The sequence below is a fragment of the Pseudomonas sp. 10C3 genome (assembly GCF_036346185.1).
Taxonomy (GTDB): domain Bacteria; phylum Pseudomonadota; class Gammaproteobacteria; order Pseudomonadales; family Pseudomonadaceae; genus Aquipseudomonas.
The window spans coordinates 1-42,548 of the sequence record NZ_JASJVE010000037.1; the positions used below are offsets into that span (position 1 = coordinate 1).

At 57.3% G+C, this 42,548-nt stretch carries 41 protein-coding genes, 2 tRNA genes, 1 pseudogene and 1 riboswitch; of the genes and pseudogenes, 16 read left to right on the forward strand and 28 right to left on the reverse strand.

Going from position 1 to position 42,548, the window contains the following annotated elements:
- Positions 1-2: 2 nt before the first annotated feature.
- The 6 genes from QN399_RS24360 to ltaE form a co-directional block, all read right to left on the reverse strand.
- A tRNA-Arg gene (locus QN399_RS24360) sits at positions 3-76 on the reverse strand.
- Between the two features lie 107 nt (positions 77-183).
- Positions 184-274 (reverse strand) — tRNA-Ser (locus tag QN399_RS24365).
- Positions 275-336: 62 nt separating this feature from the next.
- A complete protein-coding gene (gene csrA / locus QN399_RS24370; protein WP_020290522.1) occupies positions 337-525 on the reverse strand; it encodes a carbon storage regulator CsrA in 189 nt (62 codons plus the stop codon).
- A gap of 183 nt (positions 526-708) precedes the next feature.
- Complete coding sequence (locus tag QN399_RS24375) at positions 709-1,944, reverse strand: aspartate kinase (protein ID WP_322180171.1); 1,236 nt, start codon at positions 1,942-1,944, stop codon at positions 709-711.
- 96 nt (positions 1,945-2,040) lie between these two features.
- A complete protein-coding gene (gene alaS / locus QN399_RS24380) occupies positions 2,041-4,659 on the reverse strand; it encodes an alanine--tRNA ligase (protein WP_330201810.1) in 2,619 nt (872 codons plus the stop codon).
- Positions 4,660-4,805: 146 nt separating this feature from the next.
- The gene (gene ltaE, locus QN399_RS24385) at positions 4,806-5,810 is read right to left on the reverse strand and encodes a low-specificity L-threonine aldolase (RefSeq protein ID WP_330201811.1); all 1,005 of its coding nucleotides are present in this window, start codon (positions 5,808-5,810) and stop codon (positions 4,806-4,808) included.
- A gap of 216 nt (positions 5,811-6,026) precedes the next feature.
- A riboswitch (FMN riboswitch) is annotated at positions 6,027-6,196 on the forward strand.
- Positions 6,197-6,326: 130 nt separating this feature from the next.
- On the opposite strand from ltaE, the gene QN399_RS24390 reads away from it, so the two are divergent.
- Complete coding sequence (locus QN399_RS24390; RefSeq protein ID WP_330201812.1) at positions 6,327-6,839, forward strand: 6,7-dimethyl-8-ribityllumazine synthase; 513 nt, start codon at positions 6,327-6,329, stop codon at positions 6,837-6,839.
- A gap of 95 nt (positions 6,840-6,934) precedes the next feature.
- On the opposite strand, the gene astE is transcribed toward QN399_RS24390, so the two are convergent.
- The 14 genes from astE to acs all read right to left on the reverse strand — a co-directional run bounded on the left by astE (position 6,935) and on the right by acs (position 23,001).
- Positions 6,935-7,945 (reverse strand): succinylglutamate desuccinylase, encoded by a 1,011-nt coding sequence (gene astE / locus QN399_RS24395; RefSeq protein WP_322180180.1) that lies wholly within the window; start codon positions 7,943-7,945, stop codon positions 6,935-6,937.
- 33 nt (positions 7,946-7,978) lie between these two features.
- On the reverse strand, positions 7,979-8,266 hold the full coding sequence (locus QN399_RS24400; protein ID WP_219064507.1) for a topoisomerase II: 288 nt from the start codon (positions 8,264-8,266) through the stop codon (positions 7,979-7,981).
- 56 nt (positions 8,267-8,322) lie between these two features.
- On the reverse strand, positions 8,323-9,669 hold the full coding sequence (astB, locus tag QN399_RS24405) for an N-succinylarginine dihydrolase (protein WP_322180182.1): 1,347 nt from the start codon (positions 9,667-9,669) through the stop codon (positions 8,323-8,325).
- A 230-nt stretch (positions 9,670-9,899) separates the two neighbouring features.
- Positions 9,900-11,369, reverse strand: a complete 1,470-nt coding sequence (astD, locus tag QN399_RS24410) for a succinylglutamate-semialdehyde dehydrogenase (RefSeq protein WP_322182760.1) — start codon at positions 11,367-11,369, stop codon at positions 9,900-9,902.
- On the reverse strand, positions 11,366-12,391 hold the full coding sequence (astA, locus tag QN399_RS24415; RefSeq protein WP_322180184.1) for an arginine N-succinyltransferase: 1,026 nt from the start codon (positions 12,389-12,391) through the stop codon (positions 11,366-11,368). The genes astD and astA overlap by 4 nt, the downstream gene beginning before the upstream one ends.
- A gap of 79 nt (positions 12,392-12,470) precedes the next feature.
- Positions 12,471-13,487 carry an arginine/ornithine succinyltransferase subunit alpha gene (aruF, locus tag QN399_RS24420; RefSeq protein ID WP_322180187.1) on the reverse strand — a complete coding sequence of 339 codons (1,017 nt, stop codon included), beginning with the start codon at positions 13,485-13,487 and terminating at the stop codon, positions 12,471-12,473.
- Between the two features lie 152 nt (positions 13,488-13,639).
- Positions 13,640-14,860: an aspartate aminotransferase family protein gene (locus tag QN399_RS24425; protein ID WP_322180190.1), complete on the reverse strand. Its 1,221-nt coding sequence runs from the start codon at positions 14,858-14,860 to the stop codon at positions 13,640-13,642.
- A 279-nt stretch (positions 14,861-15,139) separates the two neighbouring features.
- Positions 15,140-16,120: a transcriptional regulator ArgR gene (gene argR, locus QN399_RS24430; RefSeq protein WP_322180192.1), complete on the reverse strand. Its 981-nt coding sequence runs from the start codon at positions 16,118-16,120 to the stop codon at positions 15,140-15,142.
- Positions 16,121-16,260: 140 nt separating this feature from the next.
- Entirely contained in the window at positions 16,261-17,025 is a 765-nt protein-coding gene (locus QN399_RS24435; RefSeq protein WP_322180194.1) for an ATP-binding cassette domain-containing protein, read from the reverse strand.
- Positions 17,026-17,051: 26 nt separating this feature from the next.
- A complete protein-coding gene (locus QN399_RS24440) occupies positions 17,052-18,164 on the reverse strand; it encodes a succinylglutamate desuccinylase/aspartoacylase family protein (protein ID WP_322215407.1) in 1,113 nt (370 codons plus the stop codon).
- A 3-nt stretch (positions 18,165-18,167) separates the two neighbouring features.
- Positions 18,168-18,866: an ABC transporter permease gene (locus QN399_RS24445; RefSeq protein WP_322180199.1), complete on the reverse strand. Its 699-nt coding sequence runs from the start codon at positions 18,864-18,866 to the stop codon at positions 18,168-18,170.
- On the reverse strand, positions 18,863-19,552 hold the full coding sequence (locus QN399_RS24450) for an ABC transporter permease (protein ID WP_322180201.1): 690 nt from the start codon (positions 19,550-19,552) through the stop codon (positions 18,863-18,865). The genes QN399_RS24445 and QN399_RS24450 overlap by 4 nt, the downstream gene beginning before the upstream one ends.
- 96 nt (positions 19,553-19,648) lie before the next feature.
- On the reverse strand, positions 19,649-20,425 hold the full coding sequence (locus tag QN399_RS24455; protein ID WP_322180203.1) for an ABC transporter substrate-binding protein: 777 nt from the start codon (positions 20,423-20,425) through the stop codon (positions 19,649-19,651).
- 620 nt (positions 20,426-21,045) lie between these two features.
- Complete coding sequence (gene acs / locus QN399_RS24460; RefSeq protein WP_322180205.1) at positions 21,046-23,001, reverse strand: acetate--CoA ligase; 1,956 nt, start codon at positions 22,999-23,001, stop codon at positions 21,046-21,048.
- A 407-nt stretch (positions 23,002-23,408) separates the two neighbouring features.
- Between acs and QN399_RS24465 the strand changes: the two genes are divergently transcribed.
- The gene (locus QN399_RS24465) at positions 23,409-23,675 is read left to right on the forward strand and encodes a DUF2790 domain-containing protein (protein WP_322180207.1); all 267 of its coding nucleotides are present in this window, start codon (positions 23,409-23,411) and stop codon (positions 23,673-23,675) included.
- A gap of 236 nt (positions 23,676-23,911) precedes the next feature.
- Here QN399_RS24465 and QN399_RS24470 read toward each other — a convergent pair whose 3' ends face one another.
- Positions 23,912-25,462: a sigma-54-dependent transcriptional regulator gene (locus tag QN399_RS24470; protein WP_322215405.1), complete on the reverse strand. Its 1,551-nt coding sequence runs from the start codon at positions 25,460-25,462 to the stop codon at positions 23,912-23,914.
- Between the two features lie 267 nt (positions 25,463-25,729).
- On the opposite strand from QN399_RS24470, the gene phhA reads away from it, so the two are divergent.
- From phhA to QN399_RS24500, 6 genes are all read left to right on the forward strand, one after another.
- Entirely contained in the window at positions 25,730-26,521 is a 792-nt protein-coding gene (phhA, locus tag QN399_RS24475) for a phenylalanine 4-monooxygenase (protein ID WP_322180211.1), read from the forward strand.
- A gap of 14 nt (positions 26,522-26,535) precedes the next feature.
- Positions 26,536-26,892, forward strand: coding sequence for a 4a-hydroxytetrahydrobiopterin dehydratase (locus QN399_RS24480; protein ID WP_219064522.1), 357 nt, complete (start codon positions 26,536-26,538; stop codon positions 26,890-26,892).
- A complete protein-coding gene (locus tag QN399_RS24485) occupies positions 26,892-28,082 on the forward strand; it encodes an amino acid aminotransferase (RefSeq protein WP_323566333.1) in 1,191 nt (396 codons plus the stop codon). Before QN399_RS24480 ends, QN399_RS24485 begins: the two co-directional genes overlap by 1 nt.
- A 105-nt stretch (positions 28,083-28,187) precedes the next feature.
- Complete coding sequence (locus QN399_RS24490) at positions 28,188-28,445, forward strand: hypothetical protein (RefSeq protein WP_322180217.1); 258 nt, start codon at positions 28,188-28,190, stop codon at positions 28,443-28,445.
- A 146-nt stretch (positions 28,446-28,591) separates the two neighbouring features.
- Positions 28,592-28,780, forward strand: coding sequence for a hypothetical protein (locus QN399_RS24495; RefSeq protein ID WP_322180219.1), 189 nt, complete (start codon positions 28,592-28,594; stop codon positions 28,778-28,780).
- A 149-nt stretch (positions 28,781-28,929) separates the two neighbouring features.
- Positions 28,930-30,138, forward strand: coding sequence for an MFS transporter (locus QN399_RS24500; RefSeq protein WP_322180220.1), 1,209 nt, complete (start codon positions 28,930-28,932; stop codon positions 30,136-30,138).
- Positions 30,139-30,189: 51 nt separating this feature from the next.
- On the opposite strand, the gene arfB is transcribed toward QN399_RS24500, so the two are convergent.
- The 7 genes from arfB to QN399_RS24535 all read right to left on the reverse strand — a co-directional run bounded on the left by arfB (position 30,190) and on the right by QN399_RS24535 (position 37,163).
- Positions 30,190-30,603 carry an alternative ribosome rescue aminoacyl-tRNA hydrolase ArfB gene (gene arfB, locus QN399_RS24505; RefSeq protein WP_323566332.1) on the reverse strand — a complete coding sequence of 138 codons (414 nt, stop codon included), beginning with the start codon at positions 30,601-30,603 and terminating at the stop codon, positions 30,190-30,192.
- A 7-nt stretch (positions 30,604-30,610) separates the two neighbouring features.
- Complete coding sequence (locus QN399_RS24510; protein ID WP_322180224.1) at positions 30,611-32,020, reverse strand: amino acid permease; 1,410 nt, start codon at positions 32,018-32,020, stop codon at positions 30,611-30,613.
- Between the two features lie 270 nt (positions 32,021-32,290).
- Positions 32,291-33,700: a 23S rRNA pseudouridine(2605) synthase RluB gene (rluB, locus tag QN399_RS24515; RefSeq protein ID WP_322180226.1), complete on the reverse strand. Its 1,410-nt coding sequence runs from the start codon at positions 33,698-33,700 to the stop codon at positions 32,291-32,293.
- A 291-nt stretch (positions 33,701-33,991) separates the two neighbouring features.
- Positions 33,992-34,765 carry an SMC-Scp complex subunit ScpB gene (gene scpB, locus QN399_RS24520; protein ID WP_322215396.1) on the reverse strand — a complete coding sequence of 258 codons (774 nt, stop codon included), beginning with the start codon at positions 34,763-34,765 and terminating at the stop codon, positions 33,992-33,994.
- Between the two features lie 75 nt (positions 34,766-34,840).
- A complete protein-coding gene (locus QN399_RS24525; RefSeq protein ID WP_322182762.1) occupies positions 34,841-35,539 on the reverse strand; it encodes a ScpA family protein in 699 nt (232 codons plus the stop codon).
- Between the two features lie 120 nt (positions 35,540-35,659).
- On the reverse strand, positions 35,660-36,289 hold the full coding sequence (locus QN399_RS24530) for an L-threonylcarbamoyladenylate synthase (protein WP_322180230.1): 630 nt from the start codon (positions 36,287-36,289) through the stop codon (positions 35,660-35,662).
- 13 nt (positions 36,290-36,302) lie between these two features.
- Positions 36,303-37,163, reverse strand: a complete 861-nt coding sequence (locus QN399_RS24535; RefSeq protein ID WP_322180232.1) for a PHP domain-containing protein — start codon at positions 37,161-37,163, stop codon at positions 36,303-36,305.
- Positions 37,164-37,229: 66 nt separating this feature from the next.
- Between QN399_RS24535 and QN399_RS24540 the strand changes: the two genes are divergently transcribed.
- From QN399_RS24540 to QN399_RS24575, 8 genes and pseudogenes are all read left to right on the forward strand, one after another.
- The gene (locus tag QN399_RS24540) at positions 37,230-37,826 is read left to right on the forward strand and encodes a septation protein A (RefSeq protein WP_322180234.1); all 597 of its coding nucleotides are present in this window, start codon (positions 37,230-37,232) and stop codon (positions 37,824-37,826) included.
- Positions 37,827-37,828: 2 nt separating this feature from the next.
- Positions 37,829-38,128 (forward strand): YciI family protein, encoded by a 300-nt coding sequence (locus QN399_RS24545; protein WP_219064536.1) that lies wholly within the window; start codon positions 37,829-37,831, stop codon positions 38,126-38,128.
- Positions 38,129-38,252: 124 nt separating this feature from the next.
- Positions 38,253-38,666, forward strand: coding sequence for a translation initiation factor 2 (locus tag QN399_RS24550; RefSeq protein ID WP_323569489.1), 414 nt, complete (start codon positions 38,253-38,255; stop codon positions 38,664-38,666).
- Positions 38,667-38,673: 7 nt separating this feature from the next.
- Positions 38,674-39,351 carry a response regulator transcription factor gene (locus QN399_RS24555; RefSeq protein ID WP_219064538.1) on the forward strand — a complete coding sequence of 226 codons (678 nt, stop codon included), beginning with the start codon at positions 38,674-38,676 and terminating at the stop codon, positions 39,349-39,351.
- Between the two features lie 132 nt (positions 39,352-39,483).
- Positions 39,484-39,903: an LTXXQ domain protein gene (locus QN399_RS24560; RefSeq protein ID WP_330201813.1), complete on the forward strand. Its 420-nt coding sequence runs from the start codon at positions 39,484-39,486 to the stop codon at positions 39,901-39,903.
- Between the two features lie 69 nt (positions 39,904-39,972).
- The gene (locus QN399_RS24565; RefSeq protein WP_322180241.1) at positions 39,973-41,310 is read left to right on the forward strand and encodes a HAMP domain-containing sensor histidine kinase; all 1,338 of its coding nucleotides are present in this window, start codon (positions 39,973-39,975) and stop codon (positions 41,308-41,310) included.
- A 364-nt stretch (positions 41,311-41,674) separates the two neighbouring features.
- Positions 41,675-41,905: pseudogene (locus QN399_RS24570) on the forward strand (DUF3304 domain-containing protein); the annotation flags it as partial.
- Positions 41,890-42,444, forward strand: coding sequence for a DUF3304 domain-containing protein (locus QN399_RS24575; RefSeq protein WP_322215390.1), 555 nt, complete (start codon positions 41,890-41,892; stop codon positions 42,442-42,444). The pseudogene QN399_RS24570 and the gene QN399_RS24575, both read left to right, overlap by 16 nt.
- Positions 42,445-42,548: the final 104 nt, after the last annotated feature.

Consider the following 42,548-nt stretch of genomic DNA (forward strand, 5'->3'; position numbering starts at 1 on the left):
GGTGCACTCGACAGGATTCGAACCTGTGACCGCTCGGTTCGTAGCCGAGTACTCTATCCAGCTGAGCTACGAGTGCATTTGTTGCCGCGCATTATAGATCGTTTAATCATTTTGTCAAGCACTTTTACGAGTAAATTCAAACACTTACCGCTCAAGCCAGATTACAACGCCCTACATAAATAATGGCGGAGAGGGGGGGATTCGAACCCCCGACACCCTTTTGAGGTGTACTCCCTTAGCAGGGGAGCGCCTTCGGCCACTCGGCCACCTCTCCGCAACACGGGGCGTATAATAACCGCCTTTTCCCCGTTTGCAAAGCCAAAAATTCAATAAAAATTAATGGCTTGGTTCCTGGTCCTTCTCTTTCTTGATGCGCAGGTAAATTTCCTCACGGTGAACAGCCACCTCTTTGGGGGCATTGACACCGATTCGTACTTGATTACCTTTAACGCCGAGCACGGTCACTGTGATTTCACCATCACCAATGATCAGGCTTTCTGCGCACCGACGAGTCAGAATCAACATACTTTTCTCCTCACGCACTACTTTCAGGGACAACAGTCTGCAAAGCTAAAACAGCATTGGCCTACAACAAAATGAGCAATAGACCTACACCTGAGTATTGACTAGCGCAAAGAAAAGAACAGCCTTCCTACGCAGATCAAAAAAACGAAAGGCGCGGATAAACCGCGCCTTTCGGGCAACGCATCACTCGCCCTGTCGGGCCGGAGCGTCCAATTCAAAAGCGGTGTGCAACGCACGCACTGCCAGCTCCAGGTATTTCTCTTCGATAACCACAGACACCTTGATTTCAGACGTCGAAATCATCTGGATATTAATGCTTTCCTTGGCCAGCGATTCGAACATACGGCTGGCGACACCCGCGTGCGAACGCATGCCCACACCCACGATCGACACCTTGGCAATCTTGGTATCACCGACAACCTCACGAGCGCCAATTTCACGCGCCGTGTTTTCCAGCACCAGCAAGGCTGCCTGATAGTCGTTGCGATGCACGGTGAACGTGAAGTCGGTGGTGTTATCGTGCGCGACATTCTGCACGATCATGTCCACTTCAATGTTCGCGCCACTGATAGGGCCCAGAATCTTGAAGGCCACCCCTGGGTTATCCGGCACGCCACGGATGGTCAGCTTGGCTTCATCACGGTTGAAGGCGATACCGGAAATGATCGGCTGTTCCATGGATTCCTCTTCATCAATGGTAATGAGGGTGCCCGGACCCTCCTGAAAACTGTGCAGAACGCGCAGTGGAACGTTGTACTTGCCAGCAAACTCGACCGCACGGATCTGCAGCACCTTTGAACCGAGGCTGGCCATTTCCAGCATCTCTTCAAAAGTGATCTTGTCCAGACGCTGAGCCTGCGACACCACACGCGGGTCGGTGGTGTAAACGCCATCGACGTCGGTATAAATCTGGCATTCGTCAGCTTTCAACGCAGCCGCCAGGGCCACGCCGGTCGTGTCCGAACCACCGCGACCGAGGGTGGTGATATTGCCGTGCTCATCGACACCCTGGAAACCGGCGACAACGACTACCCTGCCCGCCTTCAGATCGGCACGAATCTTCTGATCGTCGATTTGAAGGATACGCGCCTTGTTGTGTGCGCTGTCGGTCAGGATACGTACCTGATTGCCGGTGTAGGACACCGCTGGCACGCCACGCTTGATCAAGGCCATGGCCAACAGGGCAATGGTCACTTGCTCGCCCGTGGACACAATCACATCCAGCTCACGCGGAACCGGTTGATCGCTGATCTGCTTGGCCAATCCGATCAGGCGATTGGTCTCGCCACTCATGGCCGACAACACAACCACCAGCTCGACGCCTGCATCGTGGAACTTTTTAACCTTGTCGGCCACCTGCTCGATTCGCTCGACAGAGCCAACGGAGGTGCCTCCAAATTTCTGTACGATCAAAGCCATCTCAAAGCAGCCTCAGCCCGTGAAGGGCGCCCATTAAACATTCAAACCCATCAAAGCGCCAAAGCCTGCCGTCAGGCGGCAGGCCTGGTGGACGATTTAAACACCCTGCTCGACAAAGGGTACGGTCAACGCCAGCGCTGCATCCAGTGCACCGGCATCAACACCACCACCCTGAGCCATATCAGGACGACCACCGCCTTTACCGCCTACGGCAGCGGCCGCTTGCTTCATCAAATCACCGGCTTTGAGTTGGCCAGTCAGGTCCTTGGTTACGCCTGCAACCAGTACGACCTTATCTTCATGGACACTGCCGAGCAGGATCACTGCGCGGCCGAGCTTGTTCTTCAACTGATCAACCAGCGCCAACAGGGCTTTACCATCCTGACCGTCAAGGCGCACGGCGAGGACTTTTACCCCTTTGACATCCAACGCAGAGGACGACAGATCATCGCCCGCAGCACTGGCCGCCTTGGCCTGCAATTGTTCGAGTTGTTTTTCCAACTGGCGGTTACGCTCCAGTACAGCCGAGAGCTTGTCCAGCACGTTGTCGCGACTGCCCTTGATCAGCGTCGCGGCTTCCTTGAGTGTGTCTTCCGCCGCGTTGAGGTAGGCCAGCGCCGCAGCGCCAGTGACCGCTTCGATACGTCGAACGCCTGCTGCAACGCCACCTTCACTGATGATTTTCATCAGCGCGATGTCGCCAGTGCGATTGGCGTGAATACCACCACACAGCTCGACCGAGAAATCGCCACCCATGCTCAGTACGCGCACGTTGTCGCCGTACTTCTCGCCAAACAGCGCCATGGCACCTTTCTTCTTGGCAGTCTCGATATCGGTTTCTTCGGTTTCGACCGGGGAGTTCTTGCGCACTTCGCGGTTTACGATGTCTTCCAGAGCTTTCAACTGCTCCGGTTTGATCGCTTCAAAGTGGCTGAAGTCAAAACGCAGGCGCTGACTGTCGACCAGCGACCCTTTCTGCTGTACATGCTCACCGAGTACCTGACGCAACGCGGCGTGCAGCAAGTGCGTCGCCGAGTGGTTCAGGGATGTGGCGTGGCGAACCTCGGCATCGACCTCTGCATTGAGTTCGACACCCACTTTAAGACTGCCTGCAGTCTGGACGCCGTGGTGCAGGAAAGCGCCGCCGGTTTTGGTGGTGTCACGTACGTCGAAACGCACGGCACCCGCCGACAGATAACCGCAGTCGCCAATCTGACCACCGGATTCGGCATAGAACGGCGTCTGATCGAGGATCACAACACCCTCTTCGCCTTCGCTCAATTGCTCGACCGCCTGGCCGTCTTTATACAGCGCAATCACCTTGGCGACAGCGCGAGTAGCGGTATAACCGATGAAGCGCGTGGGCTCATCAACCTTGACCAGGCTGTTGTAGTCCATACCAAACGAACTGGCCGAACGAGCGCGCACGCGCTGGGCGTCCATTTCGCGCTCAAAACCTTCCTCATCAAGGGTCAGGTTACGTTCGCGGGCGATGTCGCCGGTCAGGTCCATCGGGAAACCGTAGGTGTCATACAGCTTGAACACCACATCACCCGGCACCACGCTGCCTTTGAGTTCAGCCAGATCCTGCTCGAGGATCTTCAAACCCTGCTCCAGGGTCTTGGCGAATTGCTCTTCTTCAGCCTTGAGCACGCGCTCGATGTGCGCTTGCTGCTCGGTCAATTCCGGGAAAGCGCTGCCCATTTCCGCGACCAGCGCGCCAACGATCTGATAGAAGAAGCTGCCTGTGGCGCCCAGCTTGTTGCCATGGCGGCAGGCGCGACGAATGATCCGGCGCAGCACATAGCCGCGGCCCTCGTTGGACGGCAGCACACCGTCGGCGATCAGGAAGCCGCAAGAACGGATGTGGTCTGCCACGACTTTGAGCGAAGGCTGCATGTCGTTGCTGCAACCGATGGCCTTGGCTGAAGCGACCAGCAGGTTCTGGAACAGGTCGATCTCGTAGTTCGAATGCACGTGCTGCAGCACGGCACTGATCCGCTCCAGGCCCATGCCGGTGTCCACCGACGGCGCTGGCAACGGATGCAGCACGCCATCGGCAGTGCGGTTGAACTGCATGAACACGTTGTTCCAGATCTCGATATAACGGTCACCGTCTTCTTCCGGCGAGCCCGGTGGGCCACCCCATATGTCGGCGCCGTGATCGTAGAAAATCTCGGTGCACGGACCGCAAGGGCCGGTATCGCCCATGGTCCAGAAGTTATCGGAGGCGTACGGCGCGCCTTTGTTGTCGCCGATACGCACCATGTGCTCGACCGGTACCCCGATTTCCTTGGTCCAGATATCGTAAGCTTCGTCATCGCTGGCGTAGACCGTGACCCAAAGCTTTTCCTTGGGCAGGTTCAACACACCGGTCAGGAAGGTCCAGGCGTAGGTGATGGCATCGCGCTTGAAATAATCACCAAAGCTGAAGTTACCCAGCATTTCGAAGAACGTGTGGTGACGAGCGGTATAGCCGACGTTTTCCAGGTCGTTGTGCTTACCACCGGCACGCACGCATTTCTGGCTACTGACCGCACGAGTGTAGGCGCGCTTTTCCTGACCCAGGAAGCAATCCTTGAACTGGTTCATCCCCGCGTTGGTAAACAGCAGGGTGGGGTCATTGCCCGGAATCAAAGAGCTGGAGGCTACACGGGTGTGACCTTGCTCTTCGAAGAAGCGAAGGAAGGCTTCACGGATTTCTGCGCTTTTCATAGATTCTTCCACGGAGACGGCGGCCAGAGGCAAGTGCAAAGTGTTAAAAGAGGGTGCGACTTGCAAAGGGCCGCATTATATAGGCGTTGCGCCGTCGGTACAGCGTGTTTGTACGATAGAAACAAGCAATTGGATCGTCGGCAACATCACCCTTTAGCGAACTCGGCAAATGCTGCCACGACCTGTTCGATCTGAATACGCGATACATCCAGGTGCGTGACCATCCGCAAGCGCGCTGCGGCACTGAGCTTGATGCCCCGTTCAGCGCAAAAACCCTTGAGCGCTTCAGCCCGATCATCGACCTGCACGTACACCATGTTGGTCTGTACCGGTTCGACCTGATAACCCAGCCTACGCAAGCCTTCGGCCAGAAATTGGGCATTGGCATGGTCATCGGCCAATCGCTCGACGTGGTGCTCCAACGCATACAGCCCGGCAGCAGCGAGAATCCCGGCCTGACGCATGCCGCCCCCGACCATCTTGCGCAAACGACGGGCCTTGCCAATCAGTTCGGTCGTGCCGCACAACACTGAGCCGACCGGGGCACCCAAGCCTTTGGACAGGCACACCGAGACAGAATCAAAGTACTGGGTGATTTCTTTGGCATCAACCCCCAGCTTCACCGCCGCGTTGTACACGCGCGCGCCGTCCAGGTGCAAGGCCAGACCCTGCTCATCACACAAGGCTCGAGCGGCAGCCAGGTACCACAGAGGTAAAACCTTGCCCTGCATGGTGTCTTCCAGTGCCAGAAGTCGGGTACGGGCGAAATGGAAATCATCAGGCTTGATCGCAGCCAACACCTGATTCAAATCCAGCGAACCATCCGCCTGGACGTCAAGCGGTTGCGGCTGAATCGAGCCCAATACCGCAGCCCCGCCGCCTTCATATTTGTAGGTATGCGCCTGTTGGCCGACGATGTATTCATCGCCGCGCCCACAATGAGCCATCAAACCGAGCAAATTGCTCATGGTGCCGCTGGGTACAAACAGACCCGCCGCAAACCCGAGCCGGTCGGCCAGATGCGCCTCGAGACGGTTCACGGTCGGATCCTCGCCATACACGTCATCGCCCAAAGGCGCACGCGACATGGCGTCGAGCATTCCAGCCGTGGGCTGGGTCACGGTGTCACTGCGCAGATCAATAACCGTCACGATAGAGCTCCATGAGATGTTCAAAACCTGGACAGTGAACGCAAGAACAGTCCTGCAATCACTCATTACTGAGGCCACTGAGCACTTTATTCAAGGTCGTACCTCACGAACCGGCCACTTCGATATAAGAAAAAGTCAGGACACCCTGACTAAAGTGTCCATGCATACTCGAGAAAACTATGATAAAAAATGCGCGCCGACAGACAATGCTGTCGGCAACGTTCTCAGGGCGGGGTGCGATTCCCCACCGGCGGTAATAACGCGAAATGCGTTTAGCCCGCGAGCGCTTGTCGTGCAGGATGCTTCGGCCCCCGCCCTGACAAGGTCAGCAGACCCGGTGTGATTCCGGGGCCGACGGTCATAGTCCGGATGAAGAGAGAACGGGATTGGCACCAAAGGGCCGTATCGTGCGCATCGCCATGAACACTTTTGCATTCTGGCCATGATCTCGACGTACCCTTGAATCCCATTCGATCCAAAGCGCCCTGTTTTTTTTATAAACAGGAGTCAGAACAGATGCAACTCAGCTCAATCGATAGCAAAAGCAAAAGCCACCCTAACGAGCGCATCGCTTTTATCCAGGCCTGCTGGCACAAGGATATTGTCGATCAGAGCCGTAATGGTTTTGTCGCTGAAATGGCAAACCATGGCTACGCCGAAAGCGATATCGATTTCTTCGAAGTCGGCGGCGCGTTTGAAATCCCTCTGCACGCCAAGCTGCTGGCCAAAACCGGACGTTACTCAGGCATTGTCGCGGCCGGCCTGGTGGTCGACGGCGGTCTTTATCGCCATGAGTTCGTCGCTCAATCGGTTGTCAGTGCGTTGATGCAAGTGCAGCTGGAAACGGAAATCCCGGTATTTTCCGTGGTCCTCACGCCGCATAACTTTCATGCCGGTGACGAACACCAAAAGTTCTTCTTCGAGCATTTCGTGCTGAAAGGCGCAGAAGCTGCAAAAACCTGTGCTGACACCGTGAACAAGTTGCGCAGCTTGCGTCGCACCGAGCCGCAACAGCGCGTCGCGGTTTAATCAGCAGCGCTGTCGCGCAACAAACTGGGTCTAGGTAGCTGACTTGTCTGCAAAAAGCCGGGGTCGCAAACAAGTCAGTTACAGATCCTTTGGCTTCAAGCCAACTCTTCGCCGTTACTGGGCACAATCAGAATGCCGGCGCGCAAGCCGTTTTTGACCTTTGGGTTAGGGAAGATAATACGTGCGCCCTGCTCTTCAACGACCCAGCGGGTATCGGCCAGGTCATTGGCCAACAGAAAGCCTTGGTCCAGTTCCGAAAAGTTCTCAATGTCTGCAGGCAAGTTCAGCTTGAACGCATCGCTGTGCTTGATGATTTCACGGGCCACGCTGAATAGCTGCAAACCGTTGAGTGGCTGATCGTCAAACGCTGGTTCCGTGCCTTCGATCATGTGTTTGAGACGCTTTTCGAGTAACTGTAGATTGACCTGTTGGTTTTCCCCGAACGGCCGCGCCTTACCCAATTCCAGGGTAAAGGACTCAGCACCTAACTTGTCGTAGGTGTAAGAACTGAAGACGATAGATGCCTTGTTTTGCAGCAACACTGCCTCCATCCCCGCCGCCTGCAAGCGCGCCAGTTCAAGGCGCGAGCGCTGACGACCTTCCTTCCACGGATACAGCGCGAATTGCTCGATCTTCGAACCACGAATGGCTGTGTGCAGGTCGTAATGCAACCGATAACGATCCGGCAGACTGAAGAAACTGGCCGCCAGACGCTCCAGCTCGCAGGCCCGTAAAGCCTCGAAGCCGCTGGTCTGTTCATGGCGTCCGTTGAACAACCGGTTCACATCCTGCTCGATATAACGCTCCCCGCGACGCATGGCCACGGGGTTGCCGAACAGGAACAAAATACGTGCCCGCGGTTTCAGATCGCCGCGTGCGATGTCACGAATCAATTGGTCCAACAGCTCGATAGGCGCGGTTTCGTTGCCGTGAATCCCGGCGGACAACAGCAAGTCCATGCCATTGTCCCGGGCTGCAGGCGGACGGACTTCAAGCGCCCCTTCGCTCATCCAGCGCATACGCACGCCTTCGACAGTCAGTTGAGTCTTTTCCGCTGGTTCATGACCAGCCAGGGTCAGTTCAAGCAGCTTGCCGAGAGCGAGCATACGTCGTGCTCCTTATTGAGCGGGCGTGGTATTTCAGTGATCGTGGGCGCAGTCAGGACCGTGAACGTGCTCTTCATCACCGACGTCTGCCGGTTCCATTTCCAGTTGCAGGCTGACCAGGTTGGTCGCCAAAGGACGTAACAGCAGGTTAGCGTATTCGGCGTCACCCTCTTCAACATCGACGCCAATCAGCAACTGACCACGGCCATCGTGCTGAATCCACAGCTCTTTGCCTTGCCACATGACCGCAACACGGGTGCAAGAGGTCTCCAGCTGGGTGCCGTCGGTGTCTTCAAGGATCAACTGCAGGGTGTCGCTCATAATCGGGTGCTCTTTAGAGAGGGAAATCGCGCGCCCCTCTTCAAGGGCGCGTACTTTCAATTGATTTGGGAGGGATAAACCGAGCCCAGTTTAAGGATTTTCGTCAGTTCATCCAGTGCCGCACGGCATTCAAGCAACAATCCGGGATCGGTCAGGTCGGTTTCGCTCATTCGATCGCGGTAGTGCTTCTCGACCCACTGGGTCAGCGTGTCGTACAAGGGCGCCGTCATGATAACCCCTGGATTGACTGCCGCCAGCTCGGTTTCGTTGAGTGCGACCCGCAGCCGCAGGCACGCCGGACCACCGCCATTCTGCATGCTTTGCTTGAGATCGAAGACTTTCACTTCAGTGATCGGGCCATCGTCAGCGATCAATCGCTGCAAATACTGCCAGACGCGCTCGTTGCCTCGGCACTCTTCCGGGACGATGAGCAGCATTGAGCCATCGGCACGGGACAACAACTGGCTGTTGAACAGATAGGAACGCACCGCGTCTTCGACCGCGACTTCAGCACGTGGTACGCAGATCGCACGGAAGCGCCCGCCGCGTCGCCCCAGCTTGTCGTGAAGTTCAGCCAACATGTGTTCGGTATTGAGGAATGCATCTTCGTGATAGAACAGCAGCTCACCGTTGCCCACTGCGATCACGTCGTTGTGGAATACCCCTTGATCGATAACCGCCGGGTTTTGCTGGGCGAAGACCACACCGTCTTCGCTCAGACCGTGCAAGCGCGCAACAGCCTGCGAAGCTTCCAGGGTTTGCCGCGCCGGGTACTTCTGCGGCGCCGGGTAACGGGTGTCGAATGCACTGCGCCCAAACACAAAAAACTCAACGCCCGCTTGGCCATAGTCGTGGCAAAAACGAGTGTGGTTGGCGGCGCCTTCATCGCCAAATTGCGCCACAGCAGGTAACGCCGCGTGGTGGGCAAAGTGCTGCTGATCAGCGAACATCGCCTTTAATACGCGGGTGGTAGTCGGGTGTTCGATGCTGCGGTGGTACTTGCAATTGAGGTTGGCCGCAGTGAAATGCACCCGACCATCAGCCGTGTCGGCGCTCGGGCTGACCGTGGCAGCGTTAGCCACCCACATACTTGATGCCGAGCAACTGGCGACCAACAACGGCATGGCGTCTTTGGCGGCTTGCTGGATCACTTGCGCGTCGCTGCCACTGAAACCCAAAGAGCGCAGTGCAGCCACATCCGGGCGCTCCTGCGGGGCCAGCACGCCTTGGGTGAAGCCCATTTCCATCAGGGCCTTCATCTTCGCCAGACCTTGCAACGCCGCTTCCCTTGGATTGGAAAACTGCTGACTGTTGCTCTGGGACGCGACGTTGCCGTAGGACAAACCGCCATAGTTATGGGTCGGACCCACTAAACCGTCAAAGTTGACTTCATATGATTTCATCGGCGAGGCTCCATGGATCTGTTGTTATTGGCGTAAGTTCCGGGATTTCTGTAGGAGATTTGCTCCATCTCCGACGCCGCGCTGTCGCGCAGCAAGCTCGATCAACTGCAGGAGCTGACTTGTCTGCGATAAGGTCGGAACGACCTTCCAGCGATAGTGCATTCACTATTTTTGCTAGCGTTCCGCACTAGATCGCAGCGGGACGCGTAGTTACGAGTCAGCTCCTACGGTTATGAGAGACGTATCCCCGGTGTCAACGCTGCCGGCAAACTGATACGAGGCGCTTCCAGCGAAGCCACCGGGTACGCGCAATAGTCGGCCGCGTAATACGCACTGGCGCGATGGTTACCCGAAGCCCCCACGCCACCGAACGGCGCACTGCTGGCAGCGCCGGTCAATTGCTTGTTCCAGTTGACGATACCGGCACGGCTCTCCAGCCAGAACTGCTCATAACGCGCTTCAGAGTCCGACAACAAACCCGCAGCCAACCCGTATTGGGTGGCATTGGCTTGCGCAATGGCCGCATCAAAATCAGCATAGCGGATCACTTGCAGCAGCGGCCCGAACAGCTCCTCATCGGGGCGATCAGCGACATCGCTGACATCCAGAATCCCTGGCGTCAGCAAGGCTGACTGCGCCTGTGGCTGGGTCATTTCCAACAACGCCACGGCGCCATTGGCCAGCAGATGTTCCTGAGCGTCGAGCAAAGCACGCGCAGCCCCCAAAGAAATCACCGAACCCATGAAGGGTGCTGGTTGCTGATCGAACGCGCCGACTTCAATCGTGGCGGTGACGGCTACCAGACGCGCAAGCAAGGCATCGCCCCACTCGCCTTCAGGCACCAGCAAACGGCGGGCACAGGTACAACGCTGTCCGGCGGAGATGAACGCCGACTGAATCACGGTGTAGACCGCCGCATCGAGGTCTTCGACCTGATCGACAATCAGCGGGTTATTACCGCCCATTTCCAGGGCCAGTATCTTGTCCGGGCGCCCGGCGAATTGTTGGTGCAACAGGTTACCGGTACGGCTGGACCCGGTGAAAAACAAACCGTCGATCCCAGGATTGGCCGCCAACGCAACGCCCGTTTCCCGCGCACCTTGCAAAAGGTTCAATACACCCGCTGGCAACCCGGCCTCAATCCAGCACTTGACCGTCAACTCAGCGACTTTGGGTGTCAGCTCGCTGGGTTTGAACAGTACGGCGTTGCCCGCCAGCAGCGCCGGAACGATATGCCCGTTCGGCAAATGCCCCGGAAAGTTGTAGGGACCAAAGACTGCTACCACGCCGTGAGGCTTATGGCGCAGCACAGCGGTGGCGTCGCCCAACGGGCTGCTCTTCTCGCCGGTGCGCTCACGGTAGCTCTGCACCGAAATAGCGATTTTATTGATCATGCTGGTAACTTCGGTGGCCGACTCCCAGAGCGGCTTACCGGTTTCTTCACCGATGCAATGGGACAGTTCGTCCGCATGGGTTTTCAGGCTCGCGGCAAACGCTTCCAGCACCGCGATTCGCTCGTCCAGTGAGCGCTTGGCCCAGGCTGGAAATGCCTGACGCGCAGCCCGCACAGCCTCATCGACTTGAGCGGCCGTTGCGCCCTGCCCGGTCCACACCACGTGCTGAGTGACGGGATTCAACGACTCAAAACGCTCGCCCTGCCCGGCTTGCCAGGCACCCGCGATATAAAGCGTACTCATCAGATAGCCTCCCTTGCAGCGGATAAAGGCACCGCACGAACTTGATCGCCTGCGCTCAATTGCAGGCGCTTTGCGGTCAGAGGGTCGACGACCAATGTGCCAGCAGCTAACCGTGCAGGCGCGGCGGTGATGCGACAGTCTTCGCGCTTGCGGTTGTGAATCAGGAATGGCGTGGCGTCATCGCCCGGCGTACCGACAGACAGCACCAACGCCTGGCTATCGTGCACGGCACGGATCTTCGAGGTTTCGCATTCCACAGCAGGGCCGGCGTCGAAAATATCGACATAGCCCTGATAGCTGAAGCCTTCGCTTTTCAGCATTGCCAGCGCAGGCTCGGTGTCGGGATGTACACGACCAATGATGTTGCGTGCCTCTTCGGAGAGGAAGCAGGTGTACAGCGGGAACTTGGGCATCAGCTCGGCGATGAACGCCTTATTACCCACGCCCGTCAGGTAATCAGCCTGGCTAAATTCCATCTTGAAGAAGTGCCGACCCAGGCTTTCCCAGAACGGTGAATGTCCCGCTGCGTCGGACATGCCACGCATTTCAGCGATGATCTTGTTGCCGAATAATTTCGGGAATTCGGCAATGAACAGCAATCGCGCCTTGGCCAACAAGCGACCGTTAAGGCCGGTGCGGGCGTCGCTGCGCAAGAACAGTGAGCACAGCTCGGAGTTTCCGGTCAGGTCGTTGGCCAGAAACAGCGTCGGAATTTCACGATAGATCTTCAATTCCTGAGACGCGCTGACCGTCAGGCCGACACGGTAGTTGTACCAGGGCTCACGCAGACCCACAGCACCTGCGATGGCAGAAATCCCCACCACCTGACCGTCATCGTCTTCGAGGACGAACAGATAGTCCGCGTCGGCACGCTCGGCCTCGCCGCGAAAGGTTTTCTCGGCCCAGCCGACCCGATGCGCCAGGCGCTCTTCATTGGCTGGCAGCGTCGTCAGGCCTGGACCTGTGGTGCGCGCCAGCTCGATCAGCTTCGGTAAGTCGCTGCTGCGTACGGGACGAACGATCATGCTATCTCCTCAACCGGACGCCCTTGGGAGCCCGCGAATCTCGCTAACCTGCAAACCAGACACTGAATGGCCGGATCTGTTAAACCGCAACAATACGTACGCTGGCACCTTCGCCGACGCCCAGGGCCTCGGCAGCTTCCAGACTCAAGTTCACCGGTTTTCCCGGCGCCCAATCGAGTTCCAGGAGCACGGCGCGGTAGTCCTGCAACTGGCCATTGGCAACCAGATACAGTCGTCCACCCTTGCCCATTTCACCCATTTTCACGGGCACCACTCGGCTCTGGGCAATCGAACGAATGCCGGATACTCGCGCATGCAAAGTCGGGCCACCGTCGAAGATGTCGATGTAGTGATCGGTCTCGAAACCTTCGCGCATCAGGATGTCGAAAGTAATCTGTGCGCGCGGGTGAACCTGGCCCATGGCCTCTTGCGCGGCATCGGGTAGCAGCGGTACGTAGATGGGGTAATGCGGCATCAGTTCGGCGAGGAATGTCCGGCTTTTCAGGCCGCACAGGCGCTCGGCCTCGGCATAGTTCAGGTCAAAGAAGTTGCGCCCGATGGCATCCCAGAATGGCGAGTCGCCATGTTCATCGCTGTAGCCAACGATTTCCGTCACCACCGAATCAGCAAAACGCTCCGGGTGGCTGGCGACAAACAGCAGTCGTCCACGAGAGTTGAGTTCCGACCAGTTTGTACCGACCAACTCAGGCACCACATAGAAACTGGTCAGCAGGCTGTTGCCGGTCAGGTCGTGACACTGCGACAGCACATGAATCTTGTTATGGATCTTCAGTTCACGCGACGCATGAACGAAGGTCTCATTTCGGAAACTGTAGAAAGGCTCAGAATACCCCGCCGAAGCGACGATCCCCGAACAGCCGACCAGCCGCCCGGTTTCGCTGTCTTCTAGGACAAAGAAATAGCTCTCTTCGCCGTTGAAGCTGACTTCAGCAGCAAACGATGCTTCCGAAGCCGCGATTTTGTCAGTCAAACGACCGGCATCATCCGGCAGGGAAGTGACACCAATCGGGCTGTCTGCAGCCAGACGCTGTACTTCGCCCAGATCAGCCATTTGCGCGGGGCGCATCACCAGCATGGTGTCACTCCTTACCAGAAAAACAGGCCGACATCAGTCAGCGCAGAAAAAATTACCGCGTGGCCTACAAAAGCCCACCCAGTACGAGAAAGAAGCCCGGTGCCGGCCTTTATGGCCAACGCCGGGGTACAGCATTGTGTATCAACCGTTCATCAAGCCTGAGTCAAGGTGGCGATGGCACGCTCGAAACGGTCCAGCCCTTCGTCGATATCGGCTTCGGTCACCACCAGACTCGGTGCGAAACGGACAACATCGGGGCCGGCTTGCAGGACCATCACGCCTTCTTTTTCAGCGGCGTTGAAGAAGTCTTTGGCCTTGCCTTTCCAGGCATCGCTGAGGACGCAACCGAGCAGCAGACCCAGGCCACGCACCTGAGTGAATACGCCGTATTGCTCACCGATGGCTTCAAGACGGGTCTTGAACAGTTCGCGCTTGGCTTTCACGCCCGCCAGGGTTTCCGGGGTGTTGACGATATCGATCACCGCTTCGGCCACCGCACACGCCAGCGGGTTGCCGCCATAGGTGGTGCCGTGGGTGCCGACGGTCAAGTGCTTAGCCAGCGCTTCGGTGGTGAGCATCGCGGCAATCGGGAAACCGCCGCCCAGGCTCTTGGCGCTGGTGAGGATGTCCGGGGTCACGTCGTAGTGCATGTAGGCGAACAGTTCACCTGTGCGGCCCATGCCGGTCTGCACTTCATCGAACACCAGCAGTGCATTGTGTTCGTCACACAGCTGGCGAGCGCCTTGCAGGTACGCCAATTCGGCAGGAATTACGCCACTTTCGCCCTGAACCGGCTCCAGTACCACGGCACAGGTCTTGTCGGAAATGGCTGCTTTCAATGCATCCAGATCGTTGTACGGAACGTGGGTAATCCCCGTAATTTTCGGACCGAAGCCATCGGAATACTTGGACTGGCCGCCCACGTTCACGGTGAACAACGTGCGACCGTGGAAGCTGTTGATCGCGGCAATGATTTCGTATTTTTCCGTGCCGTACAGGTCAAATGCTACTCGGCGCGCCAGCTTGAAAGCCGCTTCGTTGGCTTCGGCACCCGAGTTACAGAAGAACGCACGATCAGCGAACGTGGCATCAACCAGCTTCTTCGCCATACGCAAAGCGGGTTCGTTGGTGAATACGTTAGAGACATGCCACAGCTTATTGGCTTGCTCGGTCAAGGCGCTGACCAACGCCGGGTGGGCATGGCCAAGCACATTCACGGCGATCCCGCCGGTAAAATCGACCAGTTCGCGGCCCGATTGATCCCACACTCGGGAACCCGCACCGCGCACGGGGATAAAACCCGCAGGCGCGTAGTTAGGGACCATCACCTGGTCGAAATCGGTGCGTTGCACCTGAGCATGCTCAACGGACATCGGAGTCTCCTGAAGAGGAACGCCTGCCTGAAACTGGCAAGCGATGGGAGGATTGTAAGGACTGATTTCGGTCTAGCCTTGCCGCCAAGCGACAACTTGTTACAACGCCAAACCGTGTTTTTCCGTGGCTTTCGGCAATGCGACATATAGCGTCGGAAAAAAGCAGTTTAAACGTTTTAGTGGTGTGTCTGACATGCCGCCTTCGCGAATGAATCCCCGCAGGATATCTACGCAACGTGTGGGAGCTAATTCATTCGCGAAGGGGCCATCAGCAACAAATCACCCGCGCTCGGAAGGCACCGATGACAACTCGAACGGGCTACTGCTGCGGCGCTGGTTGCGGTCTTCGCGCGGGGTGGCGCCGAAGAAGTTGCGGTAGGCGCTGGAAAAATGTGGTCCTGATGAAAAACCGCAGGACAAGCCGATCTGGATGATCGACTTACTGGTCTGCATCAGCATCTGTCGTGCCTTGTTCAGGCGCAGCTCCAGGTAATACTGGCTTGGGACACGATTGAGGTACTGCTTGAAGATCCGCTCCAATTGCCGACGTGAAACACACACGTGTTGGGCTATCTCGTCAGTGGTCAACGGCTCTTCTATATTGGCTTCCATCAGCAGCACAGCCTGAGTCAGCTTCGGATGGCTGGAGCCCAAACGGTTTTGCAGCGGAATACGCTGACGCTCGCCACCCTCGCGGATGCGCTCTACCACCAGTTCTTCCGACACAGCGCCCGCCAGCTCGGCGCCATGATCACGCGCCAGCACCGCCAACAGCAGATCAAGCACCGAAAGACCGCCACACGCGGTCAGACGATCACGGTCCCAGTCGAACAGATGACTGGTGGCGATCACTTTCGGAAAACGCTCGGCAAAATCATCCTGCCAACGCCAGTGCACCGCAGCACGATAACCGTCGAGCAGACCGAGCTGGGCCAGTGGATAAACACCGGCGGATAAACCACCGATCACACACCCGGCACGCACCAATTGTTTGAGCGCACTGCTCAACACCGACGTCATTTGCGCCGGCGGCTCATCGGCCAGCAGAAACAGCTTCTGACAACCTTCCAGACGCCCGGCCCAAGGCTCGCCGGGCAATTGCCAGGCGCCTTCGACCGGCGGCTCAGCTTGCAAGAACAATAATTCGTAAAGCACTTCTGGATGGACGCGCTGTGCAACACGCAAGGCTTCCTCGGCCAGCGCCAGCGTCATGGCTTTAGTGCTGGGCCAAATCAGGAAACCAATTCGATGGGCAATCATGGCGTACAGTCCGAAACGTTTCGCGGTTGTGGGTCGAGCATCAGTGCGCTCGATCTTTATTAAGGTGAAACCAGGTCATGAATCAAGAGGGCCGAATCATGACCTGTTTTGGTGCGTAAGGCATCGTTAAAACGTTTAGATTATTTCAGACTGCCGGACAAGAATTGCTGAAGCCGTTCAGACTGCGGGTTGACCAATACTTCACGAGGATCGCCCTGCTCTTCCACCACACCCTGGTGCAAAAAGATCAACTGGTTCGACACTTCACGAGCAAAGCCCATTTCATGGGTAACCACCACCATGGTCCGGCCTTCCTGTGCCAGCGCCTGCATCACCTTGAGTACATCGCCTACCAGTTCCGGGTCAAGCGCAGAAGTCGGCTCATCGAACAGCATGACCTCCGGCTCCATCGCCAATGCACGGGCAATCGCAACACGCTGCTGCTCCCCGCCGGACATATGCCCTGGGTAAGCGTTCTTGCGGTGCGAGACACCCACCTTGGCCAGGTAGTGCTCAGCCTTTTCCAGCGCGTCCTTTTTCGACATGCCGAGCACATGGATCGGTGCTTCGATGATGTTTTCCAGGGCCGTCATGTGTGACCAGAGATTGAAGTGCTGGAACACCATCGACAGGCGCGAACGCATGCGCTGCAGCTGCTTGGGGTCAGCGGCCTTCAGGGCGCCATCCTTGCTTGCCACCAGCTTCAGCTCTTCGTTGTTCAGCAGGATTTTGCCTGCATGGGGCTGTTCGAGCAGATTGATGCAGCGCAGAAAGGTGCTTTTACCCGAGCCACTGGAGCCGATGATGCTGATCACGTCCCCAGCCTTGGCCGTCAGGGAAACACCCTTGAGCACTTCATGACTGCCATAGCGTTTATGCAGGTCTTGGACTTCCAGTTTGTTCATGCTTTCGGTTCTCACAAAACAGTCAGTCAGTCGCTGAGCAGGCGCCCGTGGCGGAGCGGTGTACGCCCTGCCACTTTGGCCAGCCAGAAACCAGGTTGGGCGTAACGTAGCCGTTCAGTTGCATACAGCACGCCGGACGTGCCGGCACACACCGTACTGACCCGATCGGACAAGGGATCGATGACTTCGAACAACGGTTCGCCGACGTCAACCCATACGCCTGCGCGGCGCAAATAAGTCACTACGCCGGGATGGGGCGCAAAGTGCAGGTACGTGCCTTCGAACGGCATCCCTTCGCACGCCTCGTATGCAGGTTGCGACCAGTCACCGCCGATAAAACCCTGCTCGGCAAGGAACGCCAGAATGCCTTCGGCGTGTGCCTGAGCCTCATCCCTGCCGGTGTCGGCTTGCCCGCCCAATTCAAGGGTCGTGGCCAGACACGCCAACAATATCTGCGCCTCAGGAAAAATCTGTGACAGACGCAACCATGGCAGCGAACACGCTTCATCAAAGGAGCTGCCGCCAGACTCCTCCGCCAGCAAGGCGACGCTCACGTTCAAGTGCGCCGACAGCGACCGCCACTGCGGCCAGTGCTGCGGCAAGGCATACATATGCAGCGCCGCTTCGGCGTCGCAATGCAGGTCCAGCACCACATCGGCGGTACAGGCATGGCTCAGGAGTAAACGCTGCAGCCCCTGCAACTCGCTGCCCGGCGCCGGTAACGCGTCCAGAACGAAGGTCATTGCCTGACGGATCAGGCGGGTATTGGCATGCGGATCATCGCCCAACTGGCCTTTCAGCAGCTCGGCCACCGACGCGCCCAGTTCGGGAAAATCACGGTTGAAATTCTTGCCGCTGCCAAACTCGAAACGTCCTTGATGAGCACCTTGTAGCAACTGCCCCAGGCCAATGGGATTGGCCACTGGCACCAACTCGATGACACCCTTGAGCATCCCTTGCTCTTCGAGTTGCATCAGGCGTTTTTTCAGCTCCCAGGCTGTGCGCATGCCCGGCAATTCATCGGCGTGCAGGCTGGCCTGAATATAGGCCTTGCGCTCGCCGCTACCGAATCGGAACACGCTCAACTGACGCTCGGTGCCGAGGCTGCTCCACGGCAATGAATGATCGATACGTTGCATGGTTCAGGCCCTGCGTGGGGCTAGGTAGCCCAGCCAGCGACGTTCGGCCATCTTGAACAGTCGCACGAGAATAAAGGTCAGACACAGGTAGAACGCGCCGGCGGTGATGTAAGCCTCGAACGGCAAGTAGTATTGAGCGTTGACCGTACGCGCCGCGCCAGTGATGTCAATCAAGGTCACGATGGACGCCAGACTGGTGGTCTGCAGCATCATGATCACTTCATTGCTGTACTGCGGCAGCGCCCGGCGCAAAGCTGAGGGCAGCAGAATCCGCCGGTACATTTTCGAGCGCGACATGCCCATGGCCTTGGCCGCTTCGATCTCGCCAGCCGGTGTCGACCTTAAGCTGCCGGCAATGATTTCGGCGGTGTAGGCGCTGGTATTGATCGCGAAAGCCAGGCAGGCGCAAAACGTCGCACTGGACAGCCATGGCCAGAAGACACTGTCGCGCACGGCCTGAAACTGAGCCAGCCCGTAGTAGATCAAAAACAGTTGTACCAGCATCGGCGTGCCGCGAATCACGTAGGTGTACAGCCAGGCAGGCATGTTGACCCACTGCTGTTTCGACACGCGCATCAGGCCCAACGGCAAAGCGACGAGCAGACCGAATACCAGGGAAATGGCCAGTAACTTGAGGGTGATCAGCAGACCACCGAAGTACAGCGGCAAGCTTTCCCAAATGACGTTGTAGTCGAAGATCATAGATCAGCCGCCCTTACGCCTACCGAGTAGCGCTTCTCAAGATAACGCAGGGCGAGTAACGAAACGCTGGTGATCACCAGGTACATCGCCGCCACTGCCAGGAAGAAAGTAAAGGGTTCGCGGGTAGCATCTGCTGCCTGCTTGGCCTTGAACATCATGTCTTGCAGACCGACCACGGAAATCAGCGCAGTGGCCTTGGTCAGTACCAGCCAGTTATTGGTAAACCCGGGGATCGCCAGGCGAATCATCTGTGGCACCAGAATCCGGAAGAACACTTTGAAACTGCTCATGCCGTACGCCATGCCCGCCTCAGCCTGGCCCTTGGATATAGCCATGAACGCACCCCGAAAGGTCTCCGACAGGTACGCACCGAAGATGAAACCCAGCGTACCGATACCGGCCAGCAGCGGGTTCAGGTCAATGTAGTCGTCATGACCGAGTAACGGTGCAATACGGTTGAGCAGAGCCTGGCCGCCATAGAAAATCAGCAGGATCAAGACCAGGTCCGGAATCCCGCGAATTACCGTGGAGTACAGGTCACCCAACCAGGCCAGCCAGCGCACCGGCGACAAACGCAATGCCACGCCAATCAAACCGAGGACGATCGCCAGGGCCATAGACGACAAGGCGAGCTGCAGCGTCAGCCATGCGCCATCGAGGATGACAGCCCCGTAGCCTTTCAACATGATTCAGGTCCTCAAGCATGAGAATGAAAAATGGCGCCAACCAGACAAGTGCAGAGCCACTGCTGCTAGCGCCATTGCGAGTGTTACGCGATGTACTTACTCGCCGTAGATATCAAAATTGAAGTATTTGTCCTGAATCTGCTTGTACTTGCCGTTGGCACGAATCGCAGCGATGGCCGCGTTGATCTTGTCCAGATCAGCCTTGTCGCCCTTACGCACAGCGATACCGATGCCGTCGCCGAAGTATTTGGTGTCGGTGAACGCAGGGCCCGCAAAGGCATAACCCTTGCCTGCGTCGGTATTGAGGAAACCGTCTTGCAGCAAGGTCGCGTCAGCCAGGGTGCCATCAAGGCGGCCAGCGGCGACGTCCAGGTAGATTTCATTCTGCGAGCCGTACGGCTTGATCTCGGCGCCCAGAGGCTCGAGTACTTCCTTGGCGAAACGGTCATGAATCGAACCGCGTTGTACGCCGATTTTCTTGCCTTTCAACTCAGCGAGATTTGCGCTGATGACGGTGCCGTCTTTCATGACCAGACGTGCAGGCGTGTTGTAGTACTTATTGGTGAAATCAACCGACTTCTTGCGATCTTCAGTGATGGACATCGAGGACAGGATGGCGTCGATCTTGCGCACTTTAAGCGCCGGGATCAGACCATCGAACTCCTGCTCGACCCACGTGCACTTGACCTTCATTTCTTCACACAGGGCATTGCCGATGTCGTAATCGAAACCAACGATGCTGCCGTCCGGGGCTTTGGAGGCAAAGGGAGGGTACGCAGCCTCGATACCGATTTTGAATGGTTTTTCATCAGCGAACGTCGGCTGTGCCAACACGGACAGCGCCAAGGCGCCGAGAAGCATGAGTTTCTTCATTATTAGGACTCCGTCGGTTTAGGGCGACAAATGGCAGAGTGAGCGATGGCCCAATATGCGAAGGGTCAGCATGGATAGCGACGCCGAGCCGGTCGTGTCGGACCTTTCACACGAAAAGTCACACGAAAAGCCTTTAGCGATTGATTGGCATTTTAACGACAGGCCCGAAGTCGATATTTCTTCAATGCGACAACTAGTTATAGAAGCACCGAGAAAGCAGACCCGAAATATTGACAGGCCTTGCAGATTATGCAAAGCCAAAAGACATAGAACCGATCTATATTGCAAATTGCGGGCCTATTATTGGCAAAGGCTTCTATTCCGGCAAGTCTGGCGTATCGACTTGTTTTCAGGGTGCTGGAAATTGCACCCGAATCCTGCGGGGCGTTCCTCTCGGCCCCGAAAGAGAGCAGACGGTTACACATTTGGTTACCTGGCTGCGCGCCGGTAACAAAGAAGAGGTGCCGGTGGTGAAGCCGATATATATCTCTTTCCGAGTTTGGATTTGTGGGAACAAATGTATTCTCGAATGGCTTTGCGCAACGCGCTCGGGCACCCAATAGCGCACACAAAAACGCCCCGCCAGGTTTACACCGGGCGGGGCGTTTCTCAGCCTGGGATCAGGCGGCATTCATAGTCTTGTGCTCATTGATCAACTGCTGCACGACACTCGGATCAGCCAGGGTAGAGATATCACCCAAGCCGTCGTATTCCCCAGTGGCAATCTTGCGCAGGATACGGCGCATGATTTTGCCAGAACGAGTCTTGGGCAACCCTGGCGCAAACTGGATGAAATCCGGCGAAGCGATCGGACCGATTTCCTTGCGCACCCAGTTTCTCAACTCCAGGCGCAGTGCTTCGCTTGGCTCTTCGCCGCCATTGAGGGTGACGTAGACATAAATACCCTGCCCCTTAAGGTCATGCGGTACGCCGACCACAGCGGCTTCGGCGACTTTCGAGTGGGCAACCATCGCACTTTCGATTTCAGCGGTACCCATGCGGTGCCCGGAAACATTGAGCACATCATCCACGCGCCCAGTGATCCAGTAGTAGCCGTCTTCGTCACGACGTGCGCCGTCACCCGTAAAGTACATGCCACGAAAAGTCTTGAAGTACGTATCGACGAAACGATCATGATCACCGTACAACGTGCGCGCCTGACCCGGCCAGGAGTCTAGGATGACCAGGTTACCTTCAGCCGCGCCTTCGATCAGGTTACCCAGATTATCCACAAGCCCCGGCACAACGCCGAAGAATGGTCGCGCTGCCGAACCCGGCTTGAGCGCGTGCGCGCCTGGCAGCGGGCTCATCAACGTGCCACCGGTTTCGGTCTGCCACCACGTGTCGACAATCGGGCAGCGGCCCTTGCCGACGGTGTTGTAGTACCACGTCCAGGCTTCCGGGTTAATCGGCTCACCGACCGAACCGAGCAGGCGCAGGCTTGAACCGTCCGCGTCTTTCACTGCCGCCTGACCTTCGGCCATCATGGCGCGAATGGCAGTCGGTGCGGTGTAGAGGATATTGACCTTGTGCTTGTCGATGATCTTCGACACACGCGTAATGTCCGGGTAGTTCGGCACCCCTTCGAACAACAACGTGGTCGCGCCATTGGCCAGTGGGCCGTAGACAATATAAGTGTGCCCAGTGACCCAGCCCACGTCGGCGGTGCACCAATAAACTTCACCTGGCCTGTAGTCGAATACACGCTCATGGGTCAGCGCGGCATACAACAGATATCCCCCCGTAGTGTGCTGAACGCCTTTGGGTTTGCCGGTGGAGCCCGAGGTATAAAGAATGAACAGCGCCTCTTCGGCACCCATTTCTTTGGGCGCGCAATGGCTGGACGCAACCTTCATCAGGTCTTCGTACCAAATGTCGCGATGCTGGTGCCAAGCGATGTCGCCGCCCGTGCGCTTGCAGACAATAATCTTCTGCACGCTGGCGGTTTCCGGATTGGTCAGCGCCAGGTCGACGTTAGCTTTCAACGCCGTGCGTTTGCCGCCACGCAGACCTTCGTCTGCGGTAATGACGACTTTCGATTTGCAATCAATGATCCGCCCGGCCAGCGCTTCGGGCGAGAAGCCACCGAACACGACTGAGTGGATTGCGCCGATCCGGGTACAGGCCAACATGGCGACCACAGCTTCGGGGATCATCGGCATATAAATAGTGACTACATCGCCGCGGTGCACATCCTGGCCGCGCAATGCGTTGGCGAACTTGCAGACTTCTTCGTGCAGCTCGCGATAGGTAATGTTGCGGTGTTCGGAAGGATCGTCGCCTTCCCAGATGATTGCGATCTGATCGCCGCGCTCGGCCAAATGGCGGTCCAGACAGTTATAGGAAACGTTCAACGTACCATCGGCGAACCATTTAATATCGACATGATGGTCATCGAAGGAGGTCTGTTTGACCGTGGTGAAAGGCTGAATCCAATCCAGGCGCTGGGCCTGCTCCCGCCAGAAGCCATCAGGATTGACCACCGACTGCTGATACATGGCCTTGTAGGTTGCCTCATCGGTCAGCGTTGTAGCCGCAACCTCTGGACGCACAGGATAGACGGAAGCCGCACTCATCGTTGTTACCTCGGTGGATAGTTGTTGTTTTATGATCCCGTTGTATCTTCCCTGCCCCATTCAGGCCATTCGACGATGGTCTTACCGGTCGCAAGCAAGCCTACTACTATAGACCCCTACTCTCCTGCGATGATATGCCACGCCTCTCCGCGACGATCTGTCGCGCCACCGATGATGGATGCCGTCATTTTTCGTGCCTCGATTGTTACAGGTTTCATCAATAGTCTTTATCAAAACACTTCATATATGAACCCACCCGACAGGCCTATAATTTATCTCGCCAACCGGCAAACGATTAACACGTAACAGCCCCCACAACGGCATGTTAATCAACGTGTAAACTTAGTGACACGCCTGGCTCCATAAGAGCCAGGCACTCCCTCACGACAGCAATAAGGACATTAGAAATGAAAGTTGCATTGATGGTCATGGCCCTGAGTAGTTTTAGCGTTGCTGTGATGGCGGCCGAAACAACCGCCGTGGCAGTCAACTCGACGTCTCCCGTGGAGGAATACACGTACGCCACTCATCTGGACATCGCCAAAGTCGTTTCGATGAGCGACATCCCGAACGTCTGCGAGGTCGTTCCCGCGCGTATGACGTACGAAGACTCGAAAGGTGTAGAGCACGTGCTTGAGTATCGCGTCATGGGTAACGGTTGTATTGATGGTTGATTCATCTGCACACTGCCCTCAGCTACCACGTCAACGCCTCTTGGAGCAATCCAATGTGGCGTTGACTGCATTTAGAATGCCCGTTTATTCAATCGACGTCTGATAGACATTTTTTGAGGCGTACCATTAACGTTTCCCACCGACATGCACGGTAAGTTTATTCGTACAGTGACTAATGCTCTTATTACTAAATAGGCACCAGGTTTTATAGCGTTTCACGCTTGCCCTGTTCATGTTTATTTATCCACGTGATATTCACGCAACTTGTTGGCGATGGTCGTGTGCGATACACCTAAACGCTTACCCAGCTGCCGGCTACTTGGGTATTCCGAATGGAGGCGTTCCAACACCGCTTTTTCGAAACGCCCGACGATTTCATCCAGCCCCCCTTCCAACGAAAAATCCCCCAATGGCTGGCGCATACCGTAGTCCGGAAGTCGTATATGTTCGGCGCGGACGATACCGTCTTCGCACAGAGAAACTGCCTGAAACAGGACGTTTTCCAGCTGCCGCACATTACCGGGCCAACGGTAATGGCTCAAACGCTCCATGGCGGCGGGCGCCAGTTTGGGCAAAGGACAGCCAATCTGCCGGCTTGCCTGATCAAGAAAGTAGTCAACCAGCAGGGGTAAACCGTCCAGACATTCGCGAAGCGGCGGGATGTGCAGCGATAGCACGTTGAGCCGATGGTAAAGATCTTGGCGAAACTCACCTCTGGCGCACAATTCAGACAGATCAACCTGCGTCGCACACATCACCCGCACATCCAAGTAAACCTCTTCATCGCTGCCGACCCGGCGGAAGCAGCCATTTTGCAGGAAGCGCAGCAGCTTGACCTGCAGGCGTGAACTCATCTCGCCGACACCATCAAGGAACAGCGTGCCGCCTGCGGTCAGCTCCAGCAACCCCAGCTTGCCTTCGGCCCGCGCACCTTCAAATGCGCCGGGGCCATAACCAAACAGCTCGGTTTCGGCCATGGATTCCGGGAGTCCAGCGCAATTGAGCGCCATCAACGGCGATTGCCCACGCGGACTGGCGAGGTGGCAGGCCCGCGCCAACAACTCTTTACCCGTCCCCGTTTCGCCTTCAATCAGCAACGGAGCGTCCAGGGGGGCCATGCGTCGAGCCTCGCGGACAACAGCGGCCATGACCCTGGAACTCTGAAAAATACTGTCGAAGCCGCGCAGTTCTTGTTTGCGCACCTGGTAAATCCGCTCGCCGACCCGATCTGCGCGGTGCAGGGTCAACACTGCACCGGCCATGGCTTCGCTGTCATCGTGCTCCGATTGCAACGGCGCGATATCGGCAAGAAACACATCACCCTTGACCTTGACCCGCAGCCCGTTGATTCGTGATTTATTGGTGCGAACCAGTGCCGGCAAATCGAAATCTTCGGCGTAGCGCGACAATGCAATACCCGGCACTTCATCGACCCGCACACCCAGCAGCTGCGCCGCCGCGCGGTTAGCCGCGACGATGGAGCCGCGCATGTCGATAGACAACACGGGGAACTCCAGCGCGCCCAGCAGTGCATTAAGCTCCATGTGCCGACGTTCGCTGGGCATCAACCCGACGCGCTTCACTCCAAACACACCGCCAATTGCCTCGAACTTGGGACGCATCGCCTGAAATTGCAGATTGATCAGGTTTGGGCAATGCAGATAAATCGCGTTGCCATGCTCGCCGCCCACTTCACCACGCGCCACGTTGACCCCGTACTCGACCAACAGATTAAGGATGTCGCGAAGGATGCCGATGCGGTTTTGACAGTGCACTTTGATACGCATGAACGGTTCAATCCTGTCTGTCGGGCTGATATTTTTCAGTGTGCCTAAATTATCCGTAACGATTATCTGACAGCAAGCGTGCAAATCACATCATTCCGACGCAAGGATTACGGCGCAGCTGCGATTTCGTAAACTTATCGTTACGAAAAGCAGTCTATTCTTTAAGGCATACCCTATTCCACCTGCTGTCAGGACGAATCGTTTGCGTTATCTCTAGAGCCATAACAGCTCCTTATAACAACAACGAATTGCCCTCAGGAGAGCAACATGACGCAAACGCATTACGTCGCTCGCGAGCCCGACGCGAAAGGCTTTATCGACTACCCACCTGCCGAGCATATGGTGTGGAATACCCTGATCACTCGACAACTGAAGGTGATCGAAGGCCGCGCCTGTCAGGAGTACCTTGAAGGGATCGAACAACTCGGACTGCCCCTTGATCGCATCCCGCAATTGGGTGAAATCAATAAAGTCCTCGGCACGGCCACGGGCTGGCAAGTCACTCGCGTCCCGGCCCTGATTCCGTTCCAGACCTTCTTCGAATTGTTGGCCAATAGACAGTTCCCGGTGGCAACGTTCATTCGCAGCGAAGCGGAACTGGACTATCTGCAAGAGCCGGACATTTTTCACGAGATTTTCGGTCACTGTCCGCTGCTGACCAACCCGTGGTTCGCCGAGTTCACCCACACCTATGGCAAGCTCGGCCTGAGTGCTACCAAAGAACAGCGCGTCTACCTTGCGCGCCTGTACTGGATGACCATCGAGTTCGGCCTGGTCGACACGCCGCAAGGCCGTCGAATCTATGGTGGCGGCATTCTGTCTTCACCCAAAGAAACGGTTTACAGCCTGTCGTCCGCGCCGGAACATCAGGCGTTCGATCCACTGGATGCAATGCGCACCCCGTATCGGATCGATATCCTTCAGCCCTTGTATTTTGTCCTGCCAAACCTGAAACGACTGTTCGACCTGGCCCACGAAGACATCATGGGCATGGTCCAGCAAGGCATGCAGCTAGGTCTGCACGCACCGAAGTTCCCACCCAAACCCAAAGCTGCCTGATCAGGAACCCATTTATGAGCACTCTTAACCAAGCCCATTGCGTAGCCTGCCGCGCCGATGCCCCACACGTCAGCGATGAAGAATTGCCGATTCTGATCAAGCAGATCCCGGACTGGAACATCGAAGTACGCGACAGCGTGATGCAGCTGGAAAAAGTCTTCCTGTTCAAGAATTTCAAGTTCGCGCTTGCGTTCACCAACGCTGTCGGCGAAATTGCCGAAGCCGAGGGTCATCACCCTGGCTTGCTCACCGAATGGGGCAAAGTGACCGTGACCTGGTGGAGCCACTCGATCAAAGGGCTGCACCGTAACGATTTTATTATGGCCGCGCGTACTGACGAAGTGGCCAAAAGCGCCGAGGGCCGCAAGTAATGCATTTCAACGACATCCAGCGAGTGCCCGGTGACCCGATTCTCGGATTGATCGACGCTTACGCGGCTGATCCGAACCCGAACAAATTCGACCTTGGCGTCGGCGTCTATAAAGATGCATTGGGCCTGACCCCGATCCTGCGCTCGGTCAAGCTGGCCGAGCAGCGCTTGCTGGACACCCAAACCACCAAAACCTACATCGGCGGTCATGGCGAGCCTCGCTTTGGCGCGCTGATCAGCGAGTTGGTGCTGGGCAAGGATTCGCCGTTACTGGCAAGCAAGCGCGTCGGCGCGACCCAGACGCCAGGCGGTACCGGCGCCCTGCGTCTGTGTGCTGACTTTATCGCTGACTGCTTGCCCGGGCGCGGTATCTGGCTGAGCGACCCGACCTGGCCAATCCATGAAACCATCTTCGCCAAAGCCGGGCTTATGGTCAGTCATTACCCGTACGTGGGCAGCGATAATCGCCTTAACGTCGAGGGGATGCTCGCCACCTTGAATCAGGTGCCACGTGGTGACGTCGTGCTGCTGCATGCCTGCTGCCACAACCCCACCGGCTTCGATCTGTCCCACGACGATTGGCGGCAGGTGCTGGACATCGTGCGCAGTCGCGATCTGCTGCCATTGATAGATTTCGCGTACCAGGGTTTTGGCGACGGTCTGGAGCAAGATGCCTGGGCAGTGCGTCTGTTCGCGGAGGCTTTGCCCGAGTTACTGATCACCAGCTCCTGCTCGAAAAACTTCGGCCTGTACCGCGAACGTACTGGCGCCCTGCTGGTGTGTGCCAGTACTGCGGACAAACTGCTGGATGTACGCAGTCAGCTTTCTTCAATTGCGCGAAACCTGTGGTCGAACCCGCCAGATCATGGCGCAGCCATCGTTGCCGAAATCCTCGGCGATCCCGAGCTGAAGAGCCTGTGGGCCGATGAAGTGGAAGAGATGCGCGGACGTATTGCGCAACTGCGCGCAGGCTTGGTCGAAGCGTTGACCCCACTGGGCCTGGGAGAGCGTTTCGCCCATATCGGCGTGCAACGCGGCATGTTCTCCTACACCGGCCTGAATGATGATCAGGTTGCGCGATTACGCCATGAACACAGCGTCTATCTGGTCAGTGCCGGGCGCGCCAATATCGCGGGGATTGATGCCTCGCGCCTGGATCTACTGGCCCAAGCCATCGCTGCCGTTTGCTAAAACCGATCACTTGCCGCGTCAAACATCGCGCCCTATAGGGGCGCGACTGCGTTGTGCCGTTATGGTTCGCCATTCATCGTGCCGTGTGTCTTTAAGTGACAAAAGGTGGTCATAAAAAACCTGTTTGTCATTTCCAGTGCTGTATCCTGCCCAAGCTTTTTAAAAGCACTGATCTTTCCAGCAACCTTCAATCAGATCTTGCGCGGAGCGACGACGATGCATGAAATCCCGAACTTTCCTTTCCCAAGCCTGCCAAAACCTGAGCAGATCCCCTCAGCGCACCAAGAGCCAAACAAAAAAACCGAGTTGAAGGCCAGCCCTGCCAAAACTGAAGACAGCCGCAACGTCAAACACAGACACTGACGGCGACTTTTCCAGGCCGTATACCAAACCCGTGTTCTTTACCTGGTTTCATACGGCCTGTTATACCTGCCACACCCGCTGCAGATAGCGTCCCCAAACAAGACCACGCCCAAGCAAAACAGCCTTAAACAACAGTGGAACCTGCCATGACCGACCTCACCGACACCCACGCCAGCGTCGTAATGGGCATCACTGAGAAGATGATCGACATCTGGAGTCGCCTCAACGCCGAAAAAAAGGCGGCGCTGCTCAAGCGTTTCGGCACCCAGGAAAATGCGCTGGCAGCCTTGGTCGCTTCGCAATTGCTCGCACCCGCCAGTGACACCGCGTTATAAGCACGTTATTTCAACATTTTCCCTTCTCCCTCCCCTGCATCGCCTCAACCGCCGCTATCATAAGCAGCCTTCAGCGCGCCTCAAGCTGAAACGATTTTTCCGCTACACCTTGAGCATTTTCAACGCTGTCGCAACCGTGGATTTTACCCATGCAAGACACCCCGTCTGCTGCCTCACAACGACCTATGGCCGTTACGCTGCAGGTCGTTTCTATCGTCCTGTTCACGTTTATCGGTTATCTGAATATCGGCATTCCCCTCGCTGTCCTCCCCGGCTACGTGCACAGTGATTTAGGGTTTGGCGCCGTGGCCGCGGGCCTGGTGATCAGCGTGCAATACCTGGCCACGCTGCTTAGTCGCCCCTATGCAAGCCGCATCATCGACAACCTTGGCAGCAAAAAAGCCGTGCTTTACGGCTTGGCGGGGTGTGGTTTCAGCGGCGTGTTCATGCTGCTCTCGGCCTGGCTGCAAAGCATGCCGATACTCAGCCTGATCAGCCTGCTGATCGGTCGACTGGTGTTAGGCAGCGCGGAAAGTCTGGTGGGCTCAGGCTCGATTGGCTGGGGCATCGGCCGGGTCGGTGCGCAAAACACCGCCAAAGTCATTTCCTGGAACGGCATCGCCAGTTATGGCGCGCTTGCGATAGGCGCCCCCATGGGTGTGCTGCTGGTCCAGCAGCTCGGCTTATGGAGCATGGGCGTGAGTATCATCCTGCTCGCCGGTATCGGTTTCGCGCTGGCGTGGCCCAAGCAAGCCGCACCCATTGTTCATGGCGAGCGCATGCCCTTTCTGCATGTACTGGGCCGAGTGCTGCCTCACGGCACGGGGCTGGCGCTCGGTTCGATTGGTTTTGGCACCATCGCCACCTTCATCACCCTCTATTACGCAAGCCATAGCTGGCCGAACGCAGTGCTATGCCTGAGCCTGTTCGGCGCTTGCTTCATCGGCGCACGGTTACTGTTCGGTAACTTGATCAACCGCCTCGGTGGCTTTCGGGTGGCAATTGCCTGCCTGTCGGTGGAAAGCATTGGCCTGCTGTTGCTGTGGCTCGCGCCCACACCAACATTGGCGCTGGCCGGGGCCGCACTCACCGGTTTTGGCTTCTCGCTGGTGTTCCCGGCGCTGGGTGTCGAGGCTGTGAATCTGGTACCGGCCTCTAGCCGAGGGGCGGCGGTGGGCGCGTACTCACTGTTCATCGACCTCTCACTGGGTATTACCGGCCCCGTTGCTGGAGCGATTGCCGCTGGCTTTGGCTTTGCTTCGATCTTTCTGTTTGCCGCGCTGGCGGCCATGACCGGCCTGCTGCTCAGTGTCTACCTGTACCGACAGGCGAAGCCGATGCGGGATTACACGGTTTAGATTTTTGCTGCTGAGGAGATCGCCTTCGCGAAGGGCGTGATGCGGTCCTGCCTAGAAATCCACCTTGCCGCGCCCGGCCTTGATGCCGCCACGCTGGCTTTTGCTTTCAAGACGACGCTTTTTCGAGCCCAGGGTGGGCTTGGTTGGACGCCGTTTTTTTTCGACCTTGGCCGCATTGATGATCAACTCGCTCAGGCGTTCCAGTGCGTCGGCACGGTTCTGCTCCTGAGTGCGGTATTGCTGGGCCTTGATGACGATCACGCCGTCGCCGGTGATACGGCTGTCGCGCAACGCCAGCAACCGCTCCTTATAAAACGGCGGCAACGACGATGCATTGATATCGAAACGCAAGTGCACTGCGCTCGACACCTTGTTGACGTTCTGCCCACCCGCGCCTTGAGCGCGGATAGCAGTCAACTCGATTTCGGCATCAGGCAGATGCACCGCGTTGGAAATCACCAGCATAGAAGCACTACGTCAACACCTTCAGGCTAGCCGCATCACTGCGCTTGTTTTTGACGTTGTAACAAACCCACATCACCAGCAACCAGACCGGTATTGCGTAAACCGACACCTGAATGCCTGGAATCAACAACATGATGCCGAGGATGAACACCACGAAAGCCAGGCACAGGTAATTGCCGTACGGATACCACAACGCCTTGAACAGCGGCGTCTGGTGCGTACTTATCATGTGTTGGCGGAACTTCAGGTGAGAGTAACTGATCATCGCCCAGTTGATCACAAGCGTGGCCACCACCAGCGACATCAGCAGTTCCAGCGCATTTTGCGGGACCAGATAGTTGAGCACCACTGCAACGAAGGTCACCAACGCCGACACCGCAATCGCCCGAACCGGCACACCACGCTTATCGACCTGCGCCAACGCTTTAGGTGCGTCGCCCTGCTCCGCCATGCCTAACAACATCCGGCTGTTGCAATAGGTGCCACTGTTATAGACCGACAAGGCGGCGGTCAACACCACGAAGTTGAGGATGTGCGCCGCCGTGTTGCTGCCCAGCATCGAGAACACTTGCACGAACGGGCTGCCGCTGTAGGCATCGCCGGATGCATTGAGGCTCGCAAGCAGGCTGTCCCACGGGGTCAACGAAAGCAGTACGACCAAAGCGCCGATGTAGAAAATCAGGATCCGGTAGATTACTTGATTGATTGCCTTGGGGATCACGGTTTTCGGTTGGTCGGCTTCTGCTGCGGTGAAACCGAGCATTTCCAGACCACCAAAAGAAAACATGATGATCGCCAATGCCATCACCAGACCTTTGACCCCATTGGGGAAGAAGCCACCGTGTTCCCACAGGTTACTCACTGCTGCTTGCGGGCCGCCGTTGCCGCTGACCAACAGGTAGCTGCCGAGGGCGATCATGCCGACAATGGCCACGACCTTGATGATGGCGAACCAGAACTCGGCTTCCCCGAACACCTTGACGTTGGCCAGGTTGACCGCGTTAATCATCACAAAGAACACGGCGGCCGAGGCCCAGGTCGGAATCTCTGGCCACCAGTAATGCACGTACTTGCCGACCGCCGTCAGCTCCGACATGCCGACCAAAATATAAAGCACCCAGCAGTTCCAGCCGGAGAGGAAGCCCGCAAAGCCACCCCAGTACTTGTGAGCAAAATGGCTGAAGGAACCGGCCACTGGCTCTTCGACGATCATTTCGCCAAGCTGGCGCATGATCATAAAGGCGATGAAACCGCAGATTGCGTAACCGAGAATCATCGACGGACCGGCCGATTTGAGTACGCCTGCCGAGCCGAGGAACAAGCCTGTGCCGATAGCGCCGCCCAGCGCGATCAACTGGATATGGCGGTTTTTAAGGCCGCGCTTCAGCTCGCCCGAATGTGAGTTTTGTTCACTCATTGATAGTCACCTGATTGTTATTGTCTGTGACGGAACCGAATCCACCGCGCTCATGACGCAGCGGAGTGCAACAAGGCGGATAGCCCTGAATGTGTTGGATGCGCAGTTACGCCGTTGAATCACAGAAAAAACGCGAGGTAGTGTACACCGCCGAAGTGACCCAGGCTTACTGGAAAGCTACTCGGTCGGTCAGCTATCGAGGGTAAGCGACAATCATCAAACAAAAAAAAGCCAATCTTTCGATTGGCTTTTTTTATTCACCGCACGCGATTACTGCGGCTTGCGACGACCAAAGCCAGGACGCTGACCAGAGCCTGCCGGCGGACCATTGCGCTTGCCCGAAGGCTTGCCATTGTCCACCAGAACAATGCCAGGGCGTTGCTGTTTAGGCTTGCCCGGACGCTTGCTCACATCACTAGGACGCTCGGCCACTGGCGTGCCACGGCTGTCGGAACGACCGGCAGCAGGGCGCGGAGTGCGTGGCGAATCGCCACGCGGTGCACGAGGAGAACGCTCGACAGAATCGCTGCGCGGAGTACGCGGAGCACTGTCACCGTCTTCACGCGGCTTGCGCGCTGGGCGATCAGCACCTTCGCTACGGCCACGCAACGGACGGTTAGCAGAGTCGGTACGCCCGGTAGCAGGACGTGGACCACGGCTCGACGAATCCGAACGCGGCCCTGCAGGACGCTGATCGCGACCCGTAGAATCCGCACGCGGACGATCACGTTCGCTGCCAGTCACCTGTGGTTGACGGGCTGGACGCTCGCCTGCCGGAGCCGGGTTGGCCGGACGCAACGTACGTACGCGCTCGCCTTTGCCCAGTGGGCGGGACGATTGACGCTGCAAACGTTCCATTTTGTCTTTGACCTTGGCGTTCATCTGCGGCTGAGCCACAGGCGTCAGGCCGACTTCGGCGCTGAGAACGTCGACTTCGTACTGGCTCATTTCGCGCCAGCGGCCCATCGGCAGGTCGGAGTTGAGGAACACTGGTCCGTAACGCACGCGCTTCAAGCGGCTGACCACCAGCCCTTGGGATTCCCACAGGCGACGCACTTCGCGGTTACGACCTTCCATCACCACGCAGTGATACCAGTGGTTGAAACCTTCACCGCCTGGCGCTTGCTTGATATCGGTGAAGCGTGCGGGACCGTCTTCCAGCACCACGCCGGTTTTCAGACGCAGCAGCATGTCGTCATCGACTTCGCCACGCACACGAACAGCGTATTCGCGGTCCATTTCAAACGACGGGTGCATCAAGCGGTTGGCCAACTCACCATCAGTGGTGAACATCAGCAAGCCGGTGGTATTGATGTCCAGACGACCAATGTTGACCCAGCGGCCTTCTTTAGGGCGCGGCAGGCGATCAAACACGGTCGGACGACCTTCTGGGTCGTCACGGGTGCAGATTTCACCGTCTGGTTTGTTGTAGAGAATGACGCGGCGTACCGATTCGGCGGTTTCTTCGCGCTTGATCACGCGACCGTCGATGGCGATGGCATCGTGCAAATCTACGCGCTGACCAAGGGTCGCGTCTTTGCCATTGACCTTGATTCGGCCTTGGCTGATCCAGGCTTCTACGTCACGGCGAGAACCTACGCCAATGCGCGCCAGAACCTTTTGCAGTTTTTCGCCTGCAGGACCGATTTCCTGGCTGTCTTGCTTGTCTTGTACACTCATCTGGGCACCTCCCGGTGTGTCGATAACAGATCGTGCTGAGAAATGGCGCGACCTGGTTGCTAAAATCTGATGACTTGAAGCCGTGCCTGATGGCGAGAATAAATCGCCAAAAGGGCGCGAATCATACGCTCAAGGCGCGCGCTACGCATCAGAGACTCGTACAAATGCAGCGCCTTACTTCTTTTTCCGCCGACCGGTGGCGTTTAACCGGATCAATCGCAACACCGACTCTGTCAACACCGAGCGTTTATCGACCTTGCAGACGCTGATGCAAGACAGCCACGAGGATAATTATTTATCTTCAGGCACATCACGCTCATCTGCCTCAGGCTCAATCTCCTCACGCAACAAATCATCAAAGTCGGTCTTGAGACCCAGCTCCATCGAGTCGAGCTCGACCAGCAAGCTGCGGAAGCTGGTTTCATCACGCGGCGGCTCTGGCTCGGCGTCGGGGTCAAGGCTGGCATCGGCCAGGGCTTGCAGGCTGGCCGGAACCGGGGCGTCATCGAAATCGAGAATCGGCTCAGGCTCCAGTTCCCGCAGATCGGCCAGTGGCGGCAGGTCGTCGAGGTTTTTAAGGTTGAAGTGATCAAGAAACGCTTTGGTGGTGGCGAACATTGCCGGTTTTCCGGGCACATCACGGTAGCCGACGATTCTGATCCACTCGCGCTCCAGCAGGGTTTTGACGATATGGCTGTTGACCGCCACCCCACGCACATCTTCGATCTCGCCCCGCGTGATAGGTTGGCGATAGGCAATCAGCGCCATGGTTTCCAGCATCGCCCGGGAATAACGCTGCGGCCGCTCTTCCCAGAGCCGTCCGACCCATGGCGAAAACCGCTCACGGATCTGCAAGCGATACCCAGAAGCCACTTCCTTGAGCTCGAAAGCCCGGCCTTCGCAAGATTTTCCCAGCAATTGCAGGGCTTTCTTGAATACCGGAGGCTCGGGACGCTCGCCCTCCTCGAACAGCTCGAACAGGCGTTCCAGCGACACAGGTTTACCGGAGGCCAGCAGAAAAGCTTCGAGCAGGGGGGCCAGCTCGCGCGGGTCGTTCAAATTCATCGTTTGGCTCTTTATCAGGCTCGCCGCGCTTCAGTCGTGCGCGTCTTTTATTTATTCAGCTATTCAGCTAAACCGCTATTCGACTCTCGCCCGGACATGGATCGCCGCAAAGGGTTCGTTCTGCACCAACTCGACCAAGGACTCCTTGACCAGTTCCAGAACCGCCATAAAAGTCACCACAACGCCCAAGCGCCCCTCTTCGGCCGTAAACAGCTCGGAGAACGGTACAAACCCGCCGCCCTTGAGGCGTTCAAGCACATCGCTCATGCGCTCCCGGGTCGACAGCGTTTCGCGACTGACTTGGTGGCTTTCAAACATGTCGCCCCGGTGCAGGACTTCAGCCATGGACATCAACAGTTCTTCCAGACTGACATCCGGCAGCAACCGGCGCGCACGCGCTTCGGGAGCATCCAGCCTGGGCACTACCACATCACGCCCTACCCGGCTCAAGCCATCGATACCTTCGGCGGCGGCTTTGAAACGCTCGTACTCTTGCAGACGACGGATCAACTCAGCGCGTGGGTCGTCTTCTTCCTGTTCAATCTCAGCCGAGCGCGGTAACAGCATCCGCGATTTGATTTCGGCGAGCATGGCGGCCATCACCAGATACTCGGCCGCCAGCTCCAGGCGCACGGTTTTCATCAATTCGACATAACCCATGTACTGACGAGTGATTTCCGCCACGGGAATATCGAGGATATTGATGTTCTGTTTACGAATCAGGTACAGCAACAAGTCCAGCGGACCTTCGAACGCGTCGAGAAAGACTTCCAGCGCATCCGGCGGGATGTACAGGTCCAGCGGCATGTGCATGACCGCTTGACCATAGACCATGGCGAACGGCAGCTCCTGCTGGGCATCCGCCTGGCTATCAACCGCCTCGGCCACTGCCATCTAAGGCTGACCCCCAAACGGTCGCGGATCGCCACAGCCCACCCGTATCACTTGCGGCTCGCCATCAGCCAGATTGATCACAGTGGAAGCCGAAATACCGCCGATGCCGCCATCAATGATCAGATCGACCTGATGCTCTAATACCTGACGCATCTCATACGGATCACTCAAGGGCACGGTTTCGCCCGGCATGATCAGGCTCACGCTCATCAGCGGCTCGCCCAGTTCCTCAAGCAGCGCCTGAGCAATGGGGTGGTTTGGCACGCGCAGGCCGATGGTCCGGCGCTTGGGGTGCAGGATCAACCGCGGGACTTCACGCGTGGCGTTGAGAATAAAGGTGTAAGGCCCGGGCGTATGGTTCCGGAGCGCGCGGAACGCCGCAGTGTCGACCTTGGCGTAGGTCCCCAGTTGAGACAGATCGCAACACAACAGGGTGAAGTTGTGTTTGTCGTCCAGTTGACGCAAGCGGCGGATGCGCTCAATGGCGTTTTTGTCACCGATCTGGCAACCCAAGGCGTAGGACGAATCCGTCGGATACACCACCAGGCCACCGGCCTTGATAATCTCCACAGCCTGTTTTATCAGACGTGCCTGCGGGTTTTCCGGATGGACCTGGAAAAATTGACTCACGGTATCTTCCTGTTCAGACGGCAGTAGGCTGGTCATGTTTGAATCGACACCAAAGTGGCGGAAGATCCTCCGGTAACGGGCGATAAACGCCAATTTCGGACCAAGCGCCAGGAGCATGAAAATCACTGCCGGCAGTTACCAGCAGACCGAACTCACGAGCCAGAATGGCCAGACTACCCACCTGCTCCGCAGGCTGCAGACCATTAACCACCTCGATAGCGTGGCCGCCAGCCTCAATGTAGGCGGCGATCAGCTTACGACGTTTACTGCGGGTGAAATCATAATGCCAAGGGTGCGCCAGACTGACCCAGGCCCCGGACTCGCGTAAGGTCGCGACGGTTTCTTCCAGGGTTGGCCAATGCTGTTTGACGTCGCCCAGCTTGCCAGCGCCCAACCATTTGCGAAATGCCTCAGCGCGATCTTTGACAAAACCGGCACTCACCATGAAGTCAGCGAAGTGTGGTCGAGCCGGAGCATTACCGCTGTCACCCAGCGCTTGCTGGATCGCACGAGCACCTTCCAGGGCCCCTGGCATACCTTTGATCGCTAATTTTCGGCTTATTTCTTCGGCACGCAACCAGCGTCCATGGTGTAAACGGTCAATGGCATCGACCAATGCAGGGGCTTTCATATCAAAACCGTAGCCCAGAATGTGGACAGTTGCCCCACCCCAGGTACAAGATAATTCCACCCCGTTGACCAGCTGCATATCCAACGCAAGCGCCGCAGCACGGGCCTCTTCGAGGCCTTCAAGGGTATCGTGATCAGTAAGGGCCAGGACCCGCACTCCGTTTTCATAAGCACGCGCAACCAGGACCGCGGGCGCGAGGGCGCCATCGGAAGCGGTGCTGTGGCAGTGCAGGTCAACATTCATAGGAGGCGCTTTCGCTGTCATTGATGTTTGTTATTATGCCGCCACATCCTGCTTCTGGCTGCCATTGTGAAACAATTCATCGACTTCATCCCGCTGCTCCTGTTTTTCATCGTCTACAAGATCGAACCCCGCGCCGTCGACATTCTGGACCACAGCTTCATGGTAGGCGGAATTTTCAGCGCTACCGCGATGCTGATCATCAGCTCGCTCGTGGTCTACGGTATTTTGTTCATCACCCAGCGCAAACTGGAAAAAAGCCAATGGCTGACCCTGATCGCCTGCCTGGTGTTCGGCAGCCTGACCTTGGCTTTCCATAGCGAAGCCGTTCTTAAATGGAAGGCGCCAGTGGTCAACTGGCTGTTCGCCCTGGCATTCGCAGGCAGTCACTTCATCGGTGACCGCCCATTGATCCAGCGCATCATGGGCCATGCATTGACTCTGCCCCAGCCGATCTGGACCCGACTGAACATCGCCTGGGTCTTCTTCTTCCTGTTCTGCGGTGCAGCCAATCTGTATGTGGCCTTCACCTATCAGGAGTTCTGGGTAGATTTCAAAGTCTTCGGCAGCCTGGGCATGACCTTACTGTTTCTGGTTGGCCAAGGGATATTCCTGGCCCGCCACATGCACGACGCGGACCCTTCCACTCCTAAAACCAAGGACTGACCATGCTTTACGCCATCATTGCTACAGACGTCGCCAATTCGCTCGAAAAACGCCTGGCTGCGCGGCCTGATCACCTGGCGCGGCTCGTCGCGCTCAAGGATGAAGGTCGAATGGTGTTGGCAGGTCCGAACCCGGCCATCGACAGCAACGACCCCGGCGCTGCGGGTTTCACCGGCAGCCTGATCGTCGCCGAGTTTGAATCCCTGAGCGCCGCACAGGCCTGGGCCGACGCCGATCCGTTCGTTGCAGCCGGTGTATACGCCAACGTACTGGTCAAGCCGTTCAGACAAACCCTGCCGTAACAGGCTTGCGCAGGCGCCGCGCGCAATCATCGCGGCGCTTGCCGGTTACCCTTTTCGCCTGTTCACTATTCTCGATAACCTGCCGACAACCTGCTGAACACTCAACAAAAATATAGGAGTTCAGATGCGTTCAGGTCCGTTGTGTCTGCTGTTGACCGTGCTAACCCTTGGAGTTACGGCCCAGGCTGACGAGTTATCCGGTACCAACAACAGTGCCAAGCTTCTATTGCCGAGCGCCAGCAGCCAGGTTACCGAGTTGCAACAGCGTCTAAAAGAAAGCGAGCACCAGCGCGAAGAGTTGAGTAAGCAAATACAGAGTGTCGACACCGAACGCGAAAGCCTGCAATTCAGTCGCTTGCGCGTGGAGAACCAACGCCTCAAGTTGCAACTCAAAGAAGCACAGTCCGTCTTGCCTCCACGCATATTTACGGATGAGCAACAATGGTTCGTCGCCGGGGGTGGAGTTGCGATGATTGCCCTACTCTGCGGTATCTTTGCCAGTGGCTGGCGTAGACAGCGTCGCCAGTGGCTGAATTGAGTGAATCATGAGCGAACTGTTATTAATTGATGATGATCAGGAGCTCTGCGAGCTTCTGAGCAGTTGGCTGAGTCAGGAAGGCTTTCAGGTGCAGGCTTGCCACGACGGCCATAGCGCCAGACGCGCATTGGCTCAATCGCAACCCGCAGCCGTCGTGCTGGATGTGATGTTGCCCGATGGCAGCGGCCTGGAACTGCTCAAGCAACTGCGTAACGATCACCCCGACTTGCCCGTGCTGATGCTGTCGGCCCGGGGTGAACCGCTGGACCGGATCCTCGGCCTGGAACTGGGCGCCGACGATTACCTGGCCAAACCCTGCGATCCTCGGGAGTTGACGGCACGCCTGCGCGCTGTTTTGCGCCGTAGCCATCCACCGGCAGTGTCCAGCCAGCTCGAACTCGGCGACTTATGCTTCAGCCCCGTGCGCGGCGTAGTGATTATCGATGAGCATGAGTTCACGCTGACCGTCTCCGAAAGCCGTCTGCTCGAGGCCCTCCTGCGCCAACCCGGCGAACCGCTGGACAAGCAAGAGCTGGCGCAACTGGCACTGGGTCGCAAATTGACGCTTTATGATCGAAGCCTGGACATGCACATCAGCAACCTGCGCAAAAAGATCGGGCCTCATGCCGACGGCCGTCCACGGATCGTTGCGCTGCGCAGTCGCGGTTATTACTACAGCGTCTAGGGCCTGCTTCTGTCAGTTTCAGGCCAGAAGCTCTTTACTCAAGCTTTACCGAGTGTTGACCGCCGCTGACCTTGATCTCCCTACACTGGCCTCAACCGGCAACGAGCCGGATTAGAGACAAGGAGATACACCATGCGCAAGACTTTAATCGCCCTGCTGTTCGCCGCTTCATTGCCTGCTATCGCGATGGCCGCGCCGCCAGAAGGCGGCATGGGTCATGGCGGCCCTGGCATGCATGGTCACAGCCCGTACAGCGAGCTGAACCTGACCCCGGACCAGCGCCAACAGATCGGCCGAATCATGTTTGAGCAAAAACGTAGCCGTGATGAAATCACCCAGCGTTATCTGCAAATGCTGCCGCCAGCACAGCAGAAAAGCATGCAGGATGAGATAGACGCCAAGCATACAAAGGCCCAAAGCGACGTCCGCGCACTGCTGAAACCTGATCAGCAAAAACAATTCGACGTGATACAGCAAAAAGAAGTTCAACGTCGTGCCGAGCATGCCGAGTTCCAGACCTGGAAAGCCCAGAAAGCTCAGCAAGCCCAATAACGGCGAACCGACTCCTTACCCGCCCGATACGCTCACGCGTGTCGGGCTTTTATCGTTTGAGGTATTCACGTGCGTTCATTGTTCTGGCGAATCCTGGCCAGTTTCTGGTTAGCCATCGCCTTGGTTGCAGGCCTGTCTATTTTGCTCGGGCATATGCTCAATCAAGATGCATGGATCCTCAGTCGCCATCCGGGCCTCGCCAACCTGGCGCAGAACTGGACCGAGCTCTACGAAAACCAGGGTGAAGACGCCGCACAGGACTACCTGCAACAGAGTAAACGGCGCTATCACATTGACGTTCAGGTCCTCAACGAAAGCGGTGAGCCCCTGGTACGCGGGACGTTTCCACCCCGTGCGGCGGCATTTGAAGCGCGCCAACACAACGATCCCCGCCAATTACCGTGGCGTCGCCTGACCACCGAATACACCAGCCCGAAAACGGCTGAAACGTATTTGCTGATCTACCGGATTCCGCACCCGGAACTTGACGCCTGGCACCGCGAAAGCCTGCTTTGGCCTCTCAGCGCCCTGGGCATTGCTTTGGTGGTGCTGACGTTGTTCAGCCTGCTGGTGACGCTGTCCATCACCCGCCCACTCAGCCGTCTGCGCAGTGCCGTGGATGACTTGGGGCAAACCACCTATCAACAGAACAGCCTGGCGCAGTTGGCCAATCGCCGTGACGAGTTCGGCGTGCTGGCCACCGACTTCAACCGCATGGGCGCGCGCCTGCAGAGCCTGATCAGCAGCCAGCGTCAGTTACTGCGCGATGTGTCCCACGAACTGCGCTCACCGCTCGCACGGCTGCGCATCGCATTGGCGCTGGCCGAACGTGCCGAACCGGCTGAGCGCGAGAAGCTCTGGCCGCGTCTGGCCCGCGAATGTGATCGGCTGGAAGCATTGATCAGCGAGATTCTCGTGCTGGCACGCCTGGACGCGGATTTTGGCACCGCCGAGCCCGTCGATCTGGACGCGATGCTGCACCACTTACAAAGCGATACCCGGCTCAACGCCCCCGAACAGGAGGTGCGGGTTTGGGTACAAGACGGTGTTGAGTTGCAAGGCTGGCCCGACATGCTCGAACGGGCGCTGGATAATCTGTTGCGCAATGCCCTGCGCTTCAACCCGGCAGGCCAAGCCATTGACTTGAAAGCCCAGTGCGAGGGAGGGCGATTGCTGATCAGCGTACGTGACCATGGCCCCGGAGTGGCATCGGAACACCTGTCTCAGCTAGGTGAACCGTTCTTCCGCGCACCCGGCCAAACTGCGCCGGGCCACGGCCTGGGGCTGGCTATCGCCAAGCGTGCAGCCGAACGGCACGGTGGCTACCTGACCCTGACCAATCATCCCCAAGGCGGGTTCGTTGCCACTTTGGACCTACCGTTGGAGCCCGTTATCCCTGGTGCCTGAGCGCATGCCTTCGAGTAAGTTCGCAGGTCTTGGGCTGAATACCGATTCACTGTAGGTGCTGCCGAAGGCTGCGACAAGCCAGGGTCGATATCGGATGCCAGGGCACATTGTATTGTTTCCATTTCATTCACACTAAGGCCCCGCTCCCCCCAAAACCGCCGTTCTCACGAACGGCGGTTTTTTTATGAGTCAACATTTCAGACCTTTCCCGCAACACGACGCGGATTTGGCCTACAGACGCTAAAAAACCTTTCGCCGAACATACCTTGGACAACTCTCCTTACAAAAGGCAGGACGTCGGAATGCCAGCGTTAGCTCATCAGCCAAGCTTTAGCCTGACCACCGCCAGGCTTGGACGGAATCCTTTTCATCTAATGCTTGGCGAGAGCGGATGAAAGAGCACCGCACTAAATACACCCGCCATCGAGCTGTTGTGAAGGTGGCGCCGTATGAAGAACTCGGCGTCATCGATGTTCATTTCTTACCCTGCAACAAAGTTGCCGTTTCGGCTGTCGCCGTTACTCCCGGTCAAGCCGGTTATCCCTTCAACTACCCCTCCAAAATGGAAGAGCCTGCCGTATGTCCCGCACCTTAAAAGCTGGCGCCCCACGCCGAAGGCCAGCGCTTTGGGCGGCTGCGCTCGCCTGCCTTGCGCTGCAAGCCTGCAGCAAATCACTGCCCGACCGACTGGGCGCGCCTATCGAGGGCTACAGCCATACCTCGGCGGCGATCAACTACTTCATGGTCAACGGCAATGGCGGGCCGAACATCGGCCCTTACGGCGGGGGCGGCAAGCAGAACTGCTGCGTGAGCCTGCCCCGCAAGTGGCACCCCGGCCTGACCGTGGTGGTCGAGTGGGAGAAGGATCCGACGCCGCACGCCTACGGCAAATGGCCTGAACCCATGTTTTCTGATGCATGGCACGCCCGAATGAAGAAAGAGAAGCTCAACAACACCCGCCATCGCGCCGTCGTGGAGGTGGCGCCGTATGAAGAACTCGGCGTCATCGATGTTCATTTCTTGCCCTGCAACCAGGTTGCCGTTTCGGCTGTCGCGGTTACGCCCGGCCAAGCCGGTTATCCCTTCAACTACCCGTCCAGAATGGAAGAGCCCTCGGTATGTCCAACACTTTGAATTCAGGCTCTCAACGCCCGGCCCCGACGCCTTTAACGCCGACCCCGCCGTTCCCCAAAGAGGGGCTGCTGCCGCGCACGTCCGAGGATGTGGGGCTTAACTAC

Excerpts from the sequence above, each read along its gene's own strand:
- csrA (WP_020290522.1), bottom strand. The coding sequence starts at position 525 with ATGTTGATTCTGACTCGTCGGTGCGCAGAAAGCCTGATCATTGGTGAT.
- QN399_RS24375 (WP_322180171.1), bottom strand. The coding sequence starts at position 1,944 with ATGGCTTTGATCGTACAGAAATTTGGAGGCACCTCCGTTGGCTCTGTC.
- alaS (WP_330201810.1), bottom strand. The coding sequence starts at position 4,659 with ATGAAAAGCGCAGAAATCCGTGAAGCCTTCCTTCGCTTCTTCGAAGAG.
- QN399_RS24390 (WP_330201812.1), top strand. The coding sequence starts at position 6,327 with ATGCAACTCAGCTCAATCGATAGCAAAAGCAAAAGCCACCCTAACGAG.
- astE (WP_322180180.1), bottom strand. The coding sequence starts at position 7,945 with ATGCTCGCTCTCGGCAAGCTGCTTGAACTGACCCTGGCTGGTCATGAA.
- QN399_RS24400 (WP_219064507.1), bottom strand. The coding sequence starts at position 8,266 with ATGAGCGACACCCTGCAGTTGATCCTTGAAGACACCGACGGCACCCAG.
- astB (WP_322180182.1), bottom strand. The coding sequence starts at position 9,669 with ATGAAATCATATGAAGTCAACTTTGACGGTTTAGTGGGTCCGACCCAT.
- astA (WP_322180184.1), bottom strand. The coding sequence starts at position 12,391 with ATGATCGTTCGTCCCGTACGCAGCAGCGACTTACCGAAGCTGATCGAG.
- aruF (WP_322180187.1), bottom strand. The coding sequence starts at position 13,487 with ATGCTGGTGATGCGCCCCGCGCAAATGGCTGATCTGGGCGAAGTACAG.
- QN399_RS24425 (WP_322180190.1), bottom strand. The coding sequence starts at position 14,860 with ATGTCCGTTGAGCATGCTCAGGTGCAACGCACCGATTTCGACCAGGTG.
- argR (WP_322180192.1), bottom strand. The coding sequence starts at position 16,120 with ATGATTGCCCATCGAATTGGTTTCCTGATTTGGCCCAGCACTAAAGCC.
- QN399_RS24435 (WP_322180194.1), bottom strand. The coding sequence starts at position 17,025 with ATGAACAAACTGGAAGTCCAAGACCTGCATAAACGCTATGGCAGTCAT.
- QN399_RS24440 (WP_322215407.1), bottom strand. The coding sequence starts at position 18,164 with ATGCAACGTATCGATCATTCATTGCCGTGGAGCAGCCTCGGCACCGAG.
- QN399_RS24445 (WP_322180199.1), bottom strand. The coding sequence starts at position 18,866 with ATGATCTTCGACTACAACGTCATTTGGGAAAGCTTGCCGCTGTACTTC.
- QN399_RS24450 (WP_322180201.1), bottom strand. The coding sequence starts at position 19,552 with ATGTTGAAAGGCTACGGGGCTGTCATCCTCGATGGCGCATGGCTGACG.
- QN399_RS24455 (WP_322180203.1), bottom strand. The coding sequence starts at position 20,425 with ATGAAGAAACTCATGCTTCTCGGCGCCTTGGCGCTGTCCGTGTTGGCA.
- acs (WP_322180205.1), bottom strand. The coding sequence starts at position 23,001 with ATGAGTGCGGCTTCCGTCTATCCTGTGCGTCCAGAGGTTGCGGCTACA.
- QN399_RS24465 (WP_322180207.1), top strand. The coding sequence starts at position 23,409 with ATGAAAGTTGCATTGATGGTCATGGCCCTGAGTAGTTTTAGCGTTGCT.
- QN399_RS24470 (WP_322215405.1), bottom strand. The coding sequence starts at position 25,462 with ATGCGTATCAAAGTGCACTGTCAAAACCGCATCGGCATCCTTCGCGAC.
- phhA (WP_322180211.1), top strand. The coding sequence starts at position 25,730 with ATGACGCAAACGCATTACGTCGCTCGCGAGCCCGACGCGAAAGGCTTT.
- QN399_RS24480 (WP_219064522.1), top strand. The coding sequence starts at position 26,536 with ATGAGCACTCTTAACCAAGCCCATTGCGTAGCCTGCCGCGCCGATGCC.
- QN399_RS24485 (WP_323566333.1), top strand. The coding sequence starts at position 26,892 with ATGCATTTCAACGACATCCAGCGAGTGCCCGGTGACCCGATTCTCGGA.
- QN399_RS24495 (WP_322180219.1), top strand. The coding sequence starts at position 28,592 with ATGACCGACCTCACCGACACCCACGCCAGCGTCGTAATGGGCATCACT.
- QN399_RS24500 (WP_322180220.1), top strand. The coding sequence starts at position 28,930 with ATGCAAGACACCCCGTCTGCTGCCTCACAACGACCTATGGCCGTTACG.
- arfB (WP_323566332.1), bottom strand. The coding sequence starts at position 30,603 with ATGCTGGTGATTTCCAACGCGGTGCATCTGCCTGATGCCGAAATCGAG.
- QN399_RS24510 (WP_322180224.1), bottom strand. The coding sequence starts at position 32,020 with ATGAGTGAACAAAACTCACATTCGGGCGAGCTGAAGCGCGGCCTTAAA.
- rluB (WP_322180226.1), bottom strand. The coding sequence starts at position 33,700 with ATGAGTGTACAAGACAAGCAAGACAGCCAGGAAATCGGTCCTGCAGGC.
- scpB (WP_322215396.1), bottom strand. The coding sequence starts at position 34,765 with ATGAATTTGAACGACCCGCGCGAGCTGGCCCCCCTGCTCGAAGCTTTT.
- QN399_RS24535 (WP_322180232.1), bottom strand. The coding sequence starts at position 37,163 with ATGAATGTTGACCTGCACTGCCACAGCACCGCTTCCGATGGCGCCCTC.
- QN399_RS24545 (WP_219064536.1), top strand. The coding sequence starts at position 37,829 with ATGCTTTACGCCATCATTGCTACAGACGTCGCCAATTCGCTCGAAAAA.
- QN399_RS24550 (WP_323569489.1), top strand. The coding sequence starts at position 38,253 with ATGCGTTCAGGTCCGTTGTGTCTGCTGTTGACCGTGCTAACCCTTGGA.
- QN399_RS24555 (WP_219064538.1), top strand. The coding sequence starts at position 38,674 with ATGAGCGAACTGTTATTAATTGATGATGATCAGGAGCTCTGCGAGCTT.
- QN399_RS24560 (WP_330201813.1), top strand. The coding sequence starts at position 39,484 with ATGCGCAAGACTTTAATCGCCCTGCTGTTCGCCGCTTCATTGCCTGCT.
- QN399_RS24575 (WP_322215390.1), top strand. The coding sequence starts at position 41,890 with ATGTCCCGCACCTTAAAAGCTGGCGCCCCACGCCGAAGGCCAGCGCTT.